The following is a 57,671-nucleotide window of genomic DNA, read 5'->3' as shown; positions in this document are numbered from 1 at the left end:
CTTGAATGTTCAATTGAATATTTTTTATTTGGCGTTGTACCATGGACTCATTAACCTGATTCAACGCCCGAGGTAGAGCATCGATGAACGCAAGCAATCCCCTGAACAGAGCCGGACTGGCAGAGACATTACGCCGTATCGAGGCCGGCGAATGCACCGCTGTCGATGTGATCAATGCCTGCTTCGACCGTATTGACGCCCGGGAAGACAAGGTCGGGGCCTGGGAATGCTACTTGTCCCGTGCCGACTATTTGCAGCAATACCATGACCAGCAAGCGTTTTATGAGCAGAGCCTGTTAAAAGGTCTGCCGGTCGGTATCAAGGATATTATTGATACCGCCGATATGCCCACTGAAATGGGTTCTGCGATTCACGCCGGACGCCAACCGATCGAAGATGCCAGCTGTGTGGCACTGGTGAAAGCTGCCGGAGGCATGGTGCTGGGCAAAACCGTCACCACCGAATTTGCTTATTTCCGCCCTGGTAAAACCTGTAACCCCCACGCTCTGGATCGTACCCCGGGTGGCTCTTCCAGTGGTTCTGCTGCTGCCGTGGCTGACGAGATGGTGCCGATGGCGCTGGGTTCCCAAACCGCCGCTTCCGTGATTCGTCCGGCGGCCTATTGTGGCGCGGTGGGTTATGTCGGCAGTCGGGGAGAATTCTCGCTGCGGGGTGGTCAGCCTCTGGCGCAGTCGCTGGATTCACTGGGTCTGTTTGCCCGTCATGTCGAAGATATTCAACTGCTGCGGGCCGTCTTGTTACGACTGCCAGCAGTGGAATTACCCGCCGCCGTCAAACCGCGCCGGATAGTGATGTGTGCCGGCGACAATGTGGGTGACACCGACGCCGATATGAACACCGCCTTGCAGCAGGTGGCCGAGCGCTTGCAAGCGGCCGGGGTTGAAGTGACCTGGCTGGAAGCAGGAACCCTGCTGCAACAAATGGTGATGCATCACAGCCGGATCATGGCCTGGGAAGTGTGTCGTAACCTGGTGATGGAGTCACAACAAGCCGAGTTGCTCAGTCAGCCATTGCAGGCACTGATCAAGGATGGTCTGGCGATGCCGCGTGAAGATTATCTGGCTTCGCTGGATGCGGTTGAGACCAGCCGTCACTGGCTGTGGTCAACCTGTGCGGAAGCCGATGCCATTCTGGCCCCGGCCGCGCCTGGCGTGGCGCCGTTGGGTCTTGATAAGACCGGTGCGCCACATATGAGTCGCCCTTGGCAGGCCATGGGATTCCCCGTGATTTCGATACCGGGTGAAACCGATGGCGATCACTTGCCTCTGGGCCTGCAACTGGTCGGTCGTGCCCGCCAGGATGATGCCTTGCTGCAGGTCGCCGCCTGGGTTGAGCAGAACATCATGAACTGATTGTGCCTGTCTGCTTGGCGATGGATGGGTCTGGTGATGGTTTGCCAGTGCCCATCGATTGGCGGATAGCAGCACGATAGCGGCGGCGGTTATGATGGTGCCATACCGTCGGAGGACTGCCATGACCGCAAAACAGCTACGTGCTTTTCTCGCCGTTGCCCGCACCCTCAGCTTTGCCGAAGCCAGCACCCTGGTGCATCTGTCGCAACCGGCATTGAGTCTGGCGATCAAGAGCCTCGAAGAGTCGTTGGGTGGGCGTTTGCTTAGCCGTACTACCCGTTCTGTCGCATTAACACCGGAAGGTCAGGCGTTACTGCCGATTGCCCAGCGGTTGATGGCCGATTGGGATAACGCCGAAGAACAGTTACAAAAACGTTTTGCCCTGCAACTGGGCCAGGTCGCGGTCGCGGCAATGCCGTCTTTTGCCGCCAGCCTGCTGCCGAATGCACTCAAAGTGTATCGTCAGCGCTTTGCCGATATCCGTGTCGAAGTACATGACGTGGTGGCGGAGCAGGTCGTCAGCATGGTGCGCTCCGGCCGTATAGAAGTCGGGGTGTCGTTAAGCCCGGAAGGTGCGCCCGATCTGGTTTTTTTACCTCTGTTTGATGACGAACTGGTGGCGGTCTTGCCGCCGGATTCAACCATTCTGAGATCCCTGCCGGTAGCTGGACGGCTGTCCTGGGCGCGTTTGCTGCTGGAAGACTTTATTGCCCTGCAACGGCCGTCGATTGTGCGCCTGATGTTGGAAAGTCGTCTGGCAGCACAGGGCATGGCATTAAATGTTGCTTACGATGCCCATCAGCTGGCCACGGTTGGCCGCATGGTGGCCTGTGGTCTGGGAGTCAGCGCCGTGCCTTCCTTGTGTCGGCAACAAATGGAGGAAATGGGGGCGGTGTGTGTGCCGCTGCAAGATCCAACCATTGGCCGGGAAGTGGGCATTCTGGTGAAAAAAGGCCACGAACTGTCGGTGGCAGCCCAGGCGCTGGTGAACGTGTTGGTCGAGGTGCTGGGGCAGGGTGACTGAAGTCACCACTCGGACGGCATCAGGAGACCAGGCGCAGCCTGCCTTATTCCAAGTTCCTGGCAAACTGTAAAATATTGTCATGAATTATTACTGCAAGTGTCAGCAATCTGTCTTGTTCCCTGCTGATACTGCCTCTCCGAAAATTATTATCAGAATGATCAGAGAGGTAGCAAGATGCGTTATCAGAGTATGACCCGTTCCGTTTTATCGGTGGCCATCGCGGCAGTCACTGCCAGTGGTCTCGTTGCTTGTGGGTCAGACGATGACAACTCGTCACCATCGGAAAGTGCATACCAGCCCTATAAAATAGGCCTGTTGCCCGATACTCAAGGTGGTAGCGATAGCGAAGGCCAGTCTCACGTGGCCATGCACCCGATGCGCGAAGTCTTGTCGCACCAGGCCGATGCCGGTGTGGATATGGTGATTGCACTGGGTGACCTGACCGACAAGGGCACCACCGTTGAATGGGCAGAATGGACATCTGTGGCGGAGTCTTATAAAGATCAGGGTATCGAATTCCTGCCAGTGATGGGCAACCACGAAACCAGCTACGCCTATACCGTAGAGTGGATCAAAACCATGCGGGATTACATCCCGGAAGACGCCGTCCATATGCCAGGCTTTGAATGGATCAACTACTACGTGATCCGTGAAAACGTACTGATCGTGGGCCTGGCGTACTACAACCTGCCAATTGCCTTCTCGTGGATTCAGGACGTGATCGAATCCAACGAAGATCAGGTCGATCACATTGTTGTTGCCAGCCACGACGGTCTGGTCGGCGCTAAATACGGCCAGACCCGTGAACAAATCGTGGAAGGCACCAAAGACGACGACTGGGTTTACAGCGTTCAGGAAGACATCCGGGACTACTTCTCCCAGCACGATGTGATTTATGTTCAGGGACACGAACATCAGTACCAGCGCTCCCTGATTACCGCCCAAACCGCCTTGACCACCACCTCATCCGGTTCCACCCCGGAAGGTGGAAACTACCGCATGAATGCCTACACCCAGATCATGGCCGGTAATGCTTCGTACAAGGGTTACGAATACCGCTATGGCGAACGTGAGCTGATCCAGATGGTGATCTCGCAGAAGAACAACACACTGAGCAACGGTGCCACCGGCTTTGACGTTAACTCCAGCTGGCTGGCATTCGACAACGACCGGGTGGACTACCAGTCCTACTATTCCGAGCATACCGCCAGCAGCAACGACGCCGACCAGGCTTTCAGTGCCGACTGGAAAATGCTGGATGGTTTCAGTCGTACTACCAACCGCTGTGACAACGTGATTTACCCGACGTCTGTGCCAGAAGATACCCGCCCGGTCCTGGTGTTCCAGACCGACTACCTGAGCGATATCTGTATTGCGGATGACGGCACCGTGGCGCAACTGATTGGTGGTTCCAACGACACCTTTAACCGCACCGACACCCGTACCCGCGATATGGAATACACCCCGGGCTTCAGTCGCGCAGAAACCCTGATGGATCTGACTCGTCTGGCCTACCAGTGGATGTATGTGTACCACGAAAGCTGGACACCCAACCTTAACAGCGCCGCCCGGGCGATTCCGGATGAAGAAGAAAACCTGCTGCTGATCCCTGGCACCACCATTGACCTGAAAGAACACGTCACGCTCAGCTGGACAGAGAAAACCTCTGACACCCGCTCCGATATCCTGATTGTCAGCGGCACTCAGAACCAGACCGGCATATACCAAAGTGCCTACGGTGCCGAGAAAGACATCGAAGCCGATGCGGGTCTGGATCTGTCATCACCGTCTGGTGCCGCAAAAAGTGCTGTGGTCTTGCCGGCTACCGCAACCCAGAGCTGGGACATGGGCACTGCAGTGGCGGATAGCTATGGCGTAGCAATGACCGCGACGGACTCGCTGTCGGGCGACGACGTTGTGCTGGCGAGCAAAACCGATACCGGCTGGGAAGCATTGACATCGGCTGACTGTATTTACCAGGGATTGTGGCTGGAGAGCTACGCCGTCACGGCACCCGCCCGTGATGCCGCCTGCTCTGGAGAGCCTTTGGTCGGTTACGATGCCGATGGTAATCAGTGGTGGACGGTACTGAACAGCGATGCTGAACTGGCGCTGGTGTCTCGTTAAGTATTCTGGCTGTACAGGATTACCCGCCACGCGTGCGGTAATCCTGGGCTGATCTGGAATATCTCTTCTGTTTTGTCATGTCTTTCCGGGCGTGCCCGGAATCCACCGGCTCGGACTCGCAACCGTCTGGCTCCTGAATCAGGTTCAGGGTGACGCTTGAGAGGGGAGCCGGTCTTTACTCTTCGACGTAGTTAATAATCGATAGCAGCTGCAGCGGTACTTCGATCAGTTTCTCGGGGCCGTGAGGCGTTTCCGCATCAAAGGTCAGGCTGTCGCCGGGGCCCATTTCATACAAGTGGTTGCCGTGGCGGTACACCAGCTGTCCTTTTAGCAGGTAAATAAATTCTTCGCCGGGGTGGGAGAAGGTCGGGAACACCTCCGACAGATCATCCATGGTAATCAGGAAGGGTTCAAAGTTACGTTTGCCACCCCGCTGATAGGTTAGTAGCTGGTAGGTGTGGCCTTTGTCGGTGCCACGGCGAACAACTTCCAGACCTTCGCCAGACGGTGTGAAGTGTGCGCCGCCGTCCGGGCGGTCGTAATCGCTGAACAGTTTGGAGATAGGCAAGCCGATGGCGGTGCACAGGCGGCTGAGGGTTTCCAGGCTGGTGGAGACTTGGGCGTTCTCGATTTTGCTGACCATACCCTGGCTGATGCCAGAAATTCGCGCCACATCGGTAATTTTCAGGCCTTCTTCCAATCTGGCCTTTTTGACTTTCATGGCAATGTACTGGTCCAGATTAAAACGTGTGTCGTTTTCTTCCATGTCCTGATGCTCCACCGGTGCTGTAGATGAACCCTCTTGGTGCGTAAGAATGAATGGACGCACTCTAGTGGTGCTTTATTTCAGTCTATTCAGCCCTGATCGACGAACCAGACGGGTTTCTCTGTGGGAAAATTTATTAACTAACTATAGGTAAATCGGGGCTTTCGGTTCAATATGAAAAAAATATTCCCCTTGGGAAATTATGTGGCATAGGGGTTGCATTCACTTTAGGAAAGTAATTTTCCCAAAGAGAAACAAAGGTTCGGCGAGAAGCTGACCTCGGAATCAGGAGCAAGTGTATGTTGTCCGCGACCCCATCCGCCGCCGAAATCGAAGCTTTCATGTCGGAAAATGATATTCGATACGTTCTGGCCCAGTTTGTTGATATCCACGGTGTGGCCAAGACCAAGTCTGTGCCCGCCAATTGCTTGATGGACGTTGTTGAAAAAGGGGCTGGTTTTGCCGGCTTTGCTGTCTGGGGAATGGGCATGGAACCACATGGCCCGGATTTCCTGGCACGTGGTGACCTGGCCAGCCTGACCACCGTACCCTGGCAGCCAGGGTATGCCCGTATTGCCTGTGACGGTTACGTGAACAACGCGCCGTACTCCCACGACAGCCGCGTGGTACTGAAAAACCAGCTCAAGCGTCTGGATGACAAAGGCTGGACTCTGAACACGGGTCTGGAGCCTGAGTTCTACCTGTTCAAACGTAACGCCGACGGTTCTCTCGGCCCAGTGGATGATACCGATACGCTGACCAAGCCGTGCTACGACTACAAGGGCCTGTCGCGTTCACGTGAATTTCTGGAAACCCTGGTTGAGAGCCTGCAAGCGGTTGGCATGGACGTGTATCAGATCGACCATGAAGACGCCAATGGCCAGTTCGAAATCAACTACACCTACAGCGACGCACTGACTTCGGCTGACCGTTTTACCTTCGTCCGTATGGCGGCCGGTGAAATTGCCAACGACCTTGGCATGGTCTGTTCCTTTATGCCAAAACCATCAGCAGACCGCACCGGTAACGGCATGCATTTCCATCTGTCGATTTGTGATGAAAGCGGCAAGAACCTGTTTGGTGATGACAGCGACAAGCACGGCATGGGTCTGTCGAAAATGGCTTACCACTTCACCGCTGGCCTGCTGCATCACGCCAAGGCGTTGTGTGCTATCGCCGCTCCTACCGTGAACTCTTACAAGCGTCTGGTTGTTGGTGGATCGGCTTCCGGTTCAACCTGGGCACCAGCGTATATCTGCTACGGCGACAACAACCGTTCCGCCATGGTTCGTGTGCCTTACGGCCGCCTGGAATTCCGCCTGCCAGATTCAGGTTGTAACCCGTACCTGGTACACGCGGCACTGATTGCTGCGGGTATGGACGGAATCGAACGTGAGCTGGAAGCCGGTGATCCGAAAAACATCAATATGTATGCCCTGAGCGAAGCAGAACGCAAAGCTGAAGGCGTCGAAATCCTGCCGCAAACCCTGGGCGAAGCCATTGATGAACTGGAAAAAGACACGGTGCTGACGGATGCCATCGGCAAAGAAGTGATGGCTGAGTTTGTCCGCCTCAAACGCGAAGAGTGGATCGACTACTGTCGCCACGTTTCCGACTGGGAAGTACAGCGCTACGGCGAATTCTTCTGAGCCTGAACTAGCTCGGTGCGCCTGGGGCGCACCAGCCGTTATACCCCATTTTTATGTGCCGCTGCTGTGTTTGGCAGCAGCGGAACGGCTTCGCTTGTGCTGCAACAGGCATAACGAAGCGAATCAAACGAACAAACGACTGTGAATTAACGAGGATAGCGCGATGTGTGGAATCGTAGGTCTGTATCTGAAAAATCCGGCGCTGGAGAGCCAGCTCGGTGCCCTGTTTGAACCCATGCTGATCGCGATGACCGATCGTGGTCCGGACAGTGCCGGCTTTGCTATTTACGGTGACGAAGTCGCCGATGGCATCAAGTTGACCCTGCGTCACGAAGATGTCAATTACGACTGGGAAGCGCTGGCTGAAGCCGCTCGTGCAGAACTGAATGCTGAAGTCAGCTGGTTCCAGAATGCTACGGTTGCTGTCTTCAAGATGCACACGGATGCCGCCACTGCGACTGCCTTTGTTGAGCAACACGCACCGGAAGTGCTGATCCTCAGCGCCGGTCATTCGATCGAAATTCTGAAAGAAGTGGGTCTGCCGGAAGTGATTACCGAAACCTTCAACCTGAAAGGCATGAAGGGTACACACATCATCGGGCACACCCGTATGGCAACTGAATCTGCCGTCACCATGGCTGGTTCGCACCCGTTCTCAACCGGTGAAGATTTGTGTCTGGTACACAACGGATCGCTGTCTAACCACAACCGTCTGCGTCTGGAACTGGAGCGTGAAGGTATCCGCTTTGAAACTGAAAACGACTCGGAAGTGGCCGCTGGCTATCTGACGCGCCGCCTGCAACTGGGCGACACCCTCAATCAGGCGCTGGAAAACGCGATGAAGGATCTTGATGGTTTCTTCACCTTCACCATCGGAACACGTAACGGTTTTGCGGTTACCCGCGATCCGATCGCTTGCAAGCCTGCCGTCCTGGCCGAGACCGAAGACTACGTTGCCATGGCGTCTGAGTATCAGGCACTGACGACACTGCCTGGCATCGAGAACGCCAAGGTCTGGGAGCCGGAAGCGGCCAAAATTTATGTCTGGGAACGTGCCTGAGCACGCGAGCTGCCAACGGCAAATACGAGGAATCTCATATGAAAACATTTGATCTGGCCACCACCTCGCTGCGCGATATCAATCAGGCGCTGCATGAACAGGCGGTTGAATGCACCGAACGCGAATGGAAAATCACCGGCGCCAAGGGCGATCACAATCTGGTCTGTGGTCTCGACCAGGCGCTGAGTGTGGATATTGAAGGCCATGCTGGCTACTACTGTGCCGGCATGAACAAGAAAGCCCACGTTGTGGTACACGGCAATGTCGGGCAGGGCGTAGCAGAAAACATGATGTCCGGTTCCGTCCGGGTCAAGGGTGAAGCTTCCCAATCCGCTGGCGCAACCGCCCACGGTGGCATGCTGGTGATTGAAGGCAACGCCGGTGCCCGTTGTGGTATCTCCATGAAAGGTGTGGAAATCGTCGTCAAAGGCAGTGTGGGTCACATGAGCTGCTTTATGGGTCAGGCCGGTGCACTGGTTGTTTGTGGTGATGCCGGGGATGCCCTGGGTGATTCATTGTACGAAACCAAAATCTTTGTCAAAGGCAGCGTGGCGTCTCTGGGAGCCGACTGCATTGAGAAAGAAATGCGTCAGGAACATCTCGATTACCTGACCGATTTGCTCAACCGTGCCGGGATCGATGAAGATCCAGCCAGCTTCAAGCGCTACGGCTCAGCCCGTCAGCTGTATAACTTTAAAGTCGATAACGTCAGTGCCTACTGATCACGCAGCCAGGAGAGAGTGATATGAGCGATAAAGATCTGAAAGTGAACCCTGGACTGCGTGAGTCTGCGACGTTTGACGCGTTGACCATGCAGGAAATCCGCCGCGCAGCAGACACCGGTATCTACGATATCCGTGGTTTTGGTGCCAAGCGCAAATTGCCGCATTTTGATGACCTGTTGTTCCTCGGTGCCAGCATGTCCCGCTACCCGCTGGAAGGCTACCGCGAGAAGTGCAACACCCAGGTCACACTGGGCACCCGTTATGCCAAGAAGCCGATCGTGATTGAAACACCGGTCACCATCGCCGGTATGAGCTTTGGCGCACTGTCTGCCAATGCCAAGGAAGCGTTGGGACGGGGTGCTTCTGAAGTCGGTACCACCACCACGACCGGTGACGGCGGCATGACACCGGAAGAGCGCGGTCAGTCCACCAAACTGGTGTATCAGTACCTGCCTTCCCGTTACGGCATGAACCCGGACGACCTGCGTAAAGCCGATGCCATCGAAGTGGTATTGGGCCAGGGCGCCAAGCCTGGCGGCGGCGGTATGTTGCTGGGTCAGAAAATTACCGACCGTGTTGCGAAAATGCGTACCTTGCCGATGGGCGTGGATCAGCGTTCCGCCTGTCGCCACCCGGACTGGACTGGCCCGGACGATCTGGCCATCAAGATTCTGGAACTGCGTGAAATCACCGACTGGCAAGTGCCGATCTACATCAAGGTCGGTGCAACCCGGACTTACTACGACGTCAAACTGGCTGTCAAAGCCGGTGCCGATGTGATCGTGGTCGACGGCATGCAAGGTGGTACGGCGGCGACTCAGGAAGTGTTTATCGAACACGTGGGTATTCCGACCATGGCCGCGATTCCGCAAGCCGTACAGGCACTGCAGGAAATGGGCATGCACCGCAAGGTACAGCTGATTGTTTCCGGTGGTATCCGTAACGGTGCCGACGTCGCCAAGTGTATGGCACTGGGTGCCGATGCGGTGGCGATTGGTACTGCGGCTCTGATTGCCCTGGGTTGTAACCATCCGAAGTGGGACGAAGAGTTCAAGAAAATCGGTTCTGCAGCGGGTTATTACGACGACTATCACGAAGGTAAAGACCCTGCCGGTATTTCTACCCAGGACCCTGAGCTGATGAAGCGTCTGGATCCGGCTACTGCTGGTCATCGTCTGGCTAACTACCTGCGCGTGCTGACGCTGGAAGCCCAGACCCTGGCACGTGCTTGCGGTAAAAGCGATCTGCGTAACCTGGAGCCAGAAGATCTGGTTGCCCTGACGGTAGAATCTGCCGCCATGGCACGGGTGCCACTGGCTGGTACCAGCTGGATTCCTGGACAAGGCTACTAAGGCCATCACCAGCCTGATTACCCAACCCGGCTGGTCTGGTTCGACTGATTGAGCGCACCGACAACAGGGCGCATCGCCGCTAGCGGCGAGCTGGTACGCAGCGGTATCGGGTAGTCACCGCGCGTACCAACACAACTCGCAGCGTCAGGCTCGGATATACTCCGGGCTGCCGCGCGCAGCTGTGTGAATACAACCATTGAATTGATCAGCGAAGCGACTGATTTCGCAGGCTTTGTGCGGCTTGAAACTCCATAAAAGCCATGACTGATACAAGCCAACAGAGGAGCAGAACCATGCCTCGTAACAACGAAAAAATTGAATACGTACTAAAAACCACCTGCCCGGCGGGTAGTGGCATTGTCGCTGCAGTTTCCAGCTTTTTGTCCGGCAATGGCTGCTATCTCAGCGAGCAGTCCCAGTTCGATGACCAGGACAGCGGTAACTTCTTCATGCGCACTCGTTTTCACTTTGAAGGCGATGATCAGTGCGATGCCGTAAGAACCGGTTTTGTTGAAGTGGCCGAGCGTTTTGGCATGACCTGGAGCCTGAACAGTGTGTGTTCACCAATCAGGACGCTGATCATGGTGTCCAAGGCTGACCACTGTCTGAGCGATTTGCTGTACCGCAAAAACAAGGGTGAGCTGAATATGGAAATCACCGCTGTGGTTTCCAATCACCAGGATTTGCGACCAATGGCAGAACGCGAAGGCATTCGCTTTATTCACCTGCCAGTGACGAAAGAGAACAAGCCGCAGCAAGAACAGGCGCTGATCGACATCGTCAACGAAACCAACACCGAGCTGGTAGTACTTGCCCGTTACATGCAAATCCTGTCCAACACCCTGTGTGCGGAGCTGGCCGGTAAAGCGATCAATATTCACCACTCGTTCCTGCCCGGCTTCAAGGGTGCTCGGCCGTATTACCAGGCTTATGACCGGGGTGTGAAACTGATTGGTGCGACCGCGCACTATGTAACCTCCGATCTGGACGAAGGCCCGATCATCGAGCAATCCGTACAGCCAGTGGATCACACCATGGGCCCGGAAAAGCTGACTGCCGCTGGACGGGATACCGAAACCGTCGCTCTGGCCCGTGCTGTCAAACTGCACACCGAACACCGTGTGTTTGTTGATGGTAACAAAACCGTCGTTTTCAAATAGGAGCACAACATGGCTACTCGAATCGACGGAAAAGTTATCTCGGCGCAAGTGCTGGACGAGGTCGCCACGGATGCGGCGGCCTTTCTTGAAGACTACGGCATCAAGCCTGGTCTGGCCGTGGTGCTGGTCGGGGAAGACCCGGCCAGTCAGGTCTATGTGCGCAACAAGATTGCCCGTGCGACCGAATCCGGACTGAACTCGATCGAGCATCGTCTGCCGATCGATACCACCCAGGAAACCCTGAACCAGCTGGTGGCCGCATTGAATGTGGACCCGGCGGTACACGGTATTCTGGTACAGCTGCCATTGCCGGTCCATCTGGATGAAGAGCAGATTATTGCTGCGATCAGCCCGGAAAAAGACGTTGACGGGTTTCACCCGGTCAACGTCGGTGCGCTCAGTGTGGGCAAGGAATCTCTGGTTCCCTGTACGCCCCAGGGCTGCATGATCATGATCGGGAAAGTGCTGGGTGACGATCTCAGTGGCAAGCACGCGGTTGTGGTTGGCCGTTCCAACATTGTTGGCAAGCCGATGGCTGCACTGCTGTTGCAAGCCAACTGCACGGTGACGGTGGTGCATTCACGCACCAACAATCCACAAGCGCTGGCGCAGCAGGCCGATATTCTGGTTGCGGCAGTGGGTCGCCCGGAAATGATCGGTGCCGACTGGGTCAAGCCTGGCGCGACCGTGATTGATGTCGGTATCAACGTGATTGAGCGTAACGGCCAGCGCAAGCTGGTAGGGGATGTCGACTACGCCGCGGTTGAACCGGTGGCTGCTGCCATTACGCCGGTTCCAGGTGGTGTTGGCCCAATGACCATTGCCTGCCTGATGAAAAACACCCTGACAGCCGCCAGACGCCTGATGTCTGACGAACTCTAGTAAACGGGAGCAAGGCCATGCCTTTTGCACTTCTTAAATACGGGCTGAACAACGATTATCCGTTTGAAAAAGACGCGGACTTGCCTGCACCGACTGCCCTCAAGCGTCGTTACGACGTGGTAATTATCGGTGGCGGCGGGCATGGTGTTGCCACGGCTTATTACCTGGCCAAATACCATGGCATTACCAATGTAGCCGTGCTGGAAAAAGGCTATCTGGGGGGAGGGAACACCGCCCGTAACACAGCGGTGATCCGTTCCAACTACCTCACCTCCGACGGGGTGAGGTTTTACAGTGAGTCGGTAAAACTGTTCCAGGAATTATCGAACGAATTCAACTTCAACATCATGTACTCCAAGCGGGGTCAGTTGACGTTGGCACACACCGACTCGGCTATTCGTGGCTTTCGCCAGCGTACCGAAGTCAACAAACACTTTGGCGGCAAGACCGAGCTGATTGATCCACAACAGATCCGTGAGCTGGTGCCTACGCTGAACATGAACCCCGGGCACCAACCGGTGCTGGGGGGCTTGTGGCATATGGATGGCGCGACCGCCCGTCACGATGCCGTGGCCTGGGGCTACGCCAAGGGTGCCACCCAGCGTGGCGTCGAATTGCATCAGCTGACCGAAGTCACCGATATCATCGTGGATGACGCTTCGGGTACCGTCACCGGCGTCAAGGTCAAGCAGGGCAGCGCTGAGCAAATCATTGAGTGTGGCTGCGCGGTACAGGCCGTTGCAGGGCACAGCTCCTTGCTGGCCGAAAAAGCCGGTTTCCGGTTACCGATTGTGTCTTACCCGCTGCAAGCGATGGTGACCCAGCCGGTCAAGCCTTTCCTCAATCCATTGGTCAGCTCTCCAGCTTTCCACTGCTACGTCCAGCAAACCGGTCGTGGCGAACTGGTCTTTGGTGGTGGATCGGATCCGTACCCGCTCTATAACACCCGTTCCAGTCTGGAACTGAAAGAGCAGCTGCTGGCACACGCTGTCGAGCTGTTTCCTTTTATGGCCAATCTCAAGCTGATGCGACAGTGGGCCGGACTGACGGACATGACCTCAGACTACAGCCCGATCATGGGGTTGAGCCCGGTCAAGAACTACTACCTCGATGCCGGTTGGGGCACCTGGGGCTTCAAGTCCACCCCGATTTGCGGCAAGACCATGGCCGAACTGGTCGCCAGTGGCGGCAAGGTTCCTGACCTGATCAAACCGTTTGGCGTTGAGCGTTTCAGCGAATTCCGCCAGGTGAACGAAATGGGCGCTACCGCTGCCTCACACTAACCACTGTTAGATGGCGTACAACGCACGTGTTTTTAATTCAGCTGCCGCCGAAGGGCAAGATGATCCTGTCTTTCGGTAAAACAGCCAATTCAGTGCCGGTTGCGCCTCTGATAATGAAGATAACGCGGTTGGCCAATACCTGGTATCGGCCAACCGGAAACCGCTTGCAGGGTGCGCATCACGCATCAGATTGTGGATAAAACACAGTCGCCATAACACAGAACTAATCGGCGTCAGACGTCTGACCCCAGGCGTCCGGCAACATAGGTGAGATATGAAAATCATGCCCTGCCCGTTAAACGGGCCACGCAATATCAGCGAATTTGTATATGGCGGCGAAGTCACTCCGCTGCCAAGCGTTGAATCTGCCCCCGACAAGGCCTGGGCAGAACACACCTTTTACGCCTACAACGGCACGGGTGTGGCCCGCGAATGGTGGTATCACACACCATCGGGTTACTGGTTTGTCGCCGAGCGCCATCGTGTGAGCGATGAAATTTTACGTACTTACGATCCATCCGAATTGCCATCGGATGAGTCAACGCCTGACGGGGAGACTTGCTGATGAATTCCGTTGCATCTACACCATCGACTGCCCTCTCACAACGGCTGGCAGCCCCCATGGGGCTGCTGCTGGATCGCAGTGAAACCGTCCAGTTCCGTTTTGAGGGACAGCCCGTTATCGGCTACAAGGGCGACACCATTGGCAGCGCCTTGCTGGGTAATAACTACTGGATGTGGTCGCGCTCGTTCAAGTACCACCGCGCCCGAGGCCCGCTCACCATGTCGGCGCACGATGCCAACAGCCTGGTGCAGATCCAGGGTGAGCCCAATGTGCTGGCCGACAAAATGGCGGCCGCCAACGATTTGCAAGTAACCGGTCAAAACGTCAACGGCACGCTGGCGAAAGACAAGGACGCGATTCTGGGTCACTTCGGCCGCTTTATGCCGGTGGGCTTTTACTATCGGGCGTTCTACAAGCCCAAGGGTGTATGGGACTGGTGGGAAAAACAGATCCGCGAAAAAGCCGGACTGGGTATTGCTGACCTGAAATTCACCCCGGAATATTACGACAAGGCCTACCGCTTCTACGATGTGGTAGTGGTCGGTTCTGGCCCGGCGGGCATGACCGCCGCCCTGACTGCCGCTGACGCGGGTGTCGAGGTGCTGTTGCTGGAAGAACATTCAGTACTGGGCGGCTCGCTGACCTATGCTGACTTCAGTGATCTGGATGACCCGGAAGCACTGCGTCAGCAGCTGATCAGCAAGGTCACGCAGCACGACAAGATCACCGTGATGACCGACTCGGTCTGTAACGCCTGGTTTGTCGACAACTGGCTGCCAGTGCTGCACGGCAAACGCTTGTACAAGATCCGTGCAAAAGAATGCATCATGACCACTGGCAGCTACGAGCAGCATGTGGTGTTCCGTGGCAATGACTTGCCCGGTGTGGTGATGTGCAGTGCAGCCATGCGGATGATGAAACTCTACGCCATCAAGCCTGGCCAGAGTGCCGTGGTCGTCACCGGCAACGACGATGGTTATCTGACCGCGCTGGCGCTGGTGGCCCAAGGGGTCGAAGTCAAGGCGCTGGTGGATATGCGCGGCGGCGTCGATGACCCGACCGGCACGGATTCGGTCGAAACCAAAAACCTGATTTTCCGCGCCCAGCAGGCCGGTATCGCCCTGCGTTTTGGCCAGACCCTGTATGAAGCCTTTGGTAAAGAACACGTCGAAGCGGTTGAGATTCGCGCTATTCGTGGTCGCGGCAAAGTGGCGGATAACGGCGATCTGTTGCGTTGTGATCTGGTCTGTATGTCGTCGGGTTATATGCCTGCCTATCAGCTGTTATGCCAGGCCGGTGGCCAGCTGAGCTACGATGAAGAGCGTGCCGAGTTCGCGATCCGCCATCTGCCGGAACATCTGCACATTGCCGGTTCTGTCAACGGCAAGCACAGCATTGGTGCGGTGATCAAGGACGCCGAATATGCCGCTGCAACAGCATTGGCGTTATTGGGACAGCCATTGGCAACGGCACCGGAAGCGGTTGAATGCAGTCGCAAGGTTAACTACGACTGGCCGATTTTCCCGCACCCGAAAGGCAAGGACTTTGTTGATTACGACGAAGACCTGCAAAGCAAGGACATCGTCAATGCCACCCGTATGGGTTACCGCGATGTGCAGCTGGTAAAACGCTTTTCAACCGTTGGGATGGGGCCATCCCAGGGGCGTCATTCGGCATTGCCGACCGCTCGACTGGTCGCGCAATCGACCAACCGCAGCATCACCGAAACCGGTGTGACGACGGCCCGGCCGCCGCTGACTCCGGAAAAACTGGCCTACCTGGCCGGGCGGGGTTTTGATCCGTATCGCCAGACCGCCATGCATCATCGTCACCTGGAACTGGGTGCCAAAATGATTCCGGCAGGCGCCTGGGCACGGCCAGCGTTTTATCCGCCGCAAGGCAGTTTGTTGAGCGGCAGTGCGGCCAGCCCGCTGATTCCGCGCAGCCGCAAGATCCGTAACACCGCCATCGAAGCCGAAGCCCTGCACGTTCGTAACCATGTCGGTCTGATTGATGTGTCGACGCTGGGTGGTATCGAGCTGCGCGGCCCGGATGCCGCCGAGCTGATGAACCGGATTTACACTTTTGGCTTCCTCAAGCAACCGGTGGGCAAAACCCGCTATGCGGTACTGACCAGTGATCAGGGTGTGGTAGTGGATGACGGTGTTGCCTGCCGTTTTGCTGACGACTGCTTCTATGTGACAGCCACCACCACCGGGGTTGATGCGGTTTATCGCCTGATGACGTTCTGGAATACCCAGTGGCGTCTGGATGTCGATATCACCAACGTCACTTCTGCCTTTGCGGCCGTTAACCTGGCCGGGCCAGACAGCCGCAAGGTTCTGGAGCAGTTGACCGATCTGGATCTGAGCAAGGAAGGTTTTCCTTACCTGGCGTGCCGGGAAGGTGAAATCCGTATTCCTGTTGATGGCAAGGCTGACCAGACCATTCCGGCCCGCCTGTTGCGCGTCGGTTTTGTTGGCGAACTGGGCTATGAAATCCACGTTCCGAGCCGTTACGGCGAAGTCCTGTGGGATGTCTTGATGCAGGCCGGTGCCGCGTTTGATATCAAGCCGTTCGGGGTCGAAACCCAGCGTCTGCTGCGACTCGAAAAAGGCCATATCATCATCAGTCAGGACACCGATGGCATGAGCCACCCGGGAGAACTGGGGCTGGATTGGGCGGTGAGTAAAAACAAGCCGTACTTCAATGGCTGTCGGGCCGTGGATATCGTGATGAAGCGTCCACAAAGCCGCAAACTGGTGGGCTTCAAGCTGCCGGCCAATTTGGTGGCTGCAGGCAAAAAACCGGAAGAAGGGCACCTGGTTCTGGCGACGTCGGCGACCGAGGCCGATATCACCGGTAACGTCACCTCCTGTGAATACTCGCCCACGGTGGGCGCCATTATTGGTATGGCGTACGCCGGAGTGCATCAGAGTGAAGTCGGTGCGCGTTTGCCGATTCGGGTGAACGGTGAAATCGTCACTGCTGAAGTGGTTGCTCTGCCGTTTTACGATGCCGAGCAAGCCCGCCAGGATATGTAATGGCTGGCCTCGTTGGTAATACATGTGGGTAATGGTGGTTGCAGCGGCGTGGGTATCACGCCTGCAACAACCGGCGGCAGCGTATCTCAGAGCGGCTGCCAGAATCTAATGACCGAGTGGCGTGAAACAGCCGTCACAGGAGAGAACCATGTCTGAACTCTATCAAACTGACATTTCCGCTCATGTTGAATGGGCCGATGCTGAACTGGCGCGCAGTGGCTGTTACCGCCGCAGTGCCGGTGCCCGTCGGGTCGAGACTGCTGCCGGAGCGTCGGTGATCGCACAAGTGGATAGCGGCGATGTCCAGCGGGCCGCCAAAGCCGGCGTGCTGGAATTATCAATGCTGCCACGGACAGGCTATCGTGGCACCACGACCACCGATTTGCTGGCGGCTAACAAACTGCCGATTCCCGCACGTCCGAACACCGCCGCAAGCAGTGCTAATGGCGAATGCGTGTTGCGCCTGAGCCAGAAAGAATACTGGCTGCTGGCTAGCCCGGCAGACCTGGGTGCAGCCGTGATGGCATTGCCGACCACGGGTGCGGAGACTCCGGATCATTGTTATCCGTTGTTCTGTATGGACTCCCATGCCTGGCTGATGCTGACCGGTGAACACCTGTCCAATATCATGTCCAAGCTGAGTGGGGTGGATATGCGTGAGTCGGTATTCCCCGTCGGCAGCATTGCCCAAACCTCTATCGCGCGTATCAACGCCATTATGGTTCGCCAGCAAATCAACGGTTTGCCGGTGATGTCCATTCTTTGCGATACCGCTTCCAGTGACTACCTCTGGACGGCATTGATGGATGCGGTGCAGGAATTTGAGGGCGGCGCCGTCGGCCTCGATGTCTTGCGCTGAATCTGGATGTTTCTGCTGATGGCCTGGCTGCGGTGCCTTGTACCGCCGCCGGGTCATTGGTTTTTCAATGATGGCTACAACAGGAGTTGTACACAATGGGTTGGATTTATTTGTTGATCGCTGGTGGCCTTGAATGTTTATGGGCGATTGGACTGAAACAGAGTGACGGTTTTTCAAAGTTGTGGCCATCGGTCATTACCGTGCTGCTGATTATTGCCAGCATGTCGATATTGTCGCTGGCCATGCGCACCATTCCGATGGGCACCGCGTACGCGGTCTGGGCCGGTATTGGTACCGCGTCTATTGCCTTGGTGGGTATTCTGTTTATGAACGAACCCGGCGGCATTTTGCGGCTGGCGTGTATCGGCCTGATTGTGCTGGGCGTGGTTGGATTAAAGCTGGTGGAAGGTAGCGCTGGCTGAGCCGCCTGTATCTGATTCTTGTCTATCGGGTTGAATGGCTGGTTCCGGAGATAATAGCGACCTGATCACTGTGTTTTGCCGGGGCGTCGATTTGGAAGCAGCAGGCTGAGTAGCGTAACTGGGTCTCGAAAACAGGATTCTGTGTCGCACGGACCAAGCAGTCCGATGATTACTGTATCATTATATGCGAGAGGAATGTTGATCGAGCAAATGCAGTGTTTACGTATAATTTTAACAGTAATTCATTCTCTATCCTGATTATTGATGATCACCGCATGTTTGCCGAGGCGATGGTCAGCCTGTTCAGTAAGCATTGGCCAAGCGCGACAATCCGTTGTGTTCATTCTGCTGAGCAAGGTTTGGAACAGGTATTGGCATCTTCCTGGCAACTGGTATTGCTGGATCTGGGGTTGCCGGATAGCGATGGGCTGAAGTTGTTACAACAGCTTCGCCAGCAGGATACTCAGGTTGCGGTACTGGTGTGTACCGGTGAAAGTCGGGGTGCTGTACTGACTCGGGTGCTGAATGCCGGTGCCTCGGGTCTGATCACCAAAAACCAGTCTACCGACGATATCTTGCTGGCGGTTCGGAGAGTGCTGCAAGGTGAGCGCTATCTGGCTCCCGAGGTGATGGCCGCATCGACACCTCATCCGGCGGATCTGCTCAGCGAGCGCCAGTTGGCGATTCTGACGCTGATGCAGGCGGGTTATGCGACCCAGCAGATTGCCGAGCAGTTGTTCCTGAGTCCCAATACGGTAAAAACACATATTCGGCTGATGTTTGACAAGCTGGGAGTGAATAACCGTATCGAGTGCCTGCGTGCGGCGCACCAGCATGGATATCTTTAAGCGGTATCTGTCTCCTGGTGACAGTCGGCGTTTTGCAGGGCCGCTTTCAATTGTGCGGTTTCGATCGGTTTATGCAGTAATGGGTAGCCCGTCTGGGTGAGCTGTTTGACCCGTTGTGGGGTGGTGTTGCCGGTCATTATGATAATCGCCGGAGTGTAAGGCAGCTGGTGCCGCAACGTCGCCAGGATCTGTTCAAAATTACCATCATCTGTCAATGAATCATCGCTGATGACGACGTCAGGCAAGCATGCTGGCTGATCCAGTTGTTGCTTCAGGTTCGTCAGGCTCTGGGCGATCCACACATCACAGTCCCAGCTCACCAGCAGCAGGGACAGAGCATCCAGAATGTCTTTCTGATCATCCACTAACAATATTTTCAGGCCATTCAGGCGGCAATGCGGCGCTTCTTCTGTGTTGGCCTCTGGCGGCTTGAAGGGGGCTGGCCGGGTGCGAGGGAATATCAGGGAAAAACAGCTGCCTTGTCCTTGTCTGGAGTCGAGCTGTAGTGGAACCTGCTGTAATTGACAGAGACGTTTGACAATGGCGAGACCCAGTCCAAGGCCTTTCTGATGAAGGCGGCCAGGGTTGTCCAATTGTACAAACTCTTCAAATATGGTGTGTTGATGCTCGAGAGAAATACCCATACCGGTATCCTCAACGTTGATTTGCACCTGCTGCTCTCGCGCGATAACACGCACAAGAATACCTCCATCAAGGGTGTACTGCACGGCATTGGCCAATAGATTCTTGAGTATCTGGAAGGTCATAGACCGATCGCACCAGATCGACACTTCAGCATCACATTCGATATCCAGATGCAGGTTTTTGCGTTGTGCCAAGGGCAAAAAGACGATGCGCAGTTCGTCCAGTAACGTGGCTACATCGGTGGCCTGCGGTCGTAATGGCGTCACCCCGGCATCCAGTCTGGAAACATCGAGCAAATGATTGAGCAGTTCATTGGTGGCTTTCAGGCTGGTGCCCAGGCGCTCAAAGAGTGGCTGTTGCTGGGGGGCAAGCCTGGCTGGGTCGATGGTGCTCCAATACAGCGAGGCCGCTTGTAGAGGCTGGCGAATATCGTGACTGGCGGCAGCAAGAAAGCGGGTTTTGGCCTTGTTGGCCTGTTCGATCTTTTGTTTGGACTGCTCTAGCTCCAGCCTGAGCGCCAAGGTATGGATCTGGGTTTTGAACATGGCGTAACTGAAACCGACCAGGGACACCCATACCGCTGGTGCCATGATCTTGTGCAGCCAGGTGCCATCCAGCTCCATTGTCGCCAGGTGCAGGCCAAATGCTCCCAGTACCGGGGTCAGAAAGGTGATGTACACATCCGGATACAGCCCCATGGTCATGGACGGGGTGGCGGAGACAATGGTGACCAGCAGCAGCATCGAAAAGATTTGCACCAGTGAAGCATCGGCCAAAAACAACAAGGGCAAGGCCGCCCATTGGAAGCCCCATAGCAGTGCCAGATACAGGTTCGCCATATGCCATCGGTGGATCGAACGCCGTTGCTGTTGTTGGTTCGGGTCGGGCCGATGGCCGATACGGGTTTTATGGTAGTGGCGGATAATCAGCCAGGAGTTCAGTCCTGCCAACAGGTTCATACCGAACCAGGTGCACAACTCTGTGGTACTGGCGGACTGCATGAACAACAGGCCAACCACCACCGCGGCGACCAGGGTGGCCGCCATTCTTGGGCCGACTTCGCGCATAAACAGGTGATGGCGTTCCCATTGTATTTTGTCGGCGAGGGGGTGGTGGGCAAATCCGAGATGGCTCAGTTTTTCGAACAGGGCTGAGAGGTACTCTGATAAGGCGTTACTCATGTTGGGTTCCTGTATCCATGGCGTTTACAGAATATCTCAGGCCGTTGGCGGTTGATAAAAAGCCCGCGGTCATTGGAGCCAGACGGTGCTGGTGATTATTTTACAGCGACATCCACATCATACTGATACCGCTGACCGAAGCATGGACAGTACACATTAAAAAAATGCCAGATTCGGCAGGGCTGGGAGGGCCGGTAGCCTGCCAGAGCAGGTTACCGGTCGAGGAGGATTACTCCGTTGGGTCGAACTCGATCAGCTTGCCTTCGTCTGTGGCGTCGTGACACCAGAGAGTCGGGTTACTGCCGCTGATGCTACCGGTGATGGCACCCTTACAGAACTGCTGGTCGCCGGAGTCATGGAGACGTTCTGAGGTTTTGGTGTCGGTGGTAGGATCGAAGACGACTTCGTACAACCCCATGGTGGCCGAGGTCAGGTACAGGTGGTAAGCCGTTTCGGACTCTTTCCAGATGTGTATGTCCGCGACATCCCAGCTACCGTCATTGCCTGTGAAGTAGTTGATCGGCGAGATGTTCAGGTCAACACTGCTACCGCCACCGTAGTACATACGCAGGTAGTTGTACGTGTCGCTGCCATTGTTCTCGAACATGGCAAAGAAGCGGTAGGAGTATGAAGTGATGGACGACAGCTCCACCGCTTTGTACTCCTGGGTGCCGAACATGAGGCGATATAGCGGCGTGGCCAGGGTTTTGCTCATGGCTGTGCTGGCATCTGCTGCATTGAGATCATAGCTGTATTCAAACACCGCGATCTGATGGTAATCATCGGTGTCCATCTTGCCAGCACCGCTGACTCCCAGTTTGATCTGGAAGGTATCGTCGGTGGCATTGTAACTGACATCGGCAACCGACAGATCATCACAGGCGCTCAGGCTCCATGCCATGCCTTCTTGCAGGGCAGAAGCGCGTCCTGCGAGATTCGCACTGACGGTATCCGACAGTTCCAGGCTGCTAACAGTCGTTGGGTCAGAGGCCAGGCGAGCGGTGATCCTGGCGGGCTGGGTAGCGGTATCGCAGCTGAAAATAAGCTGTTCGCTGGTGCTTCCCTGTTCCAGCAGAGCAACCGCAAGGCCTTCGTACGTGGTGCTGCTCAATGCTTGCAGTGTCGCCAATTCACGATCCGCCGAGCCGGGCGTGACGTTCATCAGGCTGCTGGTTGTGCTGCTGTTTTTCAGCAGGTACAGCTCACTGCCATTGGTATCCAGATTGACTGGTAATGCCAGGGCGTTCACCTTGTCCTGACCCAGGTTCCAGCTGAGATCCATAATCGGATCTGTCTGGCTGGATGCGGCGGTTTTGGTCGTAGAGGTAAAGGTAGCGCTGACCGAACCGTAACCTTCTTGCGTGGACACTGTGGTGACCGTATCCGTGTCGTACAGGTTAGAGCTGGTGTGCACCACTGTAATAGTATCGTTTGGCCATACCGACAGCGAGGTCAGATCCTGGCCTGGATAGCGACTGGAGCGGACGACACCATTGGTTACCTGGATGCGGGTGGCGTCTTCCAGACCGCTGAACGAGATTGGTGCGCTGACCACTTCGACACCGGGTTCTACCTCGGTTACCGAGGCAAAGCTGAAAGGATCGGGTGTGGTAATGGCAGTACGGGTGCCGGCGATAAACATGGCGGAGCCATTACTGAACTCAACGACCGCATTCGCGTTCCAGCCAAAGTTCGTATACGTGGTGACGGACAGCTGGATGCTGTCACCACTGGCAACTACGGCTGAGGTACCCATATCGGTACCGTTAACGATCAGGCTGCCAACGCCGTTGCGCAGGGTGAATGTCTGGGGTGTATCAAAGCCGCTGACGGTGACGGCGTTACTGATGGCTACGACACCGGGTTCAAGATCTTCTTGCTGCTCGAAGGTGAACGGATCAACGTCGGCGCTTTCGGCACGGGTGGTGGTTTCGAAACTGGTTGAGAAATCACCTATGGTTACGGTGCTGACCACCGTGGTTTCAAAATCGGCAGAAGACTGCTGAACGACACTGATCTGGTCACCGACGGAGACCGTGGCTGAGGTACCAGACAAGGTGCCGTTTATACGCAACTCACCATGGGTGACTGTGATCTCGGGTGAACCTTCGAAGCCGCTCAGGGTGACGGTGTCGCTTTCGTAGCGGGTATCCGGCTCGGCATTACTCAGATTGACCAGATTAAAGCTGTCTGGTGTGGTATCGCCGGTACGGGTGACGGTGCTGAAGGTGTAGCTGTTGCCGTTGATGGTCACCGTGGTGTCTGTTGTGGTGCCAAAACTGTCTGGCACATTCTGAAGCAGACGCAGGGTATCCCCCTCACGGATAGTACCTGACGTAAGCCAGGTGCCACCATTGATCTGGAATTGGCCATTGGTGATGCTGATCGTCGCGTCTTCATCAAAACCCGTGACGGTTACAACGTTGCTGAATATCTCTTCACCCGGAGTGACATTGGCCAGGGAGTCAAATGAGATGGCGTCCGGCGTGTTGTCGATGGCGCGGGTGGTGACGGCAAAAGTGGTGCTGTAATCGCCCAGGGTGATGGTGCTGGTGACTGTCGCACCATAATCACCGCTGCTGGTCAGGCGGAAATAGACCGTGTCACCGGCTGTCACCATCACACCACTGCTGTAAATTGCACCGTTCACGACCACGTAACCCTGATCAAATGCCAGCGCCAGCTGGCCTTCGAAACCCGTCAGGGTGATTTGGTCGGTGCTGACTTGTGTTGCAGGTGCCACATCGGTCACGGCGGGCAAGGTAAAGCTGACTGGGCTGGTATCCGCTGCCCGGGTAGTCACTTCGAAGGTGGTACTGTAATCGCCCAGGGTGATGGTGCTGATGCCGGTGCTGCCAAAATCGTTGGGGGCTTGTTGCTGGATGGCGAGCTGGTCGCCAGCGGAGACGGAGGCGCTTTCACCGACGGATTGGCTGTTAACAATCAGGGTGCCATTGGTAACGGTCAGGGTCAGGCTGCCATCAAAGCCCGACAGGGTAACCGTGGCACTTTGCGAGGTGCTGTTGGGTGCACGGTTGTCCTGGGCCGGGAATGAGAAGCTGTCGGGTGTGGTGTCTGGCTCTGTGTCTGTACCGCTGCCAGCGTCGGGGTCTGTACCTGTGTCAGGATCGGTACCAAATTCAGCATCTTCATCGAAGTCGTAATCCTGCTCGTCAACATCGACTTCAAAGCTGCCCTCATCCATATCAAAGACGATACGCACATCGTCCAGTACCGCATCAAAGCCGGTGCGGTTGGCACGGAAGGCATTATTAAACAGGTCGTAGGTTTGCGGGTCGAGCGCGCGCTCTTCAAACTGGTCGGCGAAGTTGGCCAGAATGACATCTTCTGCTGCTGCCAGTGCGGTTTCATCAAAGCTTTCTGCTTCGTCATCCCAGGCGCTGACCAGAGCGGCCAGGCTTTGCTGGTCGTTGGCCAGGAACAGGGCCAGGGTGGTCAGAGGAGTAACGTTGACCGTAATATCGGCAGCTTCAGCAAAGGAATATTGAATCGCTGTGCTGGTATCATCCGGACGGGCTTCCAGCATGAATGGTGGCGTCATGCCGTCGACGTTAACGCTGAAGCTGCCGTCGTCTTCGATGATCACATTGGTCTGGCGGCCATCCGCGTCATACACAAAGACCGTGCCGTCGATGGCCAGGCCAGTGGCGGCGGTACCGGTCAGAACCGGGCTGTCGGTATCACCGCTGTCAGTATCACCGCCAGTATCACCGCCAGTATCACCGCCAGTATCCTGGCTTTGGTCCTGGTTATCACTTGAGCCTGAGCTTGAATTGCCGCCACAGGCGGTCAGAGTAAGGGTTGAAGCCGCCATAATGGCTAGCATCAGTTTGCTTATTTCCATTGTATTTATTCCATGTTATCGGGCGATTCATGTGGCCCGTAAGCCGAAAATTCGGGCATTAAGGAAAATATTTGCGCGTCTTGTTCTAAAAACGTCAGCAGACTAGGGAAGAAAAAGCGGTTTTCCTTCACCAAATCGGGTGAATTTTCAGTTTTTGTGGTCTTTTGTTCGTCTGTGTCAGTAACTGTTGTTTTTCAAATGACGGTCTGCCTGGGCAGGCGTATGGCTTGGGGGATGTGCTGGGGGGAAGTAGGTGACGCGGTTTGTCGCTTTTACGACATTGTCTTTACAGATGCGGCCATGGTGTTTTTTCTTCTCTCGACTTTTTTGTAAATTACTGATTTTAAAGGATAATATTTTGACCATGAGTGGCTGGTGATTTGCAACGTAACAGCCAACTCCGTGACTGATGCAGGACCACCCATGCGCTATGAACCTTACGATGCCGAATACGCGGCTGTTCCGACTCTGACCGATGGTGAGCGGCTGGATTATTATCTGTTACGTGCTTTCGAAACCGAGGAAAGTTGGAGCTTGCGGGCAGGCAAAGCCTGGTTTGTACGTGATCTGGATGGCCAGCGGGTACTGCCTTTGTGGCCTTACCGGCGTTATGCGCTGGAATCGGCTCTGGATATCTGGGAAGACTGCCGCCCGGATTCTGTCGCTCTGGAGTATTTGCTGGACACCGTACTGCCCGAACTGGCGGCCAATGATGTGATGCTCGATATCATGCCGCGAGGCACAGAGGCCGGCTGTCTGATTACGCCCCACCGGCTGATGAGTATTTTTGAAGGCATGCTGGATGCCGGAGAGTATCGGCTGGAAGGGTAGCCAACGGCTCAGGAGCTGCACTGCGATTACGCTAATGGGCTGATATACTGGCGTTATTTACACCGGAGGCCGTGATGGCAGAGCAGATTCCAGACGACAAGCCATTACCACCAGGGGATTACGAGTGCTGTGAAAGTGGCTGTGATCGCTGTGTGTGGGATATTTATCGTGAGGACGTGGCAGAGTGGGAAGCGGCACAAAAAGCCAAGCGCGCCCAGGCAGAATCAGCACCAGCTCCAACCCCAACCCCCAACGACACTCACAACGGTCAGTAAGTGTATCTGGCTGGTCACTGGTCAGGCTGCTGCTGTCCTCTACTGGTTGTTACGGGCAGGCTGCACCTGTGCCGAACCTTCTCCTCTCGGGTCTGCGGCGGCAGTCACCGCACCGGATACATGATCCCACCGAATTGCCTGCATATTGCCATATTGGCGTCCAGCATCCTTGAGTTGATGACCCAGGGCTTGCAGCTGTTGCCGCTGATCCGGTGTCAGGCTGCCGGGTTCATATTGGATTCTGTCGGGCAGGTATTGGTGGTGAATACGTGGCTGGGCCACCCAGTCTTCGACCGGCTTGTCTTGCATGGCTTGTAATATGCCGAGCAAGACCATGGTGATAATACGGCTGCCGCCCGGAGTGCCAATAATGGCTGTCTGGTCGGCGGAGACCAGCAGGCTGGGACTCATACTCGACAGCGGTCGCTTGCCGGGAGCAATGGCATTGGCTTCTGCACCGACCAGACCATAGGCATTGGGTGCGCCGGGTTTGGCCGAGAAATCATCCATTTCGTTATTCAGCAACACCCCGGTGCCGGGAACGGTAAATGCAGAGCCAAAGGGTAAATTGATGCTGAGCGTGGCAGACACCATATTGCCGTGGGCATCCAGTACTGACAGGTGAGTGGTGTGGAAACCTTCTTCGATGTTTTTGGGGCCAGCTAGCGAGATGGATGGCGTGGCCCGGTCGAGACGGATGCCGTCGGCCCACTGCCGGTTGTGGCTGGTCGACATCAAGTGTTGGGTTGGTACGTCAACAACGTCGGGATCACCAAGGTATTTGGCGCGGTCGTGGTAGGCCCGGCGCATCACTTCGGCCAGCAAGTGGGTTTGTTGTACCTGATCCATGCTGCGCCAGGGAAATTGCGCCAGCATGGTTAACATCTGGGTCAGGGCAATACCACCAGAGGATGGCGGTGGAGCGCTGATCAGGGTGTATTCCCCCAAGGTTGCCGTGATGGGCTGACGTTCTATCACCTGATAGTTTTCCAGGTCCTGTAACGTCCAGTCGCCACCGGCAGCCTGGACGCCTTTAACCAGCGCCGCGGCGGTCGGGCCACGGTAAAAGCCGTCGTGGCCCTGGCTGGCCAGGCGTTCCAGGGTGATGGCCAGTTCGGGTTGCTGGATGAGGTGGCCAACGGCTGGCATCTTGCCGTTACTGAGAAACAGGCGGGCACTGTCGGGGTAACGTTGCAGGGTTTTTAAGCGGTAGTTCAGTAATTTGCGGTATTGCGGGTAAACCGCAAAGCCATCACGGGCCTGTTGGATCGCGGCGTGTAACGAGGTGCTGAGCGGCAAGTGGCCATACTGTTCGGCAAGCCAGTGAAAAGCCGCGGCCTGCCCGGGAATCGCCGCAGCAGTGGGGCCGTTAATGGCCTTGTCGCGGATAACGTTTCCCTGCTCATCGAGATAATAATCACGGTGAGCTGCCAGCGGGGCCTGCTCGCGAGCGTCAACAAAACGGTATTGCTGGCGGTCGGCCAGGTACAGCAGCCAGAAACCACCACCGCCGATGCCAGCGCTGTAAGGCTCAACCACGCCAAGACTGGCAGCAACGGCGATGGCGGCATCAATGGCGTTACCACCGGCATTGAGGATATCCATACCGGCCTGGGTTGCCAATGGGTGGGCGCTGGCAATGGCATGGGAACCGGGGGGCTGGGGCCTGACGATCAGGGTTGTTTCAGGCGTGGCAGGCGCAGTGGCTTGGAGAGTGGTTGCTGGAGATGTAGTTGTTTGAGACGTGGTTATTGGAGATGTCGCCGTGGACGGCTCTTCGGTTTGGGCACAGGCAACCACCCCGATCAATATGAGTAATAACAAGCCCGGGCGGTAAACGAGTGGCTGGTGTAACAGTCGGGATAATAAGGTTGCGGTCATCGGTCATCCTGAATGGCGGCGGAAGGCCGTATAGAAGATGCCAGTGTGCGCAACCCGATAGCGTGCTGCAAGGCAAACACGCTATCGTCAGCAGAACAGGGTGTTCAGCTCAGAGGGTCAGTTCAGGAAGCTTGTTTGCCCGTCAGGCGTTCGTACTTGGCTTCGAGCTCTTCCTGGGTTTCGGTGTTGTTTTCGTCCAGCGGAATACAATCGACAGGGCAGACCAGCTGACACTGGGGCTCGTCGTAGTGGCCAACACATTCTGTACATTTGCCTGGATCGATCTCGTAAATCTCTTCACCGGCAGAAATTGCTTCGTTGGGGCACTCAGGCTCACACACGTCACAGTTGATACATTCATCAGTAATAATTAACGACATTTATTCCTCCGTCAGGCGTGTGGCCGTGACTCATTAACATGTTTTACCAAGGCGTCTGCGACTGCCGGGTGTACGAAGTTGCTGATATTGCCCTGCAAGGAGGCAATTTCGCGCACCAGAGTGGATGAAATAAACGAATATTTCTCCGCCGGTGTCAGAAACATGCTCTCGACACGTGGAGCCAGCACGCGATTCATATTGGCGAGCTGGAATTCGTATTCGAAATCCGAGACGGCACGCAGGCCTCGCAAGATGATGTTGGCATCGCGTTCCTGGACAAAATCTGCCAGCAGGTTACTGAAGCCGACAACTTCAACATTGGGCAGATGGGCCAGCACTTCACGGGCCAGGTCGACGCGTTCGTCCAGTTCCAGCATAGGCCGTTTTTTCTGATTGTCTGCAACTGCAACGATGATGTGGTCAAACATCTTCGCTGCGCGTTCAACCAGATCCGTATGGCCATTGGTAATGGGGTCGAACGTACCGGGGTAGACGACAGTATTCATGGCTGTGGCCTCTGAGGTTCAGGTCGGGCGCATAGTAAACAAAAGCTACCCAAGCCACAATAAAGGTTACAACGGTTGTTCATGACCATGGTCAGGCCATTGATCAGACTGTTGCTGGCTTTGGGCGGCAATTGCCAGTGAAAAAGCAAATAGCAAATGGTGCCGGATGTCATCATAACAGTTGTTGCCCCATCAGCATTGGGCCAGCACTCCGGCCGGTACAGGGGTTTCCAGAATCGCGGCGATGGTATGGATCAGGTCGCGTTCAGCCGGGCGCAATATACCGTCAGCACGGCCGCAGGCTACCATGGATTTGATCAATCGGCCTTTGATATGGGGGTATAGCTCGGTCAGCCGGGTGAGCGACTGGTTCAACGGTTTCAGGCTGTTGCCTGGTGGCTGAAACTGAATACCAAGTGAACCAAAAGCCCCGTCAGCCAGACTCATCTGAAAGGCCTGGGCGGCGCTTTCCGAGTCATCGTGGCCTTTGGCGGCCAGGAACGACAGTAATACGGCGATGTCGTCAGCGACTGCTTCGGGCTTGCTGTAGCGGGCCTTGACCGGGGTGACCTTGTTAAAGTGGCCAGCAAGATACTGACTCAGCAAACGGAACAGACACCATTCAAACAGATCAATCTGGCCATCCGCTTTCATCAGGCCTATCAGCAGGGTGTGGAAGGTACGGTACTGGTTTTCGGATAGCTGTTTGAGAGCCGGAATGGCCAGTTCAACCAGTGGTAACCGTTGTTCTGGCGCCAGAGCCTGGATTGCAGGAATCAGCCGCAGGGCCTGTTGGTATGTCTCGCGACCGGCCTGTTGCAGAATAAGATTCAGCTGTTGGTCGTGCACAAAACGCTCGGGAGGAGCCAGCAGCAGTGCATAAATGAGTGCCTGAGCCTGATGCGGGTCACGGGCCTGGTCGGACAGAGACATGGCCGGGCTGCCCGAATGATGATCGGCCGGGCTATTGATCGTATTGATAGTATGGCTGGCAGCGTCTGGACGCTCGCTGGTTGCTGCAACAGCCGCGGCAACCCCCATGACACCAGCCAGTCGGCTGGCACTGGATGAGTGATCAACCAGCTCTGGGTTGGCCTGTTCGGCATCGGTTCTGGCCTGTGGTGCGAGATAACGGCCGTCCCAGGTGGGTTCGATGCGGCGGATACGTTGTTCCAGCGGCGGGTGTGTTGCAAACAGTGGCAGGCGGAAGTGCATGGCGCTGCCAAAAAACAGGTGGGCGGTTTCTTCGCGCTCCGGGCTGCTGATGTCGCTGCCACTGCCATGACCAATCACTTTCAGTGCTTCACCAATACTTTCCGGGTTTCGGGTGTACTGCACTGCGGAGGCGTCGGCGAGAAATTCACGTTGTCGTGAAACCGCTGCCTTGATCAGGTTGCCAAAAAAAACGCCGATATAACCCAGTACCAGCAATGCCAGGCCAATGGCCCAGAATGGCGCGCTGTTATTGCGTTTGTCGCTGGAACTCAGCAGGCGGCGCTGGCTGGTGGCTTCGATAATAAAACGGCCGCTCAGGGCAATAAACAGAATGCCGAATAACAGCGCCATCAACCGGATATTCAGCCGCATGTCACCATTGGCAATATGGCTGAATTCGTGGGCAATAACCCCTTGCAGCTGGTCGCGGCTGAGCTTGGTCATGCAGCCTCGGGTAACGCCGACCACCGCATCGGAGGCCTGATAACCGGCGGCAAAGGCGTTGATGCTGTCGTCGTCCAGTACATAGACAGGTGGTACCGGCATACCGGCGGCAATGGCCATTTCTTCCACGACATTAAGCAAGCGGCGTTCGTAAAAATCGCTGCTGTTGGGGGGCAGGCGATGGCCGCCGAGAGATTCGGCCACCACATGACCGCCACCTCGCAGGTTGAGCCAGCGATACAGGCTGGCCAGTCCGATGACCATCATCACCAGTGCCGAGATGATCAGGATTCGTTCTGTCGAGAGGGAATCAAAAAAGGAGAGGCCAGGCTGACCCGCCCGGGCGGCCAGCTCAACACTGTTGATGGTCTGACCCTGGCCGTACCAGATAATCAGTGCTACCAGCAGGTTGATGGCAGCCACCAGCGCCACCACGGCCAAAACAAACAGCAGAATCAGTCGCCGGGTTTGTTTGCGGGCCTGATCCTGATGGTTAAAGAAGTCCATATTGTATCCACTCTGCCTGTACGGTCGGGGCTAATCAGAAAGACACTTTGGGTGCTGCCTGGATGGCGGCACTGTCGGCAAATTCGAGCAGGCGTGCATCTTCCCGGTGACCAAACAGGCCGGCAAACATTACCGGTGGAAAGGACTGGCGATAGCTGTTGTAGGTGGTGACGGCATCGTTGAAGGCCTGACGGGCAAACGAGACGCGGTTTTCGGTGCTGGTCAGTTCTTCCGAGACTTGCATCATGTTCTGATTGGCTTTGAGATCCGGGTAGGCTTCCATCACCACGTTGAGGCGACCGAGGGCACCGGTCAGGGCACCTTCGCCGTTCATCAGTTGTTGCATGGCATCGGCGGCCCCAGGGTGGCTGGCAGCGGCTTTCAGTCCTGCGGCCGCGCTGTTGCGCGCGTTGATAACGGCTTCAAGGGTTTCGCGCTCGTGGCTCATATAAGCCTTGGCGGTTTCTACCAGATTGGGAATCAGGTCGTAGCGCCGTTTCAGTTGCACTTCGATCTGGGCAAAGCTGTTTTCGTAACGGTTGCGGTAGCTCACCAGAGTGTTGTAAATCGACACCAGATAAATCAGCAGCAAGGCAATAACAACCAGCGTGACAATGGTAGATATATCCATAACAGTTCCTTTCTCGGTTAGCTCGTCCTCGATATGCTGACATGACGGGGTCGAGGATCGTGTGACGCATGATTATTGACGAAGATTAATTCCGCACCCAGTCGCCGTTGGCAGTCTGGTAATACAGTCCCTGTTTGTTGGCTTTGGTCGTCAGTTTTTCTCCGGCAATTTTTTCAATACTGGCCAGTGGTGCGTTTTGTTTGTTGGCAATTTCCTGGTAGTGGATCTTGCGCTTGAGATTGATCTCAACCATCAGGGCGGCGGCTTCAGTATGGCTGGTATCGACCAGGCCAAGGTAGCCGTCCAGTCGTTCGCCCACCAAACCCGACTCCCGAGCGGTGTCAAGGTCGATGGCCATAACCGAAAAGGACAGCATCAGGGTGCAGAGTGCCAGCAGCAGTCGTTTCATGAATATCTCCATAACTCAGAACAGGGCGTCGTTTTCTTCAAACAGATTGTCGAGATCTTTTTCTACCTTGACCCGGACTTCGTGTTCAATCTTGACGTTAAGGTTGATGGTAATGGGTTTTTCGGGAGCGGCCAGTTTGACGGTACAGGCTGATAAAACGCTGGCCAGAACAATCGCAGACACGCTCAAGACAATGCGGGGGGTGTATGGCATAACAAGCCTCCTGGGCAATTGGACTCTACTGTAACGTTGGATTGTGGCAATGCAACCGCTGTCTGGCGTCAGTAGACAGTCAGTACCCGGGTCTGGCATGGTCGTCAGGGGATCGGTTGATCGATCAGACAGTGCAGCTTTACCGTGCCTGGAATGATAATACGTGGATACGGTGTTTGATCAGGACTTTGGTTTATTTTATGGCATGGTTGACTTTCTAATGACAAATAGCCTTGTGCGATTCCCTCTGACAGCATGGTTGCTGTTGATCCTGGCCTGTCCTGTGATGGCGGAATCCATCCGGGTTGCGGTGGGCATTTCCATGTCGCCCTATATTATTACTGAAGAAGATTCAGGGGCAGAGCTGGAGATTGTTCGCGAAGCGCTGGCGCTGCAAGGGTATGACATCGAGCCAGTGTATGTACCTTATATCCGGGTGCGCAGTCTGTTGCATCAGGGAAATGTGGCGGCGGCGATGACCTTGCCCAAGACCGATGAACCAGCGGATAAAAGCATCTTCTTTTCAGATGAATACATTACTTATCACAACGTGGCGGTGGCGCTGGCATCCGCCGGGATCAAGCTGGATCACGTTGCCAATATGGCCGATTATCGTGTGCTGGGGTTTCAGACCGCCCAGCAGCTCTTGGGGCCGGAATACGGGCGCATGAGTCTTCGTAACCCTCAATACAGTGAAACCATACGGCAAAATCGCCAGATAGAAATGTTGTTCTCTGGACGTACTGAGATGATTGTTATTGATCAACATATTTTTGATTTTTATCGAAATCAGACAACCCGGGTGAATACCGGACTCAAGGTGGATGTGTTTGATGTGTTGGATCCTGTCCACTATCGGGTTGGCTTTCGCAATCCGGCCTTGCGGGATAAATTTAACGTCGGGTTGCAGCAATTGCGTCAGAGTGGCCGTTATCAGACGATTCTGGATCGTTATTTAAAGTAGTCTGCTGTTTTTTTCATGTATTGGATACCACCTTTCAAGAGGCAATTATCGCCATGAAAAGGGCCATTATGGCAGTGAAAATGCGGATTTCGTCAACACTGAAGCAGCCTAATACCATCGTCCCTTGCGTTCAGTCATGCTGTTTGATTCCAATGAGCTCGTAAAACTCGCTATAATTCGCGCGATTCTAATTCTGATAAGCCGTATTAGCTTAAAAAGGGGACCGTTGTGAAACATCTGAAAGCGCTGATTCTGGTTGCTGCCACCTTATTGGTTTCGCAAGCATTCGCTGCGACAGCTACTAATGAAGAAAACATTCGCGAACGTATCGCCCCGGTGGGTGACGTTTGTGTGGGTGCAGAGTGTGGTGGTGCTGTTGTGGTTGCATCCGGTCCTCGCTCTGGCGAAGACATCTATGGTGCTGCCTGTATTGCCTGCCATGGTAGCGGTATTCTGGGTGCTCCAAAGAAAGGCGATACTGCTGCCTGGAACACTCGTTTGGATAAAGGCTTTGAAGCCACGTTGAGCAATGCGGTCAACGGCCTCAATGCCATGCCACCAAAAGGTAACTGCCTGGATTGCTCGGAAGATGAGCTGCTGGCGGCTATCAAGTTTATGTCTGGTCACGAGTAATCTTCGGTTACTTTGCCACAGGCACAAAAAAAGCCGCGTTATCGCGGCTTTTTTTGTGCCTGTGATTTGTCCCGGCCCGGTGTTGCTGTGTTGCTCATCCGGGCTGGGTCAGGCATCAGTCGGCGATATTCAGCGCCCGACGCATAAACTCAGGCATGGCCATACCGGCCGCATGGATTTCGGCATTATAGTACTCCGTGCGGAACGGTTTGGCTGCGGCGTCTTCGATACGGAAGCTGGTGGTATCCCCCCCCTTGCTGGCCAGAGTACAGCTCCACCAACCGGATGGGTAAATCACTTGCGGAAACTGCACGGTGTGGCTGCTGGTAGCACCGGCGGCGGCCATATCAACATGGATTTTCTTGATGATGGAGTCACTGTGGTACAGCGGTGATTCCGACTGTTGTACCACAATGCCCAGTGGCGCCAGCGCCGTGAAGCAGTCCTTGTAAAAATCGATGGCAAACAGTCCTTCTGCCGGGCCAACAGGGTCGGTGCTGTCGATAATAATCACATCCAGGGATTCCGGTGCGCGATCCTTGATCCACTGAATGCCATCGGCAAATAAAATATTGGCCCTTGGGTCGGCGTTGGATTCACACAGTTCCGGGAAGTGTTGCTCCGACATGCGGGTCACAAGCTCATCGATATCGATTTGCCAGACCTGCTCAACGCCGGGGTGTTTCAGCACTTCGCGCAGGGTGCCACAGTCGCCACCACCAATAATGGCAACGTTTTTGGGGGCCGGGTGAGCGAACAGCGCTATATGCGACATCATTTCGTGGTACACAAAGTTCTCACGGGTAGAGACCATGGTGCAGCCATCAATCACCATCAGCTTGCCGAAGGTTTCCGTGTCGTAGATATCAATGCGCTGGAATTCGCTTTGAACGCTGTCGATTTTGCCCTTCACTTTCAGGGAAAAGGCAGAGCCTTGTTGATCAAATACTTCGGTAAACCAGCCGTCTGCCAGTGAGTGTGTCATATTGGATACTCAAATGAATCGATGTTCTTTAAAATCGGCGGCTGGCAGCACGACGGATATGCCGTCCGCGCTCGCCCCGACAGCGATCTGTGCGTTGATCCGTGAATTGATCTAACGCCGGTCGTTGCGGATTTTGCGAGCCGATAACAGCTGCCGTTACCGCGACCATTCTTTGGCGCAGCAAGATACCTTAACCACGGATTCGCGCCAAGTGAATCAGCATTCAGGATAGCCCATGACCACCGCCCAACCTGCCTCCGCCAGTGATGTCTATAACCTGCCTTACTGGAGTGAGGGTTATGCCCGTATCAATGATCTGGGCAACCTGAGTATTCACCCGGATGCATCCCCGTCTGCAGGTATCGACCTCGAAGGGTTATCGGCACTGGTGCGTCAGGAAGGCCTGCGTTTGCCGGTCTTGCTGCGCTTCCCCGGTATTCTGCATCACCGGGTGGGCAGTCTGGTGCAGGCTTTTGAGCAGGCACGCCAGGCATGTGATTATCAGGGCGGGTTTACGCCGGTTTACCCCATCAAGGTCAACCAGCAGCAACCGGTGGTGGCGCAAATTGTTGCCGGTCAGCGCCTGGCGGGCATTGAACGGATCGGGCTGGAAGCCGGCAGCAAGCCGGAGCTGATTGCGGTACTGGCGCAAACCCGTGATATCAAGGCGACGATTGTGTGTAACGGCTACAAGGATGCGCATTTTGTGCGGCTGGCGCTGATGGCAGAGAAAATGGGCCATCATGTGTTTCTGGTGATCGAAAAACTGTCGGAATTACCCATGATCCTGCGCGAAGCGGAGCGGGTTGGCGTCCAGCCTCGGCTGGGGGTGCGGGCACGGCTGGCCACCATCGGCAAGGGCAACTGGCAGAATACCGGCGGTGAAAAATCCAAGTTTGGCCTGTCGGCCCTGCAGATTCTGCAAGTGGTGGAGCTGCTGCGTCAGCAAGGGCAGCTGGAGACGCTGCAGTTATTGCATTTCCACCTGGGCTCGCAGCTGGCCAATATCCACGATATTCATACCGGTTTGCGCGAGTGCAGCCGTATCTTTGCCGAGCTGGTGACGCTGGGGGTTCCGGTGCAGTGGCTGGATGTCGGGGGCGGCCTGGGCGTGGATTACGAAGGCACACGCTCGCGCAGTTATTGCTCAATGAACTACAGCATGCAGGAATATGCCCGCAAAGTCGTGGAAGCCATGAAGGAGATCTGCGCCGAAATCGGTGCCCCGGAACCTCATATTCTGACGGAATCCGGTCGTGCCATGACTGCTCACCACGCGGTGTTATTAACCGAAATCATTGACCATGAGCGGCCCCTTGATGGCGAGCTGGAGCCAATGCAAGACAGCGACCCTGTGTGCCTCAAAGGTCTGTATCGGGCGTATGACACCTTGCTGGCATCTCGCAGTAGCGGTCTGGTGGAGTTGTTTCACGATATCCAGCACTGGGTGGCGGAAGCCCATGCCTCGTTCAGTCTCGGGCTGTTGTCACTGGCGCAGCGAGCCAGTGTTGAAACCCTGTACGCCCGTACCTGCCAGTTGCTGGTGGAAAAGCTGAACCCCGGCAATCGTGCTCATCGGCCCCTGCTGGACGAACTGCAAGAGAAGCTGGCCGACAAGGTATTTGTGAATTTTTCGCTGTTCCAGTCTTTGCCGGATATCTGGGGCATCAACCAGATTTTCCCTATCCTGCCGGTGACGGGGCTGGATCAGCCGATGGCGTATCGCGGCGTGTTGCAAGACATCACCTGTGATTCGGATGGCCGTATTGATAATTATGTTGAAAATGACGGTCTGGGCACCAGCTTGCCGCTGCCATCGATCAATCGCGGCGATATGCTGGCGTTTTTTATGGTGGGGGCTTATCAGGAGATTCTCGGCGATTTGCACAACCTGTTCGGGGATACCGACTCGGTGGATGTTGTGCTGGATGCCGAAGGCCAGCCACAGCTGCACAATCCGGTGTGGGGCGATCATATTGCCAAGGTGTTGGGTTACGTCAATTTTAATGAAGATGATATTCGCCACCGCCTGCTCAGTCAGGTAGAACAGAGCGCACTGGATGACAGCGACAAAGCGATGTTCCAGCGTGAACTGGCGGAATCCATGCAGGCGTACACCTACTTGCAGTTATAAGCGCTGGCCTGAATATTCAAGCCAGCAAGCCCCGCTGATGCGGGGTTTGATGTACGGAACGGAGCAAAACCGGTCAACCGTCGTGTGACCGCTGACCGGCCTTCAGTCCGGAGTCATCACTCAGGACAAGTGATTGACAGCTTCCATGCCATAGACAGGGGTTGCAATCCCTTCCATGCGAGCCTTGATTTGCAGGGACAGATATTGCGAGTAATGACGCGACTGATGCAGGTTACCGCCGTGGAACCACAGCGCCTGCTGGTGAGTGGGTTTCCACATATTGCGCAATTCCCCTTCCCATGGTCCTGGGTCCTTGGTGGTTTGCGATCCCATGCCCCAGCATTTGCCCACCTTGTCGGCGACTTCCTGGGAAATAATCCGGGCGGCCCAGCCGTTCATCGAGCCATAGCCGGTGGCGTAGACAATCAGGTCGGCAGGTAGCTCCGTGCCGTCGGTCAGTATCACCGAGTGGGGTAATATCTGTTCGATGGTGGTGCGGCTTTTCAGCTTGATATCGCCGTTGGCTATCAACTCGGATGCCCCCACGTCAATATAGTAGCCCGATGCCCGGCGCAGGTATTTCATAAACAGACCGGAGCCATCATCGCCAAAATCAAGCATAAATCCGGCTTTCTCCAGGCTTTGATAAAACTCGGCATCCTGCTCGGCCACTTCTTTGTAGATGGGAATATGGAATTCCGGCATCACCTTGAAAGGAATTGAGGCAAAGGTCAGATCGGCCTTGTAGGTCGTCATACCGTTTTGTACCGCTTCTTCGGAATACAAGCCTCCCAGTACCTTGTCCATCAGGGTATCGGATTTGATGATATGAGTGGAAGAACGCTGGATCATGGTAACGTCGGCACCGTGTTCCCACAGCGCGGCACAGATATCGTGGGCGGAGTTGTTAGCTCCCAGTACCACAACACGTTTACCGGCATAGGCTTCGCCACCTGGGTGCTGGCTGGAGTGATGCTGTTCACCTTCGAAACTGTCTTGCCCTGGAATCCTGGGAATATTCGGGATACCCGACATTCCGGTTGCCAGCACCAGCTGTTTGGGGCGCAAGGTCAATGCTTCACCCTGACGATTGACCTGTACTACCCACTCTTCGGCCTGTTCGTCATAGTGGGCTGAAGTGCATTCGGTCGAACCCCAGTAATTCAATTCCATCACCTTGGTGTACATCTCCAGCCAGTCACCGATTTTGTCTTTCGGTGCAAAGACGGGCCAGTGATCAGGGAAGGGCAGGTACGGCATATGGTCGTACCAGACCGGATCATGCAAGCATAAGGACTTGTAGCGTCGACGCCAGGCATCGCCGGGTTTTTCCAGCTTGTCGATGATCAGGGTTGGTACTTCCAGCTGGCGCAGCCGCGCACCAAGACCGATTCCTCCCTGGCCGCCACCAATAATCAGGCAATAAGGCTGCTTTTCGTAGCCCAGTTCGGCTTCTTCCTGCTGGCGCTTTTCCTGCCAGGTTTGACGGTTACGCTGAATACCATGTTCTGCTCCTCGAGGGCGTTGGGCATTACGTTTTTCCGGAAAATCTTTCAGCTCCACCATGGTGGTCAGTAGCGTCCAGGCTTGCCCCTGACGTAGGCGCAGATGGCCTCGTCCGTGAGCGACAGCCGTGTCGAAACAGATCCAGGCTTCAATCACACCGTTGTTGTCGGTGGCTTCTTCTTCCAGCCGCCAATTGGATGGCTGCACCTGAGCGAGTGTTTCGGTCAGCATCGCCTGTATGGCGTCCCGGCCTTCCAGGGTTTTGATATTCCAGGTGAAGGCGACCAGATCGCGCCAGAACCCTTGCGGTTCAAACAGGGACGTAGCCGCTGCGGTATTACGGTTCTGTAACGCCTGATTGAAGTGATCGAGCCAGGTTTGTGCCTCAATGGATGCGGGGGACTGTGGTGACGTTGCCGCCGGTGTGGCTGTGGAATTCCGGGTCATGGATAACTCCTGCTTTCTCTTGTTGTTTTTATTTGGGCGCTGAGCCTCTGATGGGTTATAGCAGCTGCTGTGCCAGATTGAGTGCATTGTTATTTGTTCTTATAACTTACTGATAAATAATAAGATTTATTTTTAATCGGAATATCTGTAGCGGTACTGGAGGCAAGCTGTGAAACAGCTGTAACGCCGAAAACGATACAGCTGCAGTGGTCACATTACAGTTGTAACGCTGAACGAAAGTGGAACGAATGGGCCTGTGACAGCCACTACATAGTCTCTTTAGACTGATTGACCTGATAACAATAAGTATTGGCCGCCAGGCGGCAAGGATGGATATAGGTGCCTGAACATATGACCTGCTCAACCGATGCGATCTGCGCCCGTGCTCATACCCAAGCGATTACTGAATTCGCCCGGCGGCCACCAGAGTCTGCTGACGCCGATATGATCGGCCGCTCTTGGCAACGCTGTTTGCAGCAATATGGGTTGCAGCCCGGACGTCAACAGTCTGCCCGGATTGTGACTCGGTCTATCCTGAAGGAGCATCAAGAGGCGGCTGATGAACTGCTGGCCGTTGCGCGTGCCGGGGTTAACCAGCTTTACGCCAGTATTCACGGGATGGGCTATGTCTTGCTATTGACCGATCACCGTGGCGTAACGGTTCAGTTTCATGGTGAGCGCCATCTTGATGACCACTTGCGGCGGGCGGGGTTGTATCTGGGTGCTGACTGGGATGAAAGTTATGCCGGTACCTGCGCGGTGGGTACCTGTATTCAGGAGCAGGCAGCGCTGACTTGCCATCGGGGGGATCATTTTGACGGTGCCCATATTGGCCTGACCTGTACTGCTGCCCCGATCTTTGGCCCTTCCGGTGAGTTGATTGCGGTGCTGGATATCTCTGCGCTGAATTCTCCGGCAGCGCGGGACAGCCAGATGTTTGCCTTGCATTTGACCCAGCTGTACGCACATATGATTGAAGATGCTTACTTTCTGCGCCGTTATCGTCGTCATCTGGTGTTTCGTTGTGACGACTCACGGGAGTTTGTTGCTCTTAATGGTCGGGTGTTGTTTGCGCTGGATGACACAGGTGAAATTATCGCAGCCAATACCGCCGGACGTTTATTGCTGGCCGATAATCCTGTGGGTTTGCCGGAGCTGATGGACAGTGACTGGGACGATATTCTGGCCATTAACCAGACTCGTGGCGATGGCGTACAAGCCTTCCATCTGGCCTCGAGTGGACAAACGGTGTTCGGCACCTTGATAGAACCCAAGCGTCCCTGCATCTCGGTGGCAACTGGCCCGGCACCCGTGGATGTCAGTCGGCCACTTGAGAGGGTGCCGGAGTTGGACTGTCTGGCCGGTGATGATGCGGCCATGCGTAAAACCCTCGAACAGGCTAAGCGTTTGCGTCAGCGTGATGTCAATTTGTTGATTCTGGGAGAAACCGGAACGGGTAAAGATATGCTGGCCAATGCGATTCACGCCAGCAGCCACCGCCGCAACAAGCCCTTTGTCGCGCTGAATTGTGCCGCCATACCGGAATCTTTGATTGAAAGTGAACTGTTTGGCTACCGCGCAGGAGCCTTTACCGGCGGACGCAGCAAGGGTGCCAAAGGGCTGGTGCAGCAAGCCGATGGCGGCACCTTGTTTCTGGATGAAATCGGCGATATGCCCTTGCAGTTACAAACTCGCTTGTTGCGCGTGCTGGCCGAAGGCGAAGTCACGCCGTTGGGGGCTGATGAGGCGGTTTTCGTTGATTGTCGTATCATCGCCGCAACTCATCATAATATTCAGGCCATGATTGAACGTAACGAATTCCGGGCCGATTTATATTATCGCTTGAATGGCGCGACGCTGACTCTGCCACCACTGCGGCAACGGGCTGACAGGGAATTTTTGATACGTGCTTTACTGGCAGAACTGAAACAAAAATTACAACGGCCGGAATTGCGCTTGCGGGCGGATGTGATCAGCGCTTTGTTAGCCTACGCCTGGCCTGGCAATGTTCGTGAGCTGGTCAACGTACTGGCCTTTGCAGAAGCCAATAGCTGTGATGATGTTATTACGCTGGCGGATCTGCCGGAGCTTCTTCACAGTGATCAATCTGCTTCTGTCGCTGGTGCGCGGGAGACCAGTCATGTGCTGAGCAGATCGATGATGACAACCGGTGCAGTACCTTCGGCTGCGGTGTCCCGTTCTGAATCGGCGAGCCATCCATCACTGAATGCAGAAGGACAGGCATTGGTGGGGTTACTGGATCAGCATGACTGGAATCTCAGTGCCGTGGCCCGGGTGATGAAGGTGTCCAGACCAACCTTGTACCGTCGTATTCGCAAATACAGCATCCAGCGCCAGACTTGCATTGTATCCGGGCACGCTGGAGGGAAACCGCAGAACCGTTTGGTTTAGAGAGCCATGGCGTGTAAATAATTGTATCGTACCGCGCTAAGGCTGCCCGAGTGGTCTATATGCAATGGGGAGCAGTTAACAAGAGGGGATTCAAATGTCTGATGATCATTTTGAAAGACCGGCAGATGACGGTAGCGAACTCAAGCAGAGTGATGCTGCACACAAGCAACGCCAGCAAGCGCTGGCCAGTGATGTCGAAGCCTTTTTGTCTGGCGGCGGCCAAATTCAAAAGGTAGAAGACCGGATGATGGCAGACCCGCCGCGCAAGCCGCAAACCAGTTACGGCCGTCGTCCAATCTGAGGGATGGCTCCCTGGTTGGCGGCAGAGCCATATGTTGCCGGGTTTGTCTGTGGCGTTGTTGTTGGTTGTTATGGCTGCTGCCAGCGCTGAATCAGCTCAACGACTTCAGACAGCGTGCGGACTTGCAGGGTCGGCGGGCTAAAGGTATCCGGCCAGATACGGTTGTCCAGATTGACCCACAACGTATGTAAACCCACCGTTCGGGCTGCGTCGATATCGTGATGCGGATGATCGCCAATATGTAAGCATTCGTGCGCTTCGACACCGGCGTGAGCCAGGGCCGCCAAGAAAATATCTCCCTGTGGTTTGGCTGCTCCAACGGTTTCGGCGTTCAGGTGAGCGCTGAAATAATGATGAATACCCACACGCTCAAGATCAGCGTTGCCATTGGTGGCGGCGATCAAGGGCCAACGTGCCGACAATTGTTGCAACATGGTTTCGGCACCGGCAAACAATTCCAGCGTGCTGCGCTCCTGGGAGAACACCTCAAAGGCGGCACTGGCAAGATCATGGGCCGTGCTGCTGTCACAGCCGGTTTGCAAGGCTGCCCGGCGCAGGGTTTCGAAGCGTAGCCTGGATATCTGATGCTGCAATGACGGGTAGCATTCGGCCAATTCTGATTTGTACTGGCGCAGGCCGTCCCGGCTGTAAAGGTCGGCAAACCCGGGGCATTGGGCGCATATCCAGTCATAGCAGGCTTGCTCGGCGCGTTGCATCACCGGGGCGGTGTGCCAGAGGGTATCGTCGAGATCGAGGGTGATCAGTTTCAGAGCCAAAGCATTGCCTTATTGTTTAACGGTTAACCGGCGTTTGCTGTAAGCGCAAGGCCAGTACGTCACAGAGATAATCCAGAAACAGGGTATCCATGGAAGTACGGTAGTAATTACCATCCTGACTGGCCAGTACCAGCAGGCCATGGTTGTCCTGGCCCCGAATCTGGGCGGCAGCGATGGATTCCATATCGGTGGTATCGAGCCTCAACAAGGCGGCCATATCGGCCTTGGGCAGCTGGCCACAAATGGCGCGATGGCCTTTGAACAGCCGCTGGATATTACGCTGATGTTCCTGATTACGCACCGCGATCAGTGGTCGCTCCAGCTGTCGCTCGGTAAAGTGCAGCATGGCCCAGGCGTTGACGCCAAAATCATTACGCAATGAGTCATCCAGTGCGGTATGGAGCGCCAGCCAGCTGTTGGCTTCGATCAGGGCCAGCACCAGCCGCCGGGTTTTTTCGAACAGCTGGTCGTTCCGGCGGGCATTTTCGAGCAGGTCAGACATGCGCTGGCGCAGCTCGATATTACGATCCCGATGCACCTGGACCTGACGCTCGATCAGGCTGGTCGCTCCGTGAGCTTCATGAGGAATACGCAAATGGGATAACAGCTCATCCTTGCCGACAAAAAATTCGGGATGATCTTCCAGGTACTGTGCGACATCGGCGTCGGTGAGTCGGGGTTGCTGGCTCATGCGGTCCTTACCTTGTTCTGTCAGAAGCGTTGTTCAGCGTCAATGGTTGGGGGAATCAGAGATTAACCCGACCATCATAAACCGTCACGGCTGGCCCGGTCATGCGGACGCTGGATTTACCATCCCAGTCAATCGTCAGCTCGCCACCCGGTAACGATACCGTCACGCCCGGTTCGAGCCAGCCACGTAACTGCCCGGATACCACCGCTGCGCAAGCACCGGTGCCACAGGCCAGAGTTTCACCACTTCCTCGCTCGAATACCCGCAAGCGAATGGCGTGGCTATTGATGACCTGCATAAAGCCGACATTGACCCGGTTGGGGAAGTATTCGCAGGATTCAATGATCGGTCCCCACTGCTGTACCGGAGCGTTCTCGAGGTCGTTGACCCGGATCACGGCATGGGGATTACCCATGGACACGGCACCGAAGCGCACGTCACCAATACCGGCAACATGGCGTTGATATTCGGGCATGAACTGTTCAGCGATCATCGGAATGTCGGCCGGTGTCAGAATCGCCGGGCCCATATCCACCATCACCTGACCCTCGTTGGTCAGATGTAGCTCGATAATACCGTTGGCGGTTTCGACCCGAATATCCTGTTTGCCGGTGAGCATTTGCTCGTTAACAAAACGGGCAAAGCAGCGGGCACCATTGCCGCAATTCTCGACTTCACTACCATCGGCATTGTAGATGCGATAGCGGAAGTCGACATCGGGCCGACTGGGGCGTTCGACCACCAGTAACTGATCAAAGCCAATACCAAAGTGGCGATCGGACAGTTCCCGGACTCGCTCGGGGCGGATTCGGCCGGTTTGAGTCACCAGATCGATTACCACAAAGTCGTTACCGAGGCCGTGCATCTTGCTGAATTTGACTCTCATGAATCCACCGGCAGCAGATTCTCATCTTCGAACAGCTGTTCGATGGTCTCGCGGCGGCGAATCAGATACGCCTGCTCGTCATCGACCATGATCTCTGCCGGGCGGCCACGGCTGTTGTAGTTGGAGGCCATGACAAAGCCATAGGCTCCCGCAGACATCACTGCCAACAGATCGCCTTGTTGCAGGGCCAGATCGCGGTCTTTGCCCAGAAAGTCACCGGTTTCACAAACTGGGCCAACCAGATCATAACGGCGTTCGATGGCGCTGCTGGTTTCTGCAACGGGCTTGATGTCTTGCCAGGCGGAGTACAAGGACGGTCGGATCAGGTCGTTCATCGCCCCGTCAATGATGGCAAAATTCTTGTGCTCATTGAGTTTGAGGTACTCAACCCGGGTCAGGAAAACACCGGCATTGGCGCAAATGGAACGGCCCGGCTCAAAAATCAGTTTCAGTGAACGTCCGGCCAGGCGTTCTTTGACGGCGGCCACATAGGTGGCCGGGCTGGCAGGTTGTTCGTCGCGGTAACAAACGCCCAAACCGCCGCCCAGATCGAGATGCTGGATGGTGATACCCAGGTCGGCCAGCTCATCAATCAGCGCCAGCAGGCGGTCGATGGCATCCATAAATGGATCAATTGAGGTCAGCTGGCTGCCAATATGACAGTCGACACCAACGACCTGAATGCCGGGCAGGCTGGTGGCGCGTTGATACACGGCCGGAGCGCGTTCAATGTCGATGCCGAATTTGTTGTCTTTCAGCCCCGTCGAGATATAAGGGTGTGTCTGTGCGTCAACGTCCGGATTGACACGAACCGAGACCTTGGCGACCAGACCCATGTCAGTAGCAACGTCGTTCAGGCGTTCGAGCTCGTCCTCTGATTCAAGATTGAAGCAGCCAACGCCGACTGCCAGTGCCCGGCGCATTTCGACGGCTTGTTTGCCAACCCCGGAAAACACCATCCGGGCAGGGTCGCCACCGGCGGCCAGTGCCCGTTCCAGTTCACCCAGGCTGACAATATCAAAACCGGCTCCGAGTCGTGCCAGTACATTCAGTACGGCGATGTTGGAGTTGGCTTTGACCGCAAAACAGACCTGATGTGGCCATTCACCCAGCGCATTATCGTAGGCCTGGTACTGCTGTTCCAGAGCCTGACGGGAATAGACGTACAAGGGCGTGCCGTACTGTTCGGCAAGACCGGCGAGGTCGACAAGTTCGGCGTGCAGGCTGCCCTGCAGGTAAGTAAAGGCTGACATATTAGGGAGTCGTTTCCGTATCAGGTTGGTCGGGCAGATACAGAGGGCCTTTCTGACCACAACCGCTGAGCGCCAATACGGCCAGTAACATGGCGGTCAGAAGCGGTAACGATGGCAGGCGGTAACTCAGATTTATCATGGGTAATGGCTATCTGCTTACGGGCGTAGCCAGTGTCTGGATCTGCTCTGATGACTCAGAGAGCGATGCACTGGCACGCGGGTTCTGTATCTCGAATTTGCAGGCATTATACACTGCCTGTGCAGGCTGTCTTGACTGCTGAGATCTATTCGCACTGACTTTACATAGACGGGTAGATTTCAGCCCCGGTATCGGAATACAGAGGCTGAAACCGGAGCGCAGGCACTGTGTGATCAGTGCCAGAGAGAGAACTCAGGATGGTTGTTGGTAGACCTTGAAGCCATCCACAAAGGTAGCGATCACTTGCCCGCTGCGACCGTACGCATCGGTTTGTTCCGGGTTGATCAGGCTGGCATTAAAGCGTTGGCCTTCTGCAAACCCGGAGTGTAAACCGAGGGTTGCCGCCGGGAGAGTACTCAGTGCCGACAAGGCGGCATTGAGTGTCAGTTCGCCATCGTTAACCCGCTGCAGCAGTAAGCCAATAAACGGAGCGTACAGCGCCATGCCGGCGGCGGACTCGGCAAATGGGGCTTTTTTCGCGACAATTTCGTGCGGTTGATGATTGGAGCAAATCGCCAGTTCGCCAGCGTTGACCGCTGCCAGCAGTGCCTGCCGGTCTGCTTCACTGCGTAACGACGGCAGCAGGTGGTAGCGGCTGTCGTAGCCGTTGACCTGGGCGTCGGTGTAACAGAGATTGGCGATGGCGACGTCGGCACTGACCTGTAATCCACGCTGGCGAGCTTCCCGCAGCATACTGACACTGCGGGCGCAGCTGATCTGACTGATATGAGCGCGAACGCCGGTTTGTTCGATCAACAGCAGGATTTGCGCCAGCGCGATGGTTTCGGCGGTTTCCGGAATGCCGGCCAGACCCAGTCGTGTGGCGGTCGGGCCTTCGTGCATCACACCGCCATTGGACAGTGCGGCATCATCAGCGGACAAAAACAGCAAAATGTCATAGGTGGCGGCGTATTCCATTAATCGCCGCAAGACGTAGCTGTCCTTGATTGGCTGACGGGCGTTGCTCAGGGCGATACAACCGGCGTTACGCAAGCTGACCATATTGGCCAGTTGTTCGCCCTCCAGCCCCTGAGTGAGTGCTCCCAGTGGCAATAACCGCGAATATCCAGCGCTGCTGGCTTTGTCCTGCATCAGCTGGATCACCGCCGGGCTGTCGGCTACCGGACGGGTAAGTGGCTGGGCGCAGACATGGCTGAATCCGGCGGCAGCGGCAGCGCGGGTTTCGCTGGCAATGGTGCCGCGCTGGGTATAACCCGGCTCATTGAGATAGCTGCTGAGGTCGATAAAACCGGGTACTAGCCAGTTGCCTTGGGCGTCGAGGGTGGATTCGATCGTGCCACCGGCCGGTTTTTCGCCAATAGCCCGGAGTTGTCCCTCGGCCAGATACAAATCACAGACGTTATCGAGCTGTTGTGCCGGTGCAATGACACGGGCATCACGAATATGCAGGTATTTCATTCGGTATCCCCTTCAACTGGTTGCTGGGCCGCTTGCTGGCTGGCTTGTTGGCCGCTCATGGCCATGGCCATCACTGCCATGCGCACGGCGATACCGTAGCTGACCTGGTTGAGAATGACGGATTGAGGGCCGTCGGCAACCGCAGATTCAATCTCGACACCACGGTTGATGGGGCCGGGGTGCATAACGATGGCATCGGGTTTGGCCAGTGCCAGTTTTTCCGTAGTCAGGCCGTAGAGCTTGAAAAACTCCCCCTCGCTGGGCAACAAGGCATTTTGCATACGCTCTTTTTGCAGCCGCAGCATGATCACTACGTCGCAATCCCGCAGCGCCAGATTAAGGTCGTAATACGCTTTGGCCCCCAGGGACTCGATGTCTTTGGGTAGCAAGGTGGCGGGGCCGACCACACGAACTTCCGCTGCACCCAGAGCCAGCAAGGCATAGATCTGGGAGCGGGCAACGCGGGAATGCAATATGTCGCCAACAATGGCAACAATCTGACCGGCAATCTGATGCTTGTGACGACGGATGGTCAGCATGTCGAGCATGGCCTGGGTCGGGTGCGCGTGGCGGCCGTCCCCGGCATTGATGATGGCAACGTTGGGGGTTACCTGTTCAGCGATAAAATGGGCGGCACCGGAATCGGCATGACGCACCACAAACATGTCGCTGTACATGGCTTCCAGGTTCCAGAGCGTATCCATCAAGGTTTCGCCCTTGGCGGTCGCGGAACGCTGGATGTCGAGGTTGAGAATATCAGCAGACAGCCGGGTTGCCGCCAGTTCAAAGGTTGAACGGGTGCGGGTACTGTTTTCAAAAAACAGGTTGACCACGGTTTTGCCGCGCAGCAGCGGGACCTTTTTGACGGCCCGTTCCTGGGTGCTGATAAAGGAGTCGGCGGTGTCGAGGATTTCAGTCAGTAATGCCCGGCTGAGGCCTTCGGTGGTGAGGAAGTGTTTTAGCCTGCCGTCGGCGGTGAGCTGAAGCTGGCTGGGATCAGTTGTCATAGGAGAACCATGTGTGTTGTAACCAAACCGATAGGGTGCCGAGGCACCCCGAATACTGGTGTCAGAGCAGGCTGATGGCCAATGGCTCCGGGCCGCTGAGCTTAATCAGCTGACCTTCTTCAAGTGTCAAACGGGCTGCGTACACATCGGGCTGAATAGGCAACTCGCGCCGACCGATATCAAACAGGGCAACCAGGGTAATGCTGGCCGGACGGCCGTAGTCAAACAGCTCGTTGATGGCAGCCCGTACAGTGCGGCCGCTCATGATAACGTCGTCGATCAGAATAACGTGGCGGTCTTCGATGGTATCGGGTAATTCCGAGCCTTTGACTTCGGGATGTAAACCGTGGTGAGTGAAATCATCCCGATAAAAGCTGATATCCAGGCTGTAGAGTGGCTCTGATGGCTGCAGTTGCTGATGCAGGCGCTCCGCAATCCAGACGCCACCGGTGCGGATGCCAATAAATAATGGCTGGTTTATCTTGTGTTGCTGCAAGTGGCTGTCCAGGCGAGTGGCCAGAGTGCTGCAAGCGAGCTGAATATCCGGTAATTGCATGGGGCTTCTCCCTGTTACTGCTCGTCGTCAGGGCGAGGGTGCTCGCCCATCCAGCTTTCAAGAATCAATTGTGCGGCCAGCCCATCCACTGAGTGGCGGCCGAAGTCTCGTTCACCGCTATCGGCAATGACAATGCCCTTGGCTTCGTAGCTGGTCAGGCGCTCGTCATGGGTAAACGAAGGTTTGTGCAAACGTCCTTCCAGACGTCGGGCAAATTTGGCGGCCCGGGTGCTCATCTCGCTAGGGCTGCCATCCATGTTCAGCGGCAGACCAACGACAAAGGCATCGGGTTGCCACTCACTGACCAAGGCTGCGAGTGTATCCCAGTTGGGGACGCCATCGTTGGCCTTGACCGGGTTTAAAGCCGTACTGCTGCCGGTCAGGCGATGGCCAATGGCGACACCAATACGTTTGGTGCCAAAATCAAACGCCATGACTTGCATGACTCGAGCAGGAATATGACTCATCAGGCGTGACCTACCTGATCAGTCAATGCTGTGCTGCGAATGCCGAGGCGCTGCAGTGCGGTCTGGTAAAGCGCTTCGGGAGGGGTATCAAACAGCAGTTCGGCATCGGCGTCGACGGTCAGCCAGCTGTTGCCGAGAATTTCCTCATCCAGTTGGCCTGGTCCCCAGCCGGAATAGCCCAGGGTCAGGCGGTAGTTTTCCGGCCCCACTCCCAGGCCAATGGCGGTCAGAATATCCTTGGACGACGTCAAGTGGGCAAATTCACTGATGGCTTCGGTGGCTTGCCACTGGCCCGGTTGCTGGTGGAGGATAAATCCCTGCTCGGTGCCGACAGGGCCACCTTTGAGCATGGTGGTATTGATGCCTTGATGACGGGCAATGTCGAGCTGTTCGCAGACGGCAGCAAAGTCGATATCCAGAGGCTTGTTTAATACCAGCCCCATGGCCCCCTCCTGGTCGTGTTCACAGAGGTAAATAACGGCGCTGTCAAACTCGCTACCCTGCAGCTGTGGCATGGCAATCAGAAGCTGGTTGTCGAGGCTGTTGAGTTCTTGCATCAGGATCCTTCCGACAGATAGCGGTTACCTTTGAATTGCCAGGTACGAATGATTTCCAGGAGATCGGTATTCTTGCGCATTTCTTCCGTGAAAGGGGCAAAAGGAGCCGACATACGCACAATCCGCAAGGCGGCGTCATCCAGTACCTTGCGGCCGGAGGACTCCAGCACCTCAAGATTATGGATGGTGCCGTTGGGATTGATGGAAACCAGTACGCGCAAACGGCAGTTGTCGAAGCAGTTTTCCGCTTCTTTGGGGTAGTTGAGAGTACCCATCTTTTCAATTTTGCTACGCCAGGTGTTGACGTAATAGGCGTCGCTGGCCTTCATGGTGGAGGCTGCGGTCAGACGCTGGACCCGGGGACGCTTGGCATAAGCCTGACGCATACTGTCGAGTTTGGCTTCGAGACTGGCCATTTCCAGACTGCGCTGCAGCAGCATTTTGGGTGGCCCTTCTGGTACTGGTTTGGCTTCTACTGGCGGTTGTTTGTCGGGACTGCTGACGGCCTGGTTTGGGCTGGCGGCCGTTGTGGTGATACGGGCCGGGGTGTTGGCGACGGCCTTGGGGGCCGAGACTTCCTGCTTCTGTACCGAGGCCGGGGTAATATCGTTGCTTTGGAACGGCGCTTCGACGTCGGTGGTCAGCATGCGGGCTTCTTCTTCGGTGCCGCTGCCTTCCTGGTTTTCCTGGGCGAGGAAGTCCGCTTCTTCCGGCGCTTTGTCACTGCGATAGCTGGCCAGGGTGACTTCAAGGGTTTTGGACAGGTTGCTGCGATCGTCTGGGCGAAAGCTGACACCCAGCACAATCATGGCATGCAGCAGCAATGCCAGAAAGAGGGCAAAAGAAAGACGATCGGAACTGGAGACAACGGCAGCAGGCATGAGGTATCTGTCGCAGAACGGCTTCGGTTGAAAGGGCGGATTGTAATAGGCACGCAGTCTGCGCTGATCCCCGGCTTTTGTCCACCTGCCGGGGTCAACAGTGGTAAAAACGAGCTGATTCAGTGAATCAGTCGAGTTTTGCCAGCAATGCGGCGATCAGTTGACCGGCGATATCGATACCTGAATCACGACTGATTTCACGCACACAGGTAGGGCTGGTGACGTTGATTTCTGTCAGGCAGCTACCAATGACATCCAGACCAACAAAATACAGTCCCCGCTTTTTCAGCTCAGGGCCGATGTGTCTGGCGATGGCCCAGTCGTTATCCGACAGGGGGCGGGTTTCACCACGACCACCGGCGGCCAGGTTGCCACGGGTTTCTCCTTTGGCTGGAATCCGTGCCAGGCAGTATGGTACCGGCTCCCCGTCGATCATCAGGATCCGCTTGTCACCTTCGGTAATATCCGGGATGAATTTTTGCGCCATGATTTGCTGGCGGCCATGATTGGTCAGGGTCTCGATGATAACGCTGACGTTCGGGTCGTCATGCTTCAGGCGAAAGATCGAAGAGCCACCCATGCCATCCAGTGGTTTGAAAATAACGTCCTGATGTTGTTGATGAAACTGGCGTAACAGCTCGGCACTGCGCGTTACCAGAGTAGGGCTCATAAACTCGGAAAAGTGCGTCGCAAAGACTTTTTCATTACAATCGCGCAGGCTTTGAGGTTTGTTGGCGACAAGCACACCTGCTTGTTCGGCCAATTCCAGAATATAGGTGCTGTAAATAAATTCGCCATCGAAAGGCGGATCTTTACGCATTAGGATAATATCGAGATCGGACAGCGGCTGGTGTTGCCATTCACCAAGGTCAAACCAATGATCAGGGTTCATGCTGACAGTAAGTGGAGCCATTCGTGCCATTGCACGGCCTGCGTCAATGTACAAATCGGCCTGTTCCATGTAAAAGAGTTCACAACCAAGCTCCTGTGCGGCATTCAGCAAGGCAAGTGATGTATCTTTCTTGACACTAATATCATTAATGGGATCCATGACAACCCCGAGCTTTCTGATCATTCTGTTTTCCTCAAAACAAGAGTCTGATTTGGATTCTATCGTAATTGGATCTCCATTCGGTGAAACAGTTTTGACATGGGAACCTTATAGCTTGGTACATTAATGTGTGATACAAAAGTGCACCGTAACGTCATATGCATGCGGTCGCGGCCGAAAACAGCAATTAACGATCGGATGGTTAAGGCCCTAATATGGACGACAACTTTCAAAACATCAAAGTGATGGTCATTGACGATAGCAAGACCATTCGTCGCACGGCAGAGACCCTGCTGAAAAAAGTAGGCTGTGAGGTGATTACGGCAACCGATGGCTTTGATGCCCTCGCCAAAATCGCAGACACCAGCCCCAATATCATCTTTGTCGACATCATGATGCCGCGCCTGGATGGTTATCAGACTTGTGCACTGATAAAAAACAATTCCAAATACAAGTCCACTCCAGTGATCATGCTGTCTAGTAAGGACGGCCTTTTCGACAAGGCCAAAGGTCGCATCGTAGGTTCTGACGAATATCTCACGAAGCCGTTCAGCAAAGACGAGCTCCTGGGTTCAATACGGCAATACGTAAAATCATAAGACAAGCACGCGAAGCATTAAGGGGTACCAAGCATGGCTCGCATTCTGGTAGTAGATGATTCTCCAACAGAAACAGAAGTATTTCGTTCTATGCTGGAGAAAAATGGTCATGAAGTCCTTACCGCAGAGAATGGTGCGGACGGTGTGGCACTGGCAAAACAGGAAAAGCCAGATGTAGTACTAATGGATATTGTTATGCCTGGTTTAAACGGTTTTCAGGCAACCCGACAGCTAACCAAAGACGCGGAAACCTCTGGTATACCGGTCATTATTGTTACCACCAAGGATCAGGAAACTGACCGGGTGTGGGGCAAGCGCCAGGGTGCCTGTGGTTATCTGGTCAAACCAGTGTCAGAAAGCATCTTGCTGTCTGAAATCAACTCGGTGATGGCCAAGTAACGATGAGCCCATTTGCCCTGCTTGTCAGTATTGCCGACCGCAGCCGCCGTAACGCCTCGGAATTGCCTCAGCAACTTGAGGCGGTGACGTATTGGCGGGGGGTCGGTTTTTTGCTCGCGGGGCATGAGTTTGTAACGGATATGGGACAGGTAGCAGAGATCTTGCAACCTCCCAAAATGACCAAGGTACCCGGTGTCCGTAGCTGGGTGCTGGGGGTGGCCAATGTGCGTGGCCGCCTGGTTCCGGTTATGGATCTGGCCGGTATGTTGGGATTGACAGGGAAAGCCAACTGGCGTTCCCGGCGAGTGCTGGTGATTGAACAAGGTGATGTACTGACGGGTTTGCTTGTTGATGCGGTGTTGGGGATGCAACAGTTTCCGGTGGATACCATGAGTGAACTGACTCAGGTGGATCCGGCGCTGGCAAAATATACCCAATATGGTTTTGACCGGAATGAGAAAATCTGGTCAATTTTTCGTATTGACGAACTGATTCAATCCCCGGAGTTTATGCAGATCGCGGTGTGACCGGGTTCTGAGGTGACTCCATTCGGGGCGCCAGGATAATGCATGCAGTAAGTGTGGAGACAAGGGCATGAGTTCGAAAGCTGGTAACGTCTTTTCGACGGTTTTGAAGAATGGAGTCAATGGTGTGTTGGCAGTGCTGCTGGTCGCATCCCTTGGCCTGTTTATTGGTATTACGGTGTATGTGAACAGCCTGCAAAACCGTGATGAGCAATACATCGAGCATGCGGGTGAGTTGCGGGTACTGTCGCAGCAGATGGCGACCAACGCCGTGGAATCTGCATCCGGTAACCGGGAAGCGTTTGAACAGCTCCGGATTGCCCGTGACAACTTTGAAGTGCGTTGGAACTACCTGAAAAACGGTAACCCTGAAGTGGGCCTGGCTCCTGCCGAAGTGGCCAGTATGACCGACGTGCAACAGGTTTGGGACAGTGTCAGCCAGAATGCTGACCAGATTGTACGTGCCCAGGACATCATCCTCTCTTTGCACGAAGTTGCCGCAACACTGTCTGAAACGATTCCCCAGCTGCAAGTGGAATACGATGAAATTGTAGAAATCCTGCTTGATAACGGCGCTCCAGCCGATCAGGTGGCAGTTGCCCAGCGTCAGTCATGGCTGGCGGAACGTATTGTGCGCTCGGTTAACAAGGTATTGGCGGGTGGTGAAGACGCGGTAATGGCCGCCGATGCGTTTGGTCGGGATGCCTCGTTGTTCGGTCGAGTACTGAACGGCATGGTGCAAGGCAACGTGGCGATGAACATCTCCAAGGTAACCGACGACGAGGCGATACTGGCACTCTCCGAAGTATCCGAACTGTTCGAGTTTGTATCCGGTTCGGTAGACGAAATTCTTGAGACTTCCCCAGAGCTGTTCCAGGTGCGTGAGGCATCCGACAGCATCTTTACCAACTCTGGTATATTGCTGAACCAGACATCCGAGCTGACCGAAACCATTCTGACAGAAGCCGATGAGCGGACTGTACTGCAGGCACTGGGATACGGTGCTGCGGTACTGGCCGCGATGCTGATGGTTGCATTGGGTTACTTGTCTTACCAGTCAACCCGTCGCGACCTGGAAGAAACAGAAAGCCAGAACCAACAGAACCAGATGGCTATTCTGCGTTTGCTGGACGAAATTGCTGACCTTGCGGATGGTGACTTGACGGCATCAGCAACGGTAACGGAAGACTTTACCGGGGCGATTGCTGACTCCATCAACTACGCCATCGACCAGATGCGCTCACTGGTATCGGCAATTAACGAAACAGCGGTACAGGTATCGTCAGCGGCCCAGGAAACACAGGCCACGGCGATGCATCTGGCGGAAGCATCCGAACACCAGGCGCAAGAAATTGCCGGTGCATCGGCGGCGATCAACGAAATGGCGGTGTCCATTGACCAGGTATCGGCTAACGCCTCGGAATCCTCTGCGGTTGCGGAGCGGTCGGTAGCGATCGCCAACAAGGGTGCAGAAGTTGTACAGGCAACGATCAACGGCATGGATAACATCCGTGAGCAGATTCAGGAAACCTCCAAACGGATCAAACGTCTGGGTGAATCCTCACAGGAGATTGGTGACATCATCTCCCTGATTACCGATATTGCTGACCAAACCAACATTCTGTCGTTGAACGCCGCTATTCAGGCATCCATGGCCGGTGACGCCGGTCGGGGCTTCGCGGTAGTTGCGGATGAGGTGCAGCGGCTGGCGGAACGTTCAGCTGCTGCAACCAAGCAGATTGAAGCACTGGTTAAAACGATTCAGAACGATACCAACGAAGCGGTAATCTCGATGGAAACGACGACTTCCGAGGTGGTACGTGGTGCCCGTCTGGCACAAGACGCCGGTGTGGCACTGGAAGAGATTGAAAACGTATCGAAAAACCTGGCGGAACTGATTCAGAACATCTCCAACGCAGCACGTCAGCAGGCTTCGTCTGCGGGTCATATTTCCAATACGATGAACGTTATTCAGGAAATTACTTCGCAAACATCGGCGGGTACCACCGCCACGGCGAAATCGATTGGTAACCTGGCAGAAATGGCGAACAAACTGCGTGAATCTGTGGCGGGCTTCAAACTGCCAGAAGCGGACCTGGATATGGAGCAACAACAGGTACTGTAATCACAGTCCTGGTTGAAGACTCCTTATGAATCATCAGAGTCGTCCTGTTGTCAGCACGATGCCAGAGCTTAGCGATGACCAGTTTGGTCGTTGGCAAGCTCTGCTGGAAGAGCGAACAGGAATGTGTATGCCGGTTCAACGACGGACTTTTCTGCAGACCAGCCTGGGTATCCGGATGCGTGAAATAGAGTGCAGTAATTACTCCGAATATTACAGTAAGGTTGTGAACGGCCCGACCGGAGCGATTGAGTGGAATACTCTGGTCGACCGTTTGACCGTGCAGGAAACCCGCTTTTTTCGGGATCCCGATGCCTTTGAATTTGTTGGAAATTATATTCAGACAATGGCGACGGCACTGGACGATGGTCAAACTCTCGAAATGTGGAGTGTCGGTTGCTCATCAGGAGAGGAAGCATACAGTTTGGGTATGGTTGCAGATAAGTACCTGTCTCCTGTCGAGCATCAATACGCAGTCACTGGGACTGATATCTCTACCTTTGCGTTACGCAAGGCGCGAGATGCCAGATATCCGTTGTCTGCCCTTGGATGGATCGCGGACGACCTCCGCGACCAATACTGTCTCCGTACTGACGACGGTCATATGCAGGTGACTGATAGCGTTCGTCAGCGTTGCTGCTTTACTCAGGTGAATCTACTGAATCTTTCCGCATTTCCGCTACAGTCCCAGCACGTGATTTACTGTCAGAATGTGCTGATTTATTTCCGCCGCTGGCGACGTCGGGAGATTCTTAATGTCCTTGCTGAACGGCTGGTTCCAGGGGGAATTCTGGTGATTGGTCTTGGTGAAATCGTCGGCTGGAGTAATCCTCTGGTCGACCCGGTACGTGGTGGCAAGTTGACAGCCTTTGTCCGTAAGCAAAATGATTCTAACAGGGAGAGCAAACGGCGATGAGTCAGGATTACATCGCCCTGGAATGGGTGAAAGGGGAAATCCAGGAAACACTCCAGCAAGCTCAGCAATCACTGGAAGCTTATGGTGAAAACCCCGCAGATAACAGCAGACTGAAATTCTGCTTCAGCTACCTGCATCAGGTTCATGGCACACTCCAGATGGTGGAGTTTTATGGTGCCGCCCTGTTGGCAGAAGAAATGGAAGCCGTTGCGGCCGCACTGGCTGATGGCCAGCTGCGTAATGAACGGGATGGGCTGGAAGTCCTGATGCAGGCTATTATCCAGCTGCCTCATTATCTGGATCACGTCAAGGTGGGTCGGCGCGATCTGCCCGTTGTCCTGCTGCCTATTCTGAATGAATTACGCTCAGCCCGCGGTGACAGCCTGCTGTCTGAAACCGCATTGTTCAGTCCACGTATGCAGCGTCGGGCGGTATTGACACCTGCCCAACTGGCACGTTTCAGCCGTGACGATTTCCAGCAGTGGATCCGCAAGGTCCGGCAGATGTTGCAGGCCGCGACATCGCAGCTACTGCAAAACAAAAAGCCGGAAGTTGCCAAGGAATATCTGCTGAAAGTCTTCAGCCGGTTGCATAACGCGCTGGGTCATACCCCATCCGGTGTGGTTTGGCAGCCTGCCATGGCGTTCAGCGAATGGCTGATTGGCCAGCAGCATATGCCGGCCAGTGCCAAGCAACTGTTACGCGAACTCGACCAGATACTGAAAGACCTGATTACCCAGGGTGAGCAGGTACTGAATCAGGCTGCGTCTGATGAACTGGTTAAAAACCTGCTGTTCTATGTTGCTCGCACCACCATCAAGGGTGAGGCGATTGCAGCGGTACGGGAATCCTTTCAGCTCGATTCTGCCCTGCCGACCGAAGACGAAATCCAGCACGAGCGTGATGTCCTTTCCGGCCCTGATCGGGATACCGTTGGCCAGGTTCTGACCGTTCTGGCCGAAGAGATTACCTCGATCAAGGACAAGCTGGATCTGGCCATGCGGGATCCCAGTGCAACGGTTGAGCCGTTGGCTGAGGTACTGACCGCAGCCAAACAGGTCAGCGATACCATGGGTATGCTGGGGCTGGGTGCGCCACGGCAAGCGATACAAGAACAACTGACCGTACTGGAAAACATGCAACAACAGGGGGTGCTGGATAATACCGCCCTGTTCGATGTCGCTGGTGCGCTGCTGTTTGTTGAAGCAACACTCTCCGGAATGATTCGGGATGGCAATCTGGCTGGCGGTGATGAGTCCGATGCTCTGACCGACGCCCAGAAAGCCGTTCTGCGTGAAGCTCGTAATGTGCTGGAGCAGGTCAAGGACGCCATCATTGCTTACGTTGGCAATCAATGGAATACCGAAGAACTGCGCGATATTCCGGCATTGCTGCATTCGATTGCCGGCTCTCTGCGTATGGTGCCGCTGCCAGCGGTTGCCGAAATATTGCATATCGCAGCCCCGTTTATTGAACAGCTGATTGAGTCCGGAGCGCGTTCAGACTGGACGACTCTGGATCACTTTGCCGATGTGTTGTCCGGTGTTGAATACTTTATTGAGCGTTATACCGACAACCCACGTAACCCAGGTGACGATATCCTGCAACGGGTATGGGAATCACTGGAAAGTATTACCGATATACAGGCTCCAAACCGCAGTGCCGACGTAGCGGATACCGCAACCGGTGATGCGTCACTGGATGCGACGGATCCAGAAACCGACCTCGATATGGCATCTGGTGCAGAAAAACCATTGGCAAGCGTGACAGACGCTACCAATACTGTTGAGCCAGAGCCAGAGCCAGAGCCAGAGCCAGAGCCAGAGCCAGAGCCAGAGCCAGAGCCAGAGCCAGAGCCAGAGCC

At 55.3% G+C, this 57,671-nt stretch carries 52 protein-coding genes; 28 read left to right on the top strand and 24 right to left on the bottom strand.

Annotation, left to right across the window (positions count from 1 at the left end):
* Nucleotides 1-83 precede the first annotated feature (83 nt).
* The 3 genes from Q8W24_RS12415 to Q8W24_RS12405 all read left to right on the top strand — a co-directional run bounded on the left by Q8W24_RS12415 (nucleotide 84) and on the right by Q8W24_RS12405 (nucleotide 4,524).
* Complete coding sequence (locus Q8W24_RS12415; RefSeq protein ID WP_305475489.1) at nucleotides 84-1,373, top strand: amidase; 1,290 nt, start codon at nucleotides 84-86, stop codon at nucleotides 1,371-1,373.
* Nucleotides 1,374-1,494: 121 nt separating this feature from the next.
* Nucleotides 1,495-2,397, top strand: coding sequence for a LysR family transcriptional regulator (locus Q8W24_RS12410; protein ID WP_303432847.1), 903 nt, complete (start codon nucleotides 1,495-1,497; stop codon nucleotides 2,395-2,397).
* Nucleotides 2,398-2,586: 189 nt separating this feature from the next.
* Nucleotides 2,587-4,524, top strand: a complete 1,938-nt coding sequence (locus Q8W24_RS12405) for a metallophosphoesterase (protein ID WP_305475487.1) — start codon at nucleotides 2,587-2,589, stop codon at nucleotides 4,522-4,524.
* Between the two features lie 175 nt (nucleotides 4,525-4,699).
* Here the strand turns inward: Q8W24_RS12405 and Q8W24_RS12400 are convergent, their stop codons facing one another.
* A complete protein-coding gene (locus Q8W24_RS12400) occupies nucleotides 4,700-5,290 on the bottom strand; it encodes an XRE family transcriptional regulator (RefSeq protein WP_303432849.1) in 591 nt (196 codons plus the stop codon).
* A gap of 299 nt (nucleotides 5,291-5,589) precedes the next feature.
* Here Q8W24_RS12400 and glnT point away from each other — a divergent pair, with 299 nt between their 5' ends.
* The 12 genes from glnT to Q8W24_RS12340 all read left to right on the top strand — a co-directional run bounded on the left by glnT (nucleotide 5,590) and on the right by Q8W24_RS12340 (nucleotide 19,139).
* Nucleotides 5,590-6,939 carry a type III glutamate--ammonia ligase gene (gene glnT / locus Q8W24_RS12395; RefSeq protein WP_303432850.1) on the top strand — a complete coding sequence of 450 codons (1,350 nt, stop codon included), beginning with the start codon at nucleotides 5,590-5,592 and terminating at the stop codon, nucleotides 6,937-6,939.
* A gap of 163 nt (nucleotides 6,940-7,102) precedes the next feature.
* Nucleotides 7,103-7,999: a glutamine amidotransferase family protein gene (locus tag Q8W24_RS12390; RefSeq protein WP_303432851.1), complete on the top strand. Its 897-nt coding sequence runs from the start codon at nucleotides 7,103-7,105 to the stop codon at nucleotides 7,997-7,999.
* A 38-nt stretch (nucleotides 8,000-8,037) separates the two neighbouring features.
* A complete protein-coding gene (locus tag Q8W24_RS12385) occupies nucleotides 8,038-8,721 on the top strand; it encodes a protein glxC (protein WP_303432852.1) in 684 nt (227 codons plus the stop codon).
* 23 nt (nucleotides 8,722-8,744) lie between these two features.
* Nucleotides 8,745-10,076, top strand: coding sequence for an FMN-binding glutamate synthase family protein (locus Q8W24_RS12380; RefSeq protein WP_305452872.1), 1,332 nt, complete (start codon nucleotides 8,745-8,747; stop codon nucleotides 10,074-10,076).
* A 293-nt stretch (nucleotides 10,077-10,369) separates the two neighbouring features.
* Nucleotides 10,370-11,236 carry a formyltetrahydrofolate deformylase gene (gene purU / locus Q8W24_RS12375; protein WP_305475486.1) on the top strand — a complete coding sequence of 289 codons (867 nt, stop codon included), beginning with the start codon at nucleotides 10,370-10,372 and terminating at the stop codon, nucleotides 11,234-11,236.
* Nucleotides 11,237-11,245: 9 nt separating this feature from the next.
* Nucleotides 11,246-12,118, top strand: a complete 873-nt coding sequence (locus tag Q8W24_RS12370) for a bifunctional 5,10-methylenetetrahydrofolate dehydrogenase/5,10-methenyltetrahydrofolate cyclohydrolase (RefSeq protein ID WP_305475485.1) — start codon at nucleotides 11,246-11,248, stop codon at nucleotides 12,116-12,118.
* A 17-nt stretch (nucleotides 12,119-12,135) separates the two neighbouring features.
* On the top strand, nucleotides 12,136-13,401 hold the full coding sequence (locus Q8W24_RS12365) for an FAD-dependent oxidoreductase (protein WP_303432856.1): 1,266 nt from the start codon (nucleotides 12,136-12,138) through the stop codon (nucleotides 13,399-13,401).
* Nucleotides 13,402-13,675: 274 nt separating this feature from the next.
* Nucleotides 13,676-13,966 (top strand): sarcosine oxidase subunit delta, encoded by a 291-nt coding sequence (locus Q8W24_RS12360; RefSeq protein ID WP_303432857.1) that lies wholly within the window; start codon nucleotides 13,676-13,678, stop codon nucleotides 13,964-13,966.
* On the top strand, nucleotides 13,966-17,010 hold the full coding sequence (locus Q8W24_RS12355; RefSeq protein WP_305475484.1) for a 2Fe-2S iron-sulfur cluster-binding protein: 3,045 nt from the start codon (nucleotides 13,966-13,968) through the stop codon (nucleotides 17,008-17,010). Before Q8W24_RS12360 ends, Q8W24_RS12355 begins: the two co-directional genes overlap by 1 nt.
* A gap of 148 nt (nucleotides 17,011-17,158) precedes the next feature.
* Nucleotides 17,159-17,869: a hypothetical protein gene (locus tag Q8W24_RS12350; RefSeq protein ID WP_305475483.1), complete on the top strand. Its 711-nt coding sequence runs from the start codon at nucleotides 17,159-17,161 to the stop codon at nucleotides 17,867-17,869.
* A 95-nt stretch (nucleotides 17,870-17,964) separates the two neighbouring features.
* Nucleotides 17,965-18,291 (top strand): multidrug efflux SMR transporter, encoded by a 327-nt coding sequence (locus tag Q8W24_RS12345; protein WP_303432860.1) that lies wholly within the window; start codon nucleotides 17,965-17,967, stop codon nucleotides 18,289-18,291.
* Between the two features lie 215 nt (nucleotides 18,292-18,506).
* The gene (locus Q8W24_RS12340; RefSeq protein WP_303432861.1) at nucleotides 18,507-19,139 is read left to right on the top strand and encodes a response regulator transcription factor; all 633 of its coding nucleotides are present in this window, start codon (nucleotides 18,507-18,509) and stop codon (nucleotides 19,137-19,139) included.
* Here Q8W24_RS12340 and Q8W24_RS12335 read toward each other — a convergent pair.
* Together Q8W24_RS12335 and Q8W24_RS12330 are read right to left on the bottom strand one after the other, a co-directional pair.
* Nucleotides 19,136-20,965, bottom strand: coding sequence for a hybrid sensor histidine kinase/response regulator (locus Q8W24_RS12335; protein WP_303432862.1), 1,830 nt, complete (start codon nucleotides 20,963-20,965; stop codon nucleotides 19,136-19,138). The two genes, Q8W24_RS12340 and Q8W24_RS12335, sit on opposite strands and share 4 nt — an antisense overlap.
* Before the next feature lie 229 nt (nucleotides 20,966-21,194).
* A complete protein-coding gene (locus Q8W24_RS12330; RefSeq protein WP_305475482.1) occupies nucleotides 21,195-24,830 on the bottom strand; it encodes a hypothetical protein in 3,636 nt (1,211 codons plus the stop codon).
* A 423-nt stretch (nucleotides 24,831-25,253) separates the two neighbouring features.
* On the opposite strand from Q8W24_RS12330, the gene Q8W24_RS12325 reads away from it, so the two are divergent.
* Both Q8W24_RS12325 and Q8W24_RS12320 read left to right on the top strand, forming a co-directional pair.
* Nucleotides 25,254-25,661 carry a DUF2750 domain-containing protein gene (locus Q8W24_RS12325; RefSeq protein ID WP_303432864.1) on the top strand — a complete coding sequence of 136 codons (408 nt, stop codon included), beginning with the start codon at nucleotides 25,254-25,256 and terminating at the stop codon, nucleotides 25,659-25,661.
* 74 nt (nucleotides 25,662-25,735) lie between these two features.
* Nucleotides 25,736-25,936 (top strand): oxidoreductase-like domain-containing protein, encoded by a 201-nt coding sequence (locus Q8W24_RS12320; RefSeq protein ID WP_305475481.1) that lies wholly within the window; start codon nucleotides 25,736-25,738, stop codon nucleotides 25,934-25,936.
* Nucleotides 25,937-25,975: 39 nt separating this feature from the next.
* Here Q8W24_RS12320 and ggt read toward each other — a convergent pair whose 3' ends face one another.
* The 7 genes from ggt to Q8W24_RS12285 all read right to left on the bottom strand — a co-directional run bounded on the left by ggt (nucleotide 25,976) and on the right by Q8W24_RS12285 (nucleotide 32,122).
* Nucleotides 25,976-27,817, bottom strand: coding sequence for a gamma-glutamyltransferase (ggt, locus tag Q8W24_RS12315; RefSeq protein WP_305475480.1), 1,842 nt, complete (start codon nucleotides 27,815-27,817; stop codon nucleotides 25,976-25,978).
* A gap of 122 nt (nucleotides 27,818-27,939) precedes the next feature.
* Entirely contained in the window at nucleotides 27,940-28,197 is a 258-nt protein-coding gene (locus tag Q8W24_RS12310) for a YfhL family 4Fe-4S dicluster ferredoxin (protein WP_303432867.1), read from the bottom strand.
* 11 nt (nucleotides 28,198-28,208) lie between these two features.
* A complete protein-coding gene (gene coaD / locus Q8W24_RS12305; protein WP_303432868.1) occupies nucleotides 28,209-28,703 on the bottom strand; it encodes a pantetheine-phosphate adenylyltransferase in 495 nt (164 codons plus the stop codon).
* Between the two features lie 192 nt (nucleotides 28,704-28,895).
* Entirely contained in the window at nucleotides 28,896-30,869 is a 1,974-nt protein-coding gene (locus Q8W24_RS12300) for a M48 family metallopeptidase (RefSeq protein ID WP_305475479.1), read from the bottom strand.
* 34 nt (nucleotides 30,870-30,903) lie between these two features.
* Nucleotides 30,904-31,500 carry a LemA family protein gene (locus Q8W24_RS12295; protein WP_303432870.1) on the bottom strand — a complete coding sequence of 199 codons (597 nt, stop codon included), beginning with the start codon at nucleotides 31,498-31,500 and terminating at the stop codon, nucleotides 30,904-30,906.
* An 85-nt stretch (nucleotides 31,501-31,585) separates the two neighbouring features.
* On the bottom strand, nucleotides 31,586-31,909 hold the full coding sequence (locus Q8W24_RS12290) for a YdbL family protein (RefSeq protein ID WP_303432871.1): 324 nt from the start codon (nucleotides 31,907-31,909) through the stop codon (nucleotides 31,586-31,588).
* Nucleotides 31,910-31,924: 15 nt separating this feature from the next.
* On the bottom strand, nucleotides 31,925-32,122 hold the full coding sequence (locus tag Q8W24_RS12285; RefSeq protein ID WP_303432874.1) for a YnbE family lipoprotein: 198 nt from the start codon (nucleotides 32,120-32,122) through the stop codon (nucleotides 31,925-31,927).
* Nucleotides 32,123-32,342: 220 nt separating this feature from the next.
* On the opposite strand from Q8W24_RS12285, the gene Q8W24_RS12280 reads away from it, so the two are divergent.
* A complete protein-coding gene (locus Q8W24_RS12280) occupies nucleotides 32,343-33,086 on the top strand; it encodes an ABC transporter substrate-binding protein (protein ID WP_303432876.1) in 744 nt (247 codons plus the stop codon).
* Between the two features lie 228 nt (nucleotides 33,087-33,314).
* Nucleotides 33,315-33,719, top strand: coding sequence for a cytochrome c5 family protein (locus Q8W24_RS12275; RefSeq protein ID WP_303432878.1), 405 nt, complete (start codon nucleotides 33,315-33,317; stop codon nucleotides 33,717-33,719).
* 115 nt (nucleotides 33,720-33,834) lie between these two features.
* On the opposite strand, the gene speE is transcribed toward Q8W24_RS12275, so the two are convergent.
* Complete coding sequence (gene speE / locus Q8W24_RS12270) at nucleotides 33,835-34,704, bottom strand: polyamine aminopropyltransferase (protein ID WP_303432880.1); 870 nt, start codon at nucleotides 34,702-34,704, stop codon at nucleotides 33,835-33,837.
* Nucleotides 34,705-34,939: 235 nt separating this feature from the next.
* On the opposite strand from speE, the gene speA reads away from it, so the two are divergent.
* Complete coding sequence (gene speA / locus Q8W24_RS12265; protein ID WP_303432882.1) at nucleotides 34,940-36,838, top strand: biosynthetic arginine decarboxylase; 1,899 nt, start codon at nucleotides 34,940-34,942, stop codon at nucleotides 36,836-36,838.
* A 120-nt stretch (nucleotides 36,839-36,958) separates the two neighbouring features.
* Here the strand turns inward: speA and Q8W24_RS12260 are convergent, their stop codons facing one another.
* A complete protein-coding gene (locus Q8W24_RS12260) occupies nucleotides 36,959-38,791 on the bottom strand; it encodes an NAD(P)/FAD-dependent oxidoreductase (protein ID WP_303432883.1) in 1,833 nt (610 codons plus the stop codon).
* Between the two features lie 351 nt (nucleotides 38,792-39,142).
* On the opposite strand from Q8W24_RS12260, the gene Q8W24_RS12255 reads away from it, so the two are divergent.
* Together Q8W24_RS12255 and Q8W24_RS12250 are read left to right on the top strand one after the other, a co-directional pair.
* Nucleotides 39,143-41,203 carry a sigma-54-dependent Fis family transcriptional regulator gene (locus Q8W24_RS12255; RefSeq protein WP_305475476.1) on the top strand — a complete coding sequence of 687 codons (2,061 nt, stop codon included), beginning with the start codon at nucleotides 39,143-39,145 and terminating at the stop codon, nucleotides 41,201-41,203.
* Nucleotides 41,204-41,297: 94 nt separating this feature from the next.
* A complete protein-coding gene (locus tag Q8W24_RS12250) occupies nucleotides 41,298-41,504 on the top strand; it encodes a hypothetical protein (RefSeq protein ID WP_303432885.1) in 207 nt (68 codons plus the stop codon).
* Between the two features lie 68 nt (nucleotides 41,505-41,572).
* Here Q8W24_RS12250 and Q8W24_RS12245 read toward each other — a convergent pair whose 3' ends face one another.
* The 12 genes from Q8W24_RS12245 to gshB form a co-directional block, all read right to left on the bottom strand.
* On the bottom strand, nucleotides 41,573-42,280 hold the full coding sequence (locus tag Q8W24_RS12245) for an HAD family hydrolase (protein WP_305414311.1): 708 nt from the start codon (nucleotides 42,278-42,280) through the stop codon (nucleotides 41,573-41,575).
* A gap of 16 nt (nucleotides 42,281-42,296) precedes the next feature.
* Nucleotides 42,297-42,971, bottom strand: a complete 675-nt coding sequence (locus tag Q8W24_RS12240; RefSeq protein WP_303432889.1) for a DUF484 family protein — start codon at nucleotides 42,969-42,971, stop codon at nucleotides 42,297-42,299.
* A gap of 55 nt (nucleotides 42,972-43,026) precedes the next feature.
* Nucleotides 43,027-43,857: a diaminopimelate epimerase gene (gene dapF, locus Q8W24_RS12235; protein ID WP_305475474.1), complete on the bottom strand. Its 831-nt coding sequence runs from the start codon at nucleotides 43,855-43,857 to the stop codon at nucleotides 43,027-43,029.
* Complete coding sequence (gene lysA, locus Q8W24_RS12230; protein ID WP_305452922.1) at nucleotides 43,854-45,110, bottom strand: diaminopimelate decarboxylase; 1,257 nt, start codon at nucleotides 45,108-45,110, stop codon at nucleotides 43,854-43,856. Before lysA ends, dapF begins: the two co-directional genes overlap by 4 nt.
* Before the next feature lies 1 nt (nucleotide 45,111).
* Nucleotides 45,112-45,249 (bottom strand): lipoprotein, encoded by a 138-nt coding sequence (locus Q8W24_RS12225; RefSeq protein ID WP_303432892.1) that lies wholly within the window; start codon nucleotides 45,247-45,249, stop codon nucleotides 45,112-45,114.
* A 252-nt stretch (nucleotides 45,250-45,501) separates the two neighbouring features.
* Nucleotides 45,502-46,728: a dihydroorotase gene (locus Q8W24_RS12220; RefSeq protein ID WP_305475473.1), complete on the bottom strand. Its 1,227-nt coding sequence runs from the start codon at nucleotides 46,726-46,728 to the stop codon at nucleotides 45,502-45,504.
* On the bottom strand, nucleotides 46,725-47,735 hold the full coding sequence (locus tag Q8W24_RS12215) for an aspartate carbamoyltransferase catalytic subunit (protein ID WP_305475472.1): 1,011 nt from the start codon (nucleotides 47,733-47,735) through the stop codon (nucleotides 46,725-46,727). Before Q8W24_RS12215 ends, Q8W24_RS12220 begins: the two co-directional genes overlap by 4 nt.
* A 61-nt stretch (nucleotides 47,736-47,796) precedes the next feature.
* Nucleotides 47,797-48,291, bottom strand: coding sequence for a bifunctional pyr operon transcriptional regulator/uracil phosphoribosyltransferase PyrR (pyrR, locus tag Q8W24_RS12210; protein WP_303432895.1), 495 nt, complete (start codon nucleotides 48,289-48,291; stop codon nucleotides 47,797-47,799).
* A gap of 14 nt (nucleotides 48,292-48,305) precedes the next feature.
* Nucleotides 48,306-48,758, bottom strand: coding sequence for a Holliday junction resolvase RuvX (ruvX, locus tag Q8W24_RS12205; protein ID WP_303432897.1), 453 nt, complete (start codon nucleotides 48,756-48,758; stop codon nucleotides 48,306-48,308).
* Nucleotides 48,758-49,315, bottom strand: a complete 558-nt coding sequence (locus tag Q8W24_RS12200; RefSeq protein ID WP_303432899.1) for a YqgE/AlgH family protein — start codon at nucleotides 49,313-49,315, stop codon at nucleotides 48,758-48,760. Before Q8W24_RS12200 ends, ruvX begins: the two co-directional genes overlap by 1 nt.
* The gene (locus tag Q8W24_RS12195) at nucleotides 49,315-50,196 is read right to left on the bottom strand and encodes an energy transducer TonB (RefSeq protein ID WP_303432901.1); all 882 of its coding nucleotides are present in this window, start codon (nucleotides 50,194-50,196) and stop codon (nucleotides 49,315-49,317) included. Before Q8W24_RS12195 ends, Q8W24_RS12200 begins: the two co-directional genes overlap by 1 nt.
* Before the next feature lie 127 nt (nucleotides 50,197-50,323).
* Entirely contained in the window at nucleotides 50,324-51,271 is a 948-nt protein-coding gene (gene gshB / locus Q8W24_RS12190; protein WP_303432903.1) for a glutathione synthase, read from the bottom strand.
* A 191-nt stretch (nucleotides 51,272-51,462) separates the two neighbouring features.
* Between gshB and pilG the strand changes: the two genes are divergently transcribed.
* From pilG to Q8W24_RS12160, 6 genes are all read left to right on the top strand, one after another.
* Nucleotides 51,463-51,846, top strand: coding sequence for a twitching motility response regulator PilG (gene pilG / locus Q8W24_RS12185; protein ID WP_303432905.1), 384 nt, complete (start codon nucleotides 51,463-51,465; stop codon nucleotides 51,844-51,846).
* Nucleotides 51,847-51,879: 33 nt separating this feature from the next.
* Nucleotides 51,880-52,245 (top strand): twitching motility response regulator PilH, encoded by a 366-nt coding sequence (gene pilH, locus Q8W24_RS12180; RefSeq protein WP_303432907.1) that lies wholly within the window; start codon nucleotides 51,880-51,882, stop codon nucleotides 52,243-52,245.
* A gap of 2 nt (nucleotides 52,246-52,247) precedes the next feature.
* On the top strand, nucleotides 52,248-52,772 hold the full coding sequence (locus Q8W24_RS12175; RefSeq protein WP_303432909.1) for a chemotaxis protein CheW: 525 nt from the start codon (nucleotides 52,248-52,250) through the stop codon (nucleotides 52,770-52,772).
* A gap of 67 nt (nucleotides 52,773-52,839) precedes the next feature.
* Complete coding sequence (locus tag Q8W24_RS12170; RefSeq protein WP_305414307.1) at nucleotides 52,840-54,894, top strand: methyl-accepting chemotaxis protein; 2,055 nt, start codon at nucleotides 52,840-52,842, stop codon at nucleotides 54,892-54,894.
* 25 nt (nucleotides 54,895-54,919) lie between these two features.
* Nucleotides 54,920-55,807, top strand: coding sequence for a protein-glutamate O-methyltransferase CheR (locus tag Q8W24_RS12165; protein WP_305414305.1), 888 nt, complete (start codon nucleotides 54,920-54,922; stop codon nucleotides 55,805-55,807).
* Nucleotides 55,804-57,671, top strand: a 1,868-nt coding sequence (locus Q8W24_RS12160; RefSeq protein WP_305452948.1) for an Hpt domain-containing protein, incomplete at its 3' end; no start/stop codon positions are given. The genes Q8W24_RS12165 and Q8W24_RS12160, both read left to right, overlap by 4 nt.

The sequence above is a fragment of the Oceanobacter sp. 4_MG-2023 genome (assembly GCF_030689165.1).
Classification (GTDB): Bacteria; Pseudomonadota; Gammaproteobacteria; order Pseudomonadales; family Oceanobacteraceae; genus Oceanobacter.
This window is presented reverse-complemented; position numbering and strand designations above follow the sequence as displayed.

Bases quoted from the DNA above. Each gene is read 5' to 3' on its own strand.
- ggt (WP_305475480.1), bottom strand. From the start codon at position 27,817: ATGACCGCAACCTTATTATCCCGACTGTTACACCAGCCACTCGTTTAC.
- Q8W24_RS12295 (WP_303432870.1), bottom strand. From the start codon at position 31,500: ATGGATATATCTACCATTGTCACGCTGGTTGTTATTGCCTTGCTGCTG.
- Q8W24_RS12415 (WP_305475489.1), top strand. From the start codon at position 84: ATGAACGCAAGCAATCCCCTGAACAGAGCCGGACTGGCAGAGACATTA.
- speA (WP_303432882.1), top strand. From the start codon at position 34,940: ATGACCACCGCCCAACCTGCCTCCGCCAGTGATGTCTATAACCTGCCT.
- Q8W24_RS12170 (WP_305414307.1), top strand. From the start codon at position 52,840: ATGAGTTCGAAAGCTGGTAACGTCTTTTCGACGGTTTTGAAGAATGGA.
- pilG (WP_303432905.1), top strand. From the start codon at position 51,463: ATGGACGACAACTTTCAAAACATCAAAGTGATGGTCATTGACGATAGC.
- Q8W24_RS12355 (WP_305475484.1), top strand. From the start codon at position 13,966: ATGAATTCCGTTGCATCTACACCATCGACTGCCCTCTCACAACGGCTG.
- pyrR (WP_303432895.1), bottom strand. From the start codon at position 48,291: ATGCAATTACCGGATATTCAGCTCGCTTGCAGCACTCTGGCCACTCGC.
- Q8W24_RS12380 (WP_305452872.1), top strand. From the start codon at position 8,745: ATGAGCGATAAAGATCTGAAAGTGAACCCTGGACTGCGTGAGTCTGCG.
- speE (WP_303432880.1), bottom strand. From the start codon at position 34,704: ATGACACACTCACTGGCAGACGGCTGGTTTACCGAAGTATTTGATCAA.
- Q8W24_RS12225 (WP_303432892.1), bottom strand. From the start codon at position 45,249: ATGATAAATCTGAGTTACCGCCTGCCATCGTTACCGCTTCTGACCGCC.
- Q8W24_RS12400 (WP_303432849.1), bottom strand. From the start codon at position 5,290: ATGGAAGAAAACGACACACGTTTTAATCTGGACCAGTACATTGCCATG.
- coaD (WP_303432868.1), bottom strand. From the start codon at position 28,703: ATGAATACTGTCGTCTACCCCGGTACGTTCGACCCCATTACCAATGGC.
- Q8W24_RS12410 (WP_303432847.1), top strand. From the start codon at position 1,495: ATGACCGCAAAACAGCTACGTGCTTTTCTCGCCGTTGCCCGCACCCTC.
- Q8W24_RS12310 (WP_303432867.1), bottom strand. From the start codon at position 28,197: ATGTCGTTAATTATTACTGATGAATGTATCAACTGTGACGTGTGTGAG.
- Q8W24_RS12260 (WP_303432883.1), bottom strand. From the start codon at position 38,791: ATGACCCGGAATTCCACAGCCACACCGGCGGCAACGTCACCACAGTCC.
- lysA (WP_305452922.1), bottom strand. From the start codon at position 45,110: ATGTCAGCCTTTACTTACCTGCAGGGCAGCCTGCACGCCGAACTTGTC.
- Q8W24_RS12390 (WP_303432851.1), top strand. From the start codon at position 7,103: ATGTGTGGAATCGTAGGTCTGTATCTGAAAAATCCGGCGCTGGAGAGC.
- Q8W24_RS12350 (WP_305475483.1), top strand. From the start codon at position 17,159: ATGTCTGAACTCTATCAAACTGACATTTCCGCTCATGTTGAATGGGCC.
- Q8W24_RS12220 (WP_305475473.1), bottom strand. From the start codon at position 46,728: ATGAAATACCTGCATATTCGTGATGCCCGTGTCATTGCACCGGCACAA.
- Q8W24_RS12280 (WP_303432876.1), top strand. From the start codon at position 32,343: ATGACAAATAGCCTTGTGCGATTCCCTCTGACAGCATGGTTGCTGTTG.
- Q8W24_RS12405 (WP_305475487.1), top strand. From the start codon at position 2,587: ATGACCCGTTCCGTTTTATCGGTGGCCATCGCGGCAGTCACTGCCAGT.
- Q8W24_RS12370 (WP_305475485.1), top strand. From the start codon at position 11,246: ATGGCTACTCGAATCGACGGAAAAGTTATCTCGGCGCAAGTGCTGGAC.
- Q8W24_RS12215 (WP_305475472.1), bottom strand. From the start codon at position 47,735: ATGACAACTGATCCCAGCCAGCTTCAGCTCACCGCCGACGGCAGGCTA.
- Q8W24_RS12365 (WP_303432856.1), top strand. From the start codon at position 12,136: ATGCCTTTTGCACTTCTTAAATACGGGCTGAACAACGATTATCCGTTT.
- Q8W24_RS12330 (WP_305475482.1), bottom strand. From the start codon at position 24,830: ATGGAAATAAGCAAACTGATGCTAGCCATTATGGCGGCTTCAACCCTT.
- Q8W24_RS12255 (WP_305475476.1), top strand. From the start codon at position 39,143: ATGACCTGCTCAACCGATGCGATCTGCGCCCGTGCTCATACCCAAGCG.
- Q8W24_RS12240 (WP_303432889.1), bottom strand. From the start codon at position 42,971: ATGAGCCAGCAACCCCGACTCACCGACGCCGATGTCGCACAGTACCTG.
- Q8W24_RS12285 (WP_303432874.1), bottom strand. From the start codon at position 32,122: ATGCCATACACCCCCCGCATTGTCTTGAGCGTGTCTGCGATTGTTCTG.
- pilH (WP_303432907.1), top strand. From the start codon at position 51,880: ATGGCTCGCATTCTGGTAGTAGATGATTCTCCAACAGAAACAGAAGTA.
- Q8W24_RS12320 (WP_305475481.1), top strand. From the start codon at position 25,736: ATGGCAGAGCAGATTCCAGACGACAAGCCATTACCACCAGGGGATTAC.
- Q8W24_RS12335 (WP_303432862.1), bottom strand. From the start codon at position 20,965: ATGAGTAACGCCTTATCAGAGTACCTCTCAGCCCTGTTCGAAAAACTG.
- Q8W24_RS12345 (WP_303432860.1), top strand. From the start codon at position 17,965: ATGGGTTGGATTTATTTGTTGATCGCTGGTGGCCTTGAATGTTTATGG.
- Q8W24_RS12250 (WP_303432885.1), top strand. From the start codon at position 41,298: ATGTCTGATGATCATTTTGAAAGACCGGCAGATGACGGTAGCGAACTC.
- Q8W24_RS12195 (WP_303432901.1), bottom strand. From the start codon at position 50,196: ATGCCTGCTGCCGTTGTCTCCAGTTCCGATCGTCTTTCTTTTGCCCTC.
- Q8W24_RS12325 (WP_303432864.1), top strand. From the start codon at position 25,254: ATGCGCTATGAACCTTACGATGCCGAATACGCGGCTGTTCCGACTCTG.
- Q8W24_RS12165 (WP_305414305.1), top strand. From the start codon at position 54,920: ATGAATCATCAGAGTCGTCCTGTTGTCAGCACGATGCCAGAGCTTAGC.
- gshB (WP_303432903.1), bottom strand. From the start codon at position 51,271: ATGATCAGAAAGCTCGGGGTTGTCATGGATCCCATTAATGATATTAGT.
- Q8W24_RS12360 (WP_303432857.1), top strand. From the start codon at position 13,676: ATGAAAATCATGCCCTGCCCGTTAAACGGGCCACGCAATATCAGCGAA.
- dapF (WP_305475474.1), bottom strand. From the start codon at position 43,857: ATGAGAGTCAAATTCAGCAAGATGCACGGCCTCGGTAACGACTTTGTG.
- Q8W24_RS12175 (WP_303432909.1), top strand. From the start codon at position 52,248: ATGAGCCCATTTGCCCTGCTTGTCAGTATTGCCGACCGCAGCCGCCGT.
- Q8W24_RS12290 (WP_303432871.1), bottom strand. From the start codon at position 31,909: ATGAAACGACTGCTGCTGGCACTCTGCACCCTGATGCTGTCCTTTTCG.
- ruvX (WP_303432897.1), bottom strand. From the start codon at position 48,758: ATGAGTCATATTCCTGCTCGAGTCATGCAAGTCATGGCGTTTGATTTT.
- Q8W24_RS12300 (WP_305475479.1), bottom strand. From the start codon at position 30,869: ATGGACTTCTTTAACCATCAGGATCAGGCCCGCAAACAAACCCGGCGA.
- Q8W24_RS12385 (WP_303432852.1), top strand. From the start codon at position 8,038: ATGAAAACATTTGATCTGGCCACCACCTCGCTGCGCGATATCAATCAG.
- glnT (WP_303432850.1), top strand. From the start codon at position 5,590: ATGTTGTCCGCGACCCCATCCGCCGCCGAAATCGAAGCTTTCATGTCG.
- Q8W24_RS12200 (WP_303432899.1), bottom strand. From the start codon at position 49,315: ATGCAAGAACTCAACAGCCTCGACAACCAGCTTCTGATTGCCATGCCA.
- purU (WP_305475486.1), top strand. From the start codon at position 10,370: ATGCCTCGTAACAACGAAAAAATTGAATACGTACTAAAAACCACCTGC.